A 57,671-nucleotide genomic window follows, 5' to 3' on the forward strand; every position below is an offset into this window, starting at 1 on the left:
GAAGCGGGGGATGTCGGCCCTGGCGCTCTGCTCGCACGCCGGGGTCTGCCGGGTCGCCTCGCGCAGGCTGTTCTCCACGGCCTTCGGCTGGGTGGCGTACAGCTTCCGCAGCGGGGTGTACTCGGTGCGGGGCACGAACAGGTCGTCGTACTCGGCGATCCGCTCGTCCAGATAGCGGTCGTAGGCCTTCTGGATCTCGGCGTCACCGCTGAGCCGGTTGCGGAACGCGTCGAAGCCGGCCACGTCGTCGGAGCGCAGATGGCCGTACATCTCGGTGAGCAGCTCCGGCCAGTGGCGGCCGAGCATCGCGAAGAACGAGCCGGCGTAGCTGTAGAAGCGGAAGCCGTCCCGGGCGTACTCGGCGTGCAGCAGCTGACGGACGGTCATCCGGGGGCCGCCGTTCTGGGTGTCGCGCATGACGGAGCCGATCAGGTCCTTGCGCTGCTTCACCCCGTCGCCGCGGGTGGCCCCGGCCAGGTACTCGGCCATGCCCTCGTCGAACGCGGTGGTGCGGTCGCCCTCGTACCACGGTCCCTCGCCGAAGAAGCCCGGCACGGCGAAGCGGCCGTTGAGGTAGTGGGTGTACTCGTGCCGGAAGAGCTCCTCGAGGGTGAGCCGGGAGTCCTGGGGGACGCGCCGCTGGTAGGTGTAGAAGGTGGCCCCGTTCTCGATGTAGACGCCGCCGTTGTCGGTGCCCATGTCGTAGAGGTACGGGTGGAACCTCTCGTAGTCGGCGCGCGAGGCGTAGAGCCGGATGCTGAGCTTGCTGTTGGGGTCCGCGGCGAGCGGTTCGTGCGCGCCGAGGATCCGGAAGAACTGGGCCTTGACCTGCACGGAGGCGTAGTAGAGCTGTTCCACCGTGGGGTTGTCGAGGGCGGTGCGGGTCTCGATGCCGCCGTCCTCGTAGCGGTAGGCGCGCGGGAAGACCTCGGCCTCGACGTCGGAACGGCAGGCCCGGTGCGGGGCGCACAGCCGGTGGTGCTCCAGCCAGGAGGCGAGGGCGAGCCAGGGCGCGGAGAGCCGCTGGAAGCGCTCGGTGACGACGGGGAACAACTGCTGGAGGTCGCGGAGCAGTTCCTGCTGTACGGGGGCGAGGGTGCTCAGCCGTCCGTACTCACTGAGCCCGTCGCGGATCAGCCAGCTGTGCTCGGCGGCCAGATGGGTGTAACCGCTGAACGCGCGGAGCGCCGCCCGGTAGTCGGAGTCGGCGGCGACGGCGGCCTCGAAGCCGTCGTCGGAGGTGGTCAGTCCGCGGAAGTTGAGGACCAGGGCGTCGAGGGCGGCGGTGCGGCGGACCTGGCTGCGCCACTGGTCGGTGCTGCCGTCGACGGCCCGCAGCAGCTTCTTGAGCAGCCCGAGGAAGTGCTGCCGCACCCCCTCGGTGTCCAGCACGATCATGAATTCGTGCAGGGTGCCGCCGGCGAGGGCGGTGTCGTCGAAGGCGTGGGAGTTGGCCGTGAACGCGTCGGCGGCGCCACGGACAGCGGCGGCGAAGGCCGCTCCCCCGAGGTCGATGTCGTCCCGGTACCAGTCGTGGTAGACGGCGGCGTGCAGGAACCACCACAGCTCGTACAGGTGGCCGGAGTTGCTGCCGTCGTTCTGCGGGGAGACGGCGGCGATGCGGGACAGGACGGCCTGGGCGTGCTGCGGGGTGAGCACCCGGGCCAGGTCGGCGTCGTAGGTCCACACCAGATTCCGCAGGCAGTTCTCCACGGTGACGTCGGGCGCGGTGAGGAAGTCCGCCAGTCCGGACGGGCTCAGGCGTCCCACGTCGGCGCGGGTGCAGGGCACGGCCGCCCCGGTCCCGGTCCCGGGCCGGCCCGGGACGACGGTCCGTACGGCGCCCTGCGGCGCCTCGGTGAGCCGGGTGCCCTCCGGGGTGAGCGGGGCGGGGACGGTGGCGGGTGAGACGGCCGGCGCCTTGGCGAGCCGGACGGCGTGGTCACGGTCGTGCGGGGCGGACGCCGGGCGGTCCGCGCCGGGCGCGGGTGCGGCGGCCGGGCGCGATGCGGCGGGGGCCGCCTGGGCGACGGGCGAGAGGCAGAGGCCGGCCAGCAGGGCGAGCACCGGCCCGGCGGTCAGAGCTCGACGGTGGGGACGTCTGAGCGTGGGCATGGGTGGGGTCCTCTCAACGGAGGGTTGCGGCCGGGGCCGCGCAGTCGAGAGTAGGGTGTGACATTTTACTGACGGGGAGAAGAGAAGAACCGGCCAAGAAATGACAGAGCGTCAAGGTCGGTGGAGTGTCACCCCGCACGCCGCTCACCGCCGGACGTCGGCTGCGGCACACCCTGCCGTGTCCGCCGACACGGTCGGGATATCAACTCCCCCTCATATGACGCCCGTTCACCTGTGGAGCGCGCCACCCGCCGGGAGTCGCGCCGGGGCCACCACCCGCTTCACCGCCGCGCTCCACCCCCGGAGCCGCTGCCTCCGTCCACGTCGGCGCCATCCTCCGCACCGCCCCCCGCATCCCCCTCAACGCCACCGCCGGCCGACCGGCCCTCGGCCCACAGCGTGCGGACGTGCCCCAGATGGTCGCCCATGCACGCCTCGGCACCCTCGGCGTCCCCCGCGAGCAGCAGATCCAGCAGCCGCTCGTGCTCCTCCGCCGAGGCGACGAGAACGCCGCGTTCCGCGAGGCCGGTCAGCCCGTAGAGGCGGGAGCGCTTGCGCAGGTCGCCGACGACTTCCACCAGCCGTTCGTTTCCGGCCAGGGCCAGTAGCGACAGATGGAAGCGCCGGTCGTGCTCCAGATAGCCGATCAGATCGCCCGCGCGCGCCGCCTCGACGATCCGCGCGGCGACCGGGCGCAGCGCCTCCAGCTCGGCCCGCGGGGCGGTGCGGGCGATCCGGCCCATCAGCGGGACCTCGACGAGGCGCCGGATCTCGGTGTACTCGTCGAGGTCGCGTTCGGAGACCGCGGTGATCCGGAAGCCCTTGTTGCGGACGGGCTCGACCATGCCCTCCTTGGCAAGGTCCAGCATGGCCTCTCTGACCGGGGTCGGAGAGACCCCGAACTGTCCGGCGAGCGCGGGAGCGGAGTAGACCAGTCCGGGGCGCAGTTCACCGGCTATGAGTGCGGCCCGCAGGGCGTGGGCCACATGGTCCCGGATGTTGCGCCGCTCGGGCACGAGGGGCAGCTTCAGCGGGGAGCCGTGGTCGGCGGTCATGGGCGCTTCTCCTCGAGCGGCGACGGCGTGACGGTGACGGGACCGGCCGGGCAGAGCGACCTGCGCCCAAGATATCGGCGGGCCGGCCCGGCGCGCTCGGCAGCCCGGAAGCCGGGGACCCCCGACAGCTGCCGCCATCGCGATTATTGACGACTCATCATCACCGAGGGGCTCGACACGCATCCCCTCCCCGGGCCCTCACCCACCGCAGCACACGGAGCCCTCACCTGGATAAACGACTGATAAATCCATCTCTGACGCTTTCATAGCGCTTGATATCGATTTGCCCCCGCTCTAAGGTCCCTGTGACGGAGAACTGCGCAGGGTGACGCCCGTGGTGCCACCGGCCCCGGAATGAGGTGCAGGACGCATGGACGGACGGGTCGGCCCGGCCGCGGGGCACCGGCCCGGGCGCGGTGCGCGAGCCCGGCGCCCCCGGACGCTGCGCGCCCTCGCCGTGGCGCCGCTGCTGGCGGCGTCACTGCTCACCGCCTGCGGAGGCGAGCAGACCGCCGGCCGCCCCACCCTCAACTGGTACAACTTCCCCGACGACTCGGGCGCCCTGCAGAAGGCGGCCGACAGCTGCAGCAAGGCGTCGGACGGCCGCTACACCATCAGCTACCACAAGCTGCCCCGCACGGCGGACGGCCAGCGGCAGCAGCTGGTGCGCAGGCTCGCCGCCCAGGACAGCTCGCTCGACATCCTCGGGCTCGACGTGACGTGGTCCCCCGAGTTCGCCGAGGCCGGCTGGATCCGGCCGTGGACCGGGGCGGCCCGGCGGCAGGCCGTCGCGGACACCCTGCGGGTCCCGCTGCAGACGGCGACCTGGCAGGGCCGGCTGTACGCCGCCCCGTACAACACCAACACCCAGCTGTTGTGGTACCGCGACGACCTCGTCCCGAAGCCGCCCAGGACCTGGGCGGAGATGCTGGACATCGCCCGGCGGCTGGCCGCCGAGGGCAAGCCGCACTACGTGGAGATCCAGGGAGCCCAGTACGAGGGGCTCACCGTCTGGTTCAACTCCCTGGTCACGAGCGCCGGGGGCAGCATCCTCACGCCGAACGCGTCCGCGCCCTCCCTCGGCCCGCCCGCCGTGCGGGCCGCGCAGATCATGCACGACCTGGCGACGTCCCCGGCGGCCGACCCGTCGCTGTCCAACCAGATGGAGGACGAGAACCGGCTGGCCATGGAGTCCGGCACGGCGGCCTTCGAGATCAACTACCCGTTCGTCTATCCGTCGATGAAGACCAACAACCCGCGGCTGTTCCGGCACTTCCGCTGGGCGCCCTACCCGCGGGTCGACACCGATCGGCCGTCCCACGCGACGATCGGCGGCATCGACCTGGCGATCGGGAAGTACTCGCGCCACCCCGACGAGGCCTTCGAGGCCGCCCTCTGCCTGCGCAACCGGGAGAACCAGCTGGCCGCGGCCCTGCAGGGCGGCCTGCCGCCGACCCTGCGGAGCCTGTACTCCGACCCGGCCCTGCGGAAGAGCTATCCGTTCTCGGGGGTGGTGCTCGACGCGCTGGAGACGGCGAGCATCCGGCCGCAGACCCCGGCCTACCAGAACGTGTCGATCGCGATCTCCCACGCGCTCTCTCCCCCGTCCGGCATCGCGCCGGTGAGCTCCGTCTCCGAGGCCTCGGAGCAGATCCGGCAGGCGCTGCGGTCCGAGGGGCTGGTCCCGTGAGCCGTCCGCACGTCCGTCCCGGGGCGGAGTCCGTTGTCGAGTCGGTCGCCGAGCCGGGTGCCGAGCGCCTTTCCGTAGCCGTGGCAGTACCCGTGGCAGTACCCGTGGCAGCACCCGTGGCCGTTCCCGATCCCGTGCCCGATGCCACGCCCGATCCCTTGCCCGATCCCGTGCCCGCAGGGAGTACGCGATGAGCCGTCAGGAGGTACCGGTCGGCGGCGCGCCCCCGGCAGCGGACCGGGCGCTGTCGACCGGGGCCCGGCAGGAGCGTCGGCTCGGCTGGCTGCTGTGCGCTCCGGCCGTCGTGGTGATGCTCGCCGTGACGGCCTACCCCATCGGGTACGCCGTGTATCTCTCCCTCCAGCGCTACGACCTGCGTTTCCCCGCGCGGGCGGAGTTCATCGGCCTCCGCAACTACGGCGCCGTGCTCAGCTCGCCGTTCTGGTGGACGGCATTCTGGGTGACCGTGCTGATCACCGCGGTGTCGGTGGCGATCGAACTCGTCCTGGGCATGTGCCTCGCCCTGGTGATGCACCGCACCCTCTTCGGCCGCGGCACGGTCCGGACGGCGATCCTGGTCCCGTACGGGATCGTGACGGTGGTCGGGGCGTTCTCCTGGCAGTACGCCTGGACGCCGGACCTCGGGTACCTCGCGGGGCTGCTGCCCCCGGGGAGCGCGCCGCTGACCGAGCAGTGGCCGGCCATCGGGCTGATCATCCTGGCCGAGGTGTGGAAGACCACGCCGTTCATGGCGCTGCTGCTGCTCGCCGGGCTGGCCCTGGTGCCGGAGGAGACACTGCGCGCCTCCATGGTGGACGGCGCCCACGCCGGACAGCGGTTCTTCCTGGTCATCCTGCCGCTGATGAAGCCCGCGATCCTGGTGGCGCTGCTGTTCCGCACCCTCGACGCGTTCCGGGTGTTCGACAACATCTACGTGCTCACCGCGGGCGCCCATGACACGGGGTCGGTGTCGATCCTGGGCTACGACAACCTGTTCACCGCGCTGAACCTGGGCATCGGATCGGCGATCTCGGTGCTGATCTTCATCTGCGTCGCGGTCATCGCCTTCGTCTTCATCAGGCTCTTCGGCACAGCCGCACCCGGTTCGGAGGTGAAACGCTGATGGCGGAGGCAGGCAAGCGGCACGCCCTCGGCTGGACCGTCGTCAATCTGGTGGTGGTGCTCTACGCACTGTTCCCGGTGTGGTGGATCGCCGCCCTCTCGTTCAAGGACCCCAGCACGCTCACGGACGGCGACTTCGTCCCGTCCCGGTGGACGCTGGAGAACTACCGCGGCATCTTCGAGACCTCCGAGTTCACCCGGGCGCTGATCAACTCGATCGGCATCGCGCTCATCGCGACACTGATCGCCGTCGTGCTCGGCACCATGGCCGCCTACGCGGTGGCGCGGCTGCGCTTCCCGGGCAAGCGGCTGCTCATCGGCATGTCGCTACTGATCGCCATGTTCCCGCCGATCTCGCTGGTGTCGCCGCTGTTCAACATCGAGCGGGTCCTGGGCCTGTTCGACACCTGGCCGGGGCTGATCATCCCGTACATGACGTTCTCGCTGCCGCTGGCGATCTACACGCTGTCGGCGTTCTTCCGGGAGATCCCCTGGGATCTGGAGAAGGCCGCCAAGGTGGACGGCGCCACGGCCGCCCAGGCGTTCCGGCTGGTGATCGTGCCGCTGGCGGCACCGGGCGTCTTCACCACGGCCATCCTCGTCTTCATCTTCTGCTGGAACGACTTCCTGTTCGCGATCTCGCTCACCTCTACCACGGCGGCCCGGACCGTGCCCGCCGCCATCGCGTTCTTCACCGGGAGCTCGCAGTTCCAGCAGCCGACCGGCTCGATCGCCGCGGCCGCCGTGGTGATCACCATCCCCATCATCATTTTCGTACTGTTGTTCCAGCGGCGGATTGTCGCCGGACTGACCTCCGGGGCGGTCAAGGGCTGACCGGCCACCCGGGGATCCCCCGGCCCCTGGGCCGACGGCGGCCCGTCGACCAGAGGACAAGGAAGAGCGACCATGGCCGAGATCATTCTCGAGGGCATCACCAAGCGGTACCCGGACGGAGCGGTCGCCGTGAAGGACATCGACCTCGCGATCGCCGACGGCGAGTTCGTGATCCTGGTCGGCCCCTCCGGCTGCGGGAAGTCCACCACGCTGAACATGATCGCGGGCCTGGAGGACATCACCGAGGGCACGCTCCGCATCGGGGACCAGGTCGTCAACGAGCGCGCGCCCAAGGACCGCGACATCGCGATGGTGTTCCAGAGCTATGCCCTGTATCCGCACATGAGCGTCCGGGACAACATGGGCTTCGCGCTGCGGCTGGCCAAGACCGACAAGGCGACCATCCGCACCAAGGTGGAGGAGGCCGCCCGGATCCTCGATCTGACGGAGCACCTGGACCGCAAGCCCGCGAACCTGTCCGGAGGACAGCGGCAGCGGGTGGCGATGGGCCGGGCGATCGTCCGGGACCCCAAGGCCTTCCTCATGGACGAACCGCTGTCCAACCTGGACGCCAAGCTCCGGGTGCAGATGCGGACCCAGATCTCCCGGCTGCAGCAGCGGCTGGGCACCACCACGGTCTACGTCACCCACGACCAGACGGAGGCCATGACCCTCGGCGACCGGGTCGTGGTGCTGCGGGGCGGGCTCGTGCAGCAGGTCGGCACGCCCCAGCACCTCTACGACGAGCCCCGCAACCTGTTCGTGGCGGGGTTCATCGGCTCCCCCGCGATGAACTTCCTGCACGCCACGCTGGAGAACGGCGCCCTGCGCACCTCACTGGGCGCCATGCCGCTCGACGACCGCACCCGGCAGGCCCTGGAACGGCAGAACGCACCGCGCGACCTCATCATCGGCTTCCGCCCGGAGGACTTCGAGGACGCGGCGCTGGCGGACCCGGGGCGCACCCGCTCCGGGTTCACCTTCACCGTCACCGTGGACGTGCTGGAGTCGGTGGGTTCGGACGTCTACGTCTACTTCACCGAGGAGACGGGAGCGCCCGTCAGCGCCGAACTGGAGGAGCTCGCGGCCGACTCCGGCCTGCGGGAGACCGGCTCGCACGGCGACCAGATCGTCACCCGGCTCGACGCGGCCACCCGGGCCCGGGAGGGCCACCCCCTGGAGCTGACGCTCGACGTGGCCCGGGGCCACATCTTCGACCCGGGCACCGGCACCAACCTCACCCACCCCGAGCACGTCGACCGCGACCGACCGGCCCGATGAAGGCCTCGATCGCCCGGACGAACGCGTCGGGCCGGTCCTCGGGGATGAGGGTGCGGCTGTCCTCGACCTCCTCCAGGCGCGCGTCCGGCAGCAGTTCCACGAACCGGCGCCCGTGGGCGGGCGGCATCACCCGGTCCTCCGCCGCCCAGAGGACGAGCGTGGGCCGGTCGAAGGTGCGCAGCCCCTCGGCCGCGTCCAGCATGTCGCCCGGTCGGGCCGAACGGAGATACGCCGTCAGGTCCCGCCGGACCGCACGGGAGGTGATCAGCGGGCGGAACCACTGTTCGGTGATCTCGTCGGGGACGGGCCGCTTCGTCATCCGCCCCAGCGCGGTCGGGCCGCGGCGCAGCGCGGGCACCCGCAGCGCCTGCGCCACCGGGAAGAGACCTCCCGGGAGCTTCCCGGCCAGGGAGACGGCCTTGCCGGGCAGCCCCGGCGGGAAGTTCTCGAAGGCCTCGCAGGAGGAGATGACCAGCCGCGCGATCCGGTCCCGGCTGCGGGCCGCGGCGAACAGGAACAGACCGGAGTCATTGCCGACCAGCGTCACATCGCGCAGGTCGAGCCGCTCCAGTAACTCCGACTGGAGCCGTCCGATGCCCCGGGGCGACAGATCGGCCCCCGGGCGCATCGGCGTGCGGTGACCGCCGAGGGGCAGCACGGGCACGACGACGCGGTGCCGGCGGCTCAGCTCCGGGACGACCTTCCGGTAGAGCGAACCGTCCATGCCGAGCCCGTGGATCAGGACCACGACCGGGCCGCCCCCTCCCGTGTCCTCGTACTCCACGGTTCCGGCGCTGAGTTCGATGCTGGGCATGACTCTCCTTCCGGGCGCACGGGCGGATGAGGTCATGACCTGTCGTCCCCTGTTCGGCAGGTCATGGGGCATCCGATGCCGACGGCGGGGCGCGCCCCGCTCCCCCGCGGTCCGCACGTCGCGGCGCAGGACGGGTCTCCCCTTGCTCGTCGGGCACCCGAGGAATCCATACGCTGACGTACGGTTTGACCATACGCTACCGTATGGTCTGCCACAAGAGCGGACGCCGGCCACCGGCGGCGGCCCCTGGGACCGCCTGTTCGCACGGCGTCCCCGGCCCCCGCCCGGCGCGCTCCGCCGAAAACTCCCCGCCGTCCGTTGAACACCCTCCGCGGCGCTTGCGTACCTAGACCCGAGCGCCGCGTGGAGATGCCCGGTGAGACAAGCGAACGTGAGGATTGGTTATGGGGAAGTGGCGAACTGTGTCGCTCGCCGGTGTGGCTGCGAGCATGCTCCTGGTCTCGGCGTGCGGTTCGGAGGCGAAGCCGGCCAACACCGACCTGGTCCAGCCGGCGGCCGGTTCGGCCGCTCCGAACGCCGGAACGGGCGAGGCGGGCAACGCCCCTGCGGGCAACACCCCCGCGGGCTCCAAGAAGGAGGAGGGTGAGTCCGAGGCCGCGGGCGAGCTCGCGGTGCGGGCCGACGCCAAGCTGGGTCCGATCGTGACGGACGGCGAGGGCCGGACGCTCTACCGCTTCGACAAGGACACCCCCGACCCCGCCAAGTCCAACTGCGACGGTGACTGCGCCAAGACGTGGCCGCCCGTCCCGGCGGCCGAAGCCAAGGCGTCCTCCGGCCTCAACCCCGACCTCGTCGGCTCGGTCACCCGCTCGGACGGCACCGAGCAGCTCACCGTCGGCGGCTGGCCGATGTACCGCTACGCCAAGGACGCGAAGGCCGGTGACACCAAGGGGCAGAACGTCGGCGGCACCTGGTTCGCGTCGGCCCCCGACGGTGCGAAGTCCGGCAAGGAGCGCCCGAAGCTCGGCGTGCTGAAGAGCCCCGAGCTGGGCGAGGTGCTGACGGACAAGAACGGCAAGACGCTCTACCTCTTCACCAAGGACACCCCGTGGCCGATGAAGACGGCGTGCGACGACAAGTGCCTGGAGAAGTGGACCCCGTCGGAGCCGGTCAGCGCGGCGGACGCCAAGGCCGCGGGCATCGACCCGAAGCTGCTCTTCACCTTCACCACCCCGAACGGCACCAAGCAGGAGGCCATCAACTGCTGGCCGGCGTACACCTTCAAGGGTGACAAGGAGCCCGGCCAGACCAACGGCCAGGGCGTGGGCGGCACCTGGTTCGCCATCAAGAAGGACGCGAAGAACGACCGCGGCAAGACCATCCCCGCGGCCAAGGGCAAGGCGGGCGGCGGCGCCGAGAAGGAGGGCTCGTCCTACAGCGGCGGCGCCGCGGACAGCGGTTCCTCGGCGGACAGCGGCTCCACCGACACCTACGGCTCGACCGGTGGCGGCTACGGCTACTGACCTCCGCCCGGCCCGGAGTGACGGTCCGTCCGTAGCGGAATCCGGAGCCTGAGACGGCGGGGGGACAGGCCCCGCCGGAGCGGAACAGCACGATCCCGTCACCGGTGCGCACCGGTGACGGGATCGTGCTGTGCGGCCGTGTCCCGTGCCGTGCCGACCGGGCCCGAACCGCCCCGCGAGCGGGGGCCGCGATCCGGACGAGGACCCGACTTAACGGACCCTGGCGCCCTCGGACTCCTCGTCCTCCTCGCCGGGCAGATGCACATCGTCGACGGCCACGTTCACCTCGACGACCTCGAAGCCCGTCATCCGTTCCACCGCCTCGACGACGCTCTCCCGCACCTCGCCGGCGACGTTCGTGATCTCGGCGCCGTACTCGACGACCACATCGATGTCGAGTGCGGCCTGCCGCTCGCCGACCTCGGCCTTGACCCCGCGGGCGACGCTCGGCCGCATGCCGGGGGTGCGCTCGCGGACCGCGCCGAGGGTGCGGGCCATGCCGGCGCCGAGGTCGTGGATGCCGGGCACGTCCCGGGTGGCCATCGCGGCGATCTTCACCACGACGCCGTCCGCGATGGAGGTGCTACCGCGCTCCGTGGGTGCCGCCGGCTTCGCCGTCGCGGACGGCGCCGCGGCCCTCGTGGAGACACCGGCCCCACGGGAAGCGTTCTTCTCCGTTGCTGTGCTGAGCTGCTCCGCCATGGCGAGCCACTCCTCTCCAGAGGTCCTGGACGATCCGTGCGGAGGCGCGCGTTCCCGCGCATCCCGGCCCCCTTCGTCCAGCGTAGGTGCGGCTGTGGCCCCCGGCGCGGTGGAGCGGGACGCCGCGGCCGGCCACCGGTGACCCCCGCGTGCGGACCGCGAGCGGACAGGTCTGGACGTTCTGCGCAGGGTCCGTAGGATGGGCTGTCCTCGCAGGTGGAAGCCTTCCTTCCGGGTTGGTGGGCCTGCCGGAGGGGAGGGCTGCGCGATGGCTTCCAGCAGTGCGACGGCTTCCAGCGGCACGGCGCCCACGGACCGGCCCGGGGAACGGGCGCGGCTGGCGGCGGTGCGCCGCTACGCGATCCTCGACACCCCCGCCGACGGGGCCTTCGACCGGGTGGCCGGTCTCGCGGCGCGGATCTTCGATGTCCCGATGGCGTCGGTGACGATCGTCGACCGGGACCGGATCTGGTTCAAGGCCCAGCAGGGGCTCCCCCCAGGGGTCTCGGAGATCGCCCGGGAACCGGGACTGTGCGCCTCCGCGATCCTGGACGGCCGGCCGTACGTGGTGACCGACGCGCGCCGCGACCCGCGGACGGCGACGCATTCGCTGGTGCGCGGCGGGCCGGGGGTGCGGTTCTACGCGGCCGCCCCGATCACCGGCTCCGGGGGCCACCGGCTCGGCACCGTCAACATCATGGACACCCGCCCGCGCCGGATCGGCGACCGCGAACTGGCGACGCTGGCGGATCTCGCCGCCGTCGTCATGGACGAGCTGGAGCTGCGGCTGTCGGCCATGCGTACGCTGCGGGTCGAGCGCGACATGCGGATCAGGGTGGAGACCGAACGGGCCCGCCTGGCCCACCTGGCCTCCGTGCTCCAACGCACCCTGCTGCCGCCCGCCCTGCCCCGCGTACCGGGCCTGGACGTGGCCGCGCACTACGAGATCGCCTCGGCCGACCAGGTGGGCGGCGACTTCTACGACCTGTTCCCGCTGGGCGGGCGGCGCTGGGGGTTCTTCCTCGGCGACGTCTGCGGCAAGGGGCCGGAAGCCGCCGCGCTGACCTCACTGGCCCGCTACACCCTCAGGTCGGCCGCCGTGCACAACCCCGACCCGGTGGCGGTGCTGCGGATCCTCAACACCGTGCTGCTGCACGAGGAGCAGGGCGACGACCCCCGCTACTGCACCGTGCTGTTCGGGCTGCTCGCGCCGGACGGCGACGGGTTCACCGTCACCCTGGCCGGCGGCGGCCATCCGCCCGCGCTGCTGCTGCGCCGGGAGGGGGCGGTGGAGCCGCTGCACCCGCCGGGCGGGCAGCTGATCGGTGTGCTGCCCGATCCGCACATGGCCCGGATCACCGTCCGGATGCGGCCCGGGGACGGGCTGCTGCTGCACAGCGACGGCCTGACGGAGGCCCGCACACCGGGCGGCGGCATGCTCGGTGAGGAGGGGCTGCGGGAGCACCTGGCCGTCTCCCGCCCGGCGGCGGCCGGAGCGGACGGCGTCCTGACCGACCTGCGGAAGCTCCTGGTGGGCCTGGACGCCCGGCTGTGGGACGACACGGCGCTGCTGGCCCTGGTCGTGCCGCGGGCCTGAACGCCGCCGCACCCGGTGCCCGCGGGCACCGGGTGCGGTTGGCGGTTGGCGGTCCGCCGTCGCGGCCGGCGGTTCAGCGCTGGGTCAGCAGCCCGCTGCGCAGGTTGCCGAGCATCCGGGTGAGCAGCCGGGACACATGCATCTGGGAGACCCCGAGCTCGGCGCCGATCTCGGCCTGGGTCATCTCCGCACCGAACCGCATCTGCAGGATGCGGCGGTCGCGCTCCCCGAGCTGCTCGACGAGCGGCTTGAGCGCCTGGAGGTTCTCCACCCCTTCCAGGGCCGGGTCGAGTTCGCCGATGCGCTCCGCGAAGGTCGCGCTCCCGCTCTCGGTGCTCTCGTCCACCGGCACGTCCAGCGATCCGGCCGTGTAGCCGTTGCTGGCGACGAGCCCCTCGACGACCTCTTCCTCGCTGAGCCCGAGGTGCTCGGCGATCTCGGTGGTCGTGGGGGCCCGGTTCATGCGCTGGGACAGCTCGTCGTTCGCCTTGGCGAGGTCGATGCGCAGCTCCTGGAGGCGCCGCGGCACATGGACCGACCAGCTGGTGTCCCGGAAGAACCGCTTGATCTCGCCGATGATGTACGGCACGGCGAAGGTGGTGAACTCGACTTCGCGCGACAGGTCGAACCGGTCGATCGCCTTGATCAGACCGATGGTGCCGACCTGGACGATGTCCTCCATGTCGTCCGCGCGGTTGCGGAACCGGGAGGCGGCGTAGCGGACGAGGGAGAGGTTCAGCTCGATGAGGGTGTTGCGCGCGTACTGGTGGTCGTGGGTGCCCTCCTCCAGCACCGCCAGCTGGTCGAAGAAGAGCTTCGACAGCTCGCGGGCGTCCCGGGGGGCCACCTTGGTCGCGTCCTCGACCCAGGGGAGTTCCGTCGTCCGGGTGTCGCTCTCCTGCGTCGGCTCACTCGTCGCGCGATGAGCCGGTGCCGTGGATACCGTGGCGCTCACGTGGTCCTCCCCTTCTTCCGCGTTGTGCGGCGCCTACCCCGGTTCACCGGGACCACACCTACCGATTTCGGTGAACCGGCGAGAACGTCGCGCGGCACCTCTTGTGGCGCGGCGCACCGCGGGCATGGCGGCGGTCCGGCTATCCGTCGTCGCTCACGCGCAGCCGGCCCACGACGCGTTCCAAGTTGGCGATGCGGTCGGCGAGTCCGGCCGTGCCGCCCGTGGCCCCGGTCCCGCGCCCCGAGCTCTCCGCGTCACGCAGCAGGAGCTCGATCTGGGCGAGCTGCGCGGCGACGTCGCCCAGCCGCGGCTCCGCGCCCGGGGTCTTCGCGCCGGTGTCCTGGGCCGGCCGGTCCCAGTCGGCTCCCGTGGCCTCGGCCGCGTCGGCGGTGTCGGCGGCGGGCCGGCCGGGTTTGCTGTCGGCGACCAGCAGCCGCCGCAACTGCTCGGCCTGGGCGGCGAGCTGGCGGTTCTTGCGGTGCAGCTCCAGGAAGACGTTGACCTTGGTGCGCAGCAGCCACGGGTCGAAGGGCTTGGTCAGGAAGTCCGCCGCGCCGATCGCGTAGCCCCGGTAGGCGTAGTCCGTTCCGGCGTCGGTGCCGGTCAGCAGGATGACCGGGACGTCCTTGGTCTGGTCGAGGCGTTTGATGTTGGCCGCGGTCTCGAAGCCGTCCATGCCCGGCATGAGGACGTCGAGCAGGACGACGGCGAACTCCTCGCGGAGCATGGCCTTCAGGGCCTCTTCTCCGGACCGGGCACGCACCACGTGCAGGTCGAGGGAGCCCAGCACCGCTTCCAGGGCGACCAGGTTCTCCTCGATGTCGTCCACGATCAGGATGCTCGACTTCTCGGGTGCGGGGGTGCTCATGTCCGCTGCCTCGGGGGATCGTCGTCGTCCCGTTCGGCGCCGGCCGGGGCGGCGCCGTCCTGCTCGGGCACCATGGGGCCGTCCTCCGCGCCCTGCGGGTCGAGCAGGTCGCAGATGACCGTGAGCAGCCGGTCGACGTCGACGGGTTTGGGGACGTATTCGCGGGCTCCGCTGTCGATCGCCTTCTCGCGGTCGCCGGGCATCGCCTTGGCGGTGAGCGCGATGATGGGGAGGTCGGCGAAGCGTGGGGTGCGCCGGATGGCCTGGATCGTCTCGTATCCATCCATCTCGGGCATCATGATGTCCATCAGGACCAGGGACACCTCGGGTGAGCGGTCCAGGACCTCCAGGCCCTCCCGGCCGTTCTCCGCGTACTTGACGGTGATGCCGACACGGCCGAGCACATGGGTGAGGGCGAAGACGTTCCGGATGTCGTCGTCGACGATGAGGATGCTGCGCCCGGCGAGGACCCGGCCGGGGCGGCCGCCCAGCCACTCCTTGAGCCGGGTGGTCTCCGGCCAGGTGTCGTCACCGTCGTCGGCGGCGCGGGTCCGGCGGGCCGTGAGGCTCTCGGAGCTGCCGTACACCCCGCTCGGAGCTGCGTCGGCCGCGGTCGGCAACGGGCCGGTCCGCTTGGTCAGTCCGGCCGACGGCGGGGCGGTGGAGGCCGCGGCGGGGAGCGTCCGCGGCTCGGCGGCCGTGGACACTCCGGAGTACCGGGACGGGACGTAGAGGGTGAACCGGGAGCCGACGCCCGGTTCGCTCTCGGCGACGATCCGGCCGCCGAGCAGCCCGGCGATCTCCCTGCTGATGGAGAGGCCGAGGCCGGTGCCGCCGTACTTGCGGTTGGTGGTGCCGTCCGACTGCTGGAAGGCGTCGAAGATCACCGAGAGTTTCTCGGAGGGGATGCCGATGCCGGTGTCCTTGACCGAGAACGCGATGACGGCCTCGGCGTTCTTCAGGCTCTCCTCGGGGAACTTGCTGCCCGGCACCCGTTCGACACTGAGGTCCACACCGCCGGACGAGGTGAACTTGATCGCGTTCGACAGCAGGTTGCGCAGGATCTGCTGGAGGCGCTGCTCGTCGGAGAAGAGTTCGCGGGGCACGTCCTCGCCGACGGTGACCTCGAAGGCGAGGCCGCGGTCACCGGCGAGCGGCCGGAACGTGGCGTGCACGTAGTCGAGCAGTTTGATCAGCGGCAGCTTCTTCGGGTGCACGTCCATCCGGCCCGCCTCGATCTTCGACAGGTCCAGGATGTCGTTGATCAGCTGGAGCAGGTCGGAGCCGGAGCGGTGGATGGTGGAGGCGAAGTCCACTTCCTGCACGGAGAGCCGGCCGTCGGGGTTGTCGGCGAGCAGCCGGGCCAGGATGAGCAGCGAGTTGAGCGGTGTGCGCAGCTCGTGCGACATGTTGGCCAGGAATTCGGACTTGTACTGCGAGGAGGTGGCGAGCAGCGCGGCCTTCTCCTCCAGTTCGGCGTTGGAGCGCTGGAGCTCGTCGGAGCGCTGGCGCAGCTCGGAGGTCAGCCGCTGCGACTCGGACAGCAGGGCCTCGGTACGGGCGTTGGCGATGATGGTGTTGATCGAGACGCCGATGGTGTTCACGAACTGGTCGATGAAGGCGAGGTGGACCTCGTTGAAGCGGCTGAACGACGCCAGCTCGATCACGCCGAGCACCTGGTCCTCGAAGAGGATGGGCAGGATGACGATGCTGGCCGGGGGCGCGGAGCCGAGCCCGGACTCGATGGTGATGTAGTCGGGCGGCGCGGACTCGAAGAGGATGCGCTTCTTCTCCACCGCGGCCTGGGCGATCAGGCCGCGGCCGGGGGTGCCGGAGCCCGGGAGCGGTCCGTGGTGGGTGTCGTGGCCGGCGCCGTACCCGGCGATGAACTCCAGCCCCTCCCCCGGTTCGGCCCCCGCCTTGGCCAGGAAGAACGCCCCGAACTGCGCGTTCACCAGCGGGGTGAGCTCGCGCAGGATCAGGTCGGCGACCTCGACGAGGTCGCGGTGGCCCTGCATCAGGCCGGCGACCCGGGTGAGGTTGGACTCCAGCCAGTCCTTGGCGCGGGTGGTCTCGCGGAGGTTGGCCACCATGAGGTTGATGTTGTTCTTCAGCGCCGCGACCTCGCCCTGGGCCTCGACGGAGATGGACCGCGACATGTTGCCCTGGGTGACGGCGCTGGCGACCTCGGCGATCGCCCGCACCTGGGTGGTGAGGTTCAGCGCGAGGTCGTTGACGCTGGTGGTCAGCTGCTTCCAGGTGCCGTAGACGCCCTCGACGCGCGCCTGCCCGCCGAGGCGCCCCTCGGTGCCCACCTCGCGGGCCACCCGGGTCACCTCGGAGGAGAACGAGGAGAGGGTGTCGACCATCGTGTTGATGGTGGTCTTGAGCTCAAGGATCTCGCCGCGGGCGTCCACGTCGATCTTCTTCGAGAGGTCGCCCTGGGCGACGGCGGTGGCGACCTGGGCGATGTTGCGGACCTGCGAGGTCAGGTTGTACGCCATGAAGTTGACGTTCTCGGTGAGGTCCTTCCAGACCCCGGAGACGCCGTGGACCTGAGCCCGGCCGCCGAGCCGGCCCTCGGTGCCCACCTCACGGGCCACCCGGGTCACCTCGTCGGCGAACGCGCGCAGCTGCTGGACCATGGTGTTCACGGTGTCCTTGAGCTCCGCGATCTCACCGCGGGCGTCCACGTCGATCTTCTTCGACAGGTCGCCGTTGGCGACGGCGGTGGTCACCTGGGCGATGTTGCGGACCTGCGAGGTCAGGTTCAGCGCCATGGAGTTGACGTTGTCGGTGAGGCCTTTCCACACTCCGGAGACGTCCCTGACCTGGGCCTGGCCGCCGAGGTTGCCCTCGGTACCGACTTCCCGGGCCACCCGGGTCACCTCGTCGGCGAACGCCGACAGCTGGTCCACCATGGTGTTGATCGTCGACTTCAGCTCCAGGATCTCGCCCTTCGCCTCGACCGTGATCTTCTGCCCGAGGTCGCCCTGGGCGACGGCGGTGGCGACCAGGGCGATGTTGCGGACCTGCGAGGTCAGGTTGTCGGCCATGAAGTTGACGTTCTCGGTGAGGTCCTTCCAGACTCCGGAGACCCCCCGGACCTGCGCCCGCCCGCCGAGCCGGCCCTCGGTGCCCACCTCACGGGCCACCCGCGTCACCTCGTCCGCGAACGCCGACAGCTGGTCCACCATCTTGTTGACGGTGTCCTTGAGCTGGAGGATCTCGCCGCGGGCGTCGACCGTGATCTTCTGGCTGAGGTCGCCGTTGGCGACCGCGGTGGTCACCTGGGCGATGTTGCGCACCTGCCAGGTCAGGTTGGACGCCATGAAGTTGACGTTGTCCGTGAGGTCCTTCCACACCCCGGAGACCCCGCGGACCTGCGCCCGCCCGCCGAGCTGGCCCTCGGTGCCGACTTCCCGGGCCACCCGGGTCACCTCGTCGGCGAACGCCCGCAGCTGGTCGACCATCTTGTTCACGGTGAGCTTCAGCTCCAGCAGCTCCCCGGTGGCCTCGACCGTCACCTGCTGGGTGAGGTCGCCGGTCGCCACCGCGGTGGTGACGACGGCGATGTCGCGGACCTGGGCGGTGAGCCGGGCGGCCATGGTGTTGACCGCCTCGGTCACATGGCGCCAGTCGCCGGAGAGTCCCTGCACCTTGGCCCGGCCGCCGAGCCGGCCCTCGGTGCCCACCTCGCGGGCCACCCGGGTCACCTCACCGGTGAACAGCGAGAGCTGGTCCACCATGCGGTTCACCCCGGCGCCCAGGCGCCGGAGGTCCCCGCGGAGCTCGCGGTTGCCGTCGTGCAGGTCCACGTGCTGGGTCAGGTCACCGTCGGCGACCGCGTCCAGCACCCGGGTGGCCTTGCCGACCGGTACGACGAGTGCCTCGAGGAGGGAGTTGGCCGCGTCCACATTGGTCGCCCAGGACCCCGGGCCGGGGCTCGCGGCGATCCGCTCGTCCAGCCGTCCCTGCCGCACCACCTCGCCGCGCACCCGCTGGAGCTCGGACGCGAGGTGCTCGTTGCGCGCGACGATCCGGTTGAAGAGACCGGCCATCTCGGCCAGGACACCCTCATCCGCACTGCCGACACGCACGGTGAAGTCACCGTCGCACAGGGAGTTCATGGCGGCGAGCATCGGCCGTAGCTCACTCGCACGCACCCAGTGGCCGTCCGGAGCGGATCCGGACCGGCCGACACCTTCGGATTTTCCCTCGAGTTCCGCGGATGACGAGGTGGAGACGGCGGCATCCGGCGGGGCAGAGTCACGTGCCATGACAGCCCATTCGCAGTCATCTATGTATCCGGGTATGTCATAGTATAGGACCCCTCAGGGGTCTCATCGCCCGATGCACCAGGGGGCCCATATGAGGCCGTTGTCCACCCCGCCTCACGAGTTCGTCTCCCGGACCAGCCTGGCGGCCAACCAGCTCGCGGCCTCCAGGGCGCGCACCTTCGTCCGCGCCGTCCTCGCGGAGCGGCCGGTCCCGAGGCTGTCCGCGTCCCGCGCCATCACCGACCGCCTCGTGGACGACGCCGAGCTGCTCGTCAGCGAGCTGGTCACCAATGCCGTGATGCACGCGGGCACCGACATCGACGTCGTGTGCTACCTGGAGACCGGCGACGGCCGGAGGGACGCCCCGGACGGCACCCCGGACAGCGGCGCACCGGCACCGGCGGAGCCCCCGGCAGCGGGCGAGGAGGAGCCGGTCGGAGTCGTCGTCGAGGTGTCGGACCACCACCCCTCCAGCGTGGTCCGGGGCGGCCTGGACGCCCGGCGGGACGGCCGCGGGTTCGGCCTCCAGCTGGTGGGGGCGCTGGCCGAATCCTGGGGCGTCACCTACCGGCACGACGAGAAGGCGGTGTGGTTCCGGCTCGAACCCGCGACGGACGAGTCCCAGCTCGCTGGGGCCCCGGGCGGGCTCCGGCGGGAGCTGCGGCTGCCGGAGAATCCGGCCCCCGCGCCGCTGCGGGAGCTGGGCGGACACGGAACGGAACGGTCCGACCGCGGAGGGTCCTCGTTCCTCGCCGAGGCCGGCGAGCTCCTCGCCGGACAGCTCGACGAGGACATGGTGGCCGCCCTGGCCGGGCAGCTCCTGGTGCCCCGGCTCGCCGACTGGTGCGGGGTGTGGCTCAGCACCGAGGCGGGCGGCATGCGGCTGTCCCGGGTGTGGCACGCGGACGAGCGCCGGATCGACGCCCTGCGCGAGGACCTGGAGAAGGAACCGCCCCGGGGGCGGCTGCGCACCGCGGGGATCGCCTGGCCCTGGCCGGAGCACGCCGACGGGGCGGGCGGCTCCGCGCTCGCCTTCCCCCTCGTCGCCGGGGGCTCCTGCCTGGGCATGCTGATCATCGGCCGGGCGGAGCAGCAGCGCATGACCGACGGGGTGGTGCGCACCGTGGAGGACGTGGCGCGCCGGGTGGCCCAGGCAGTGGTCACCGCCCGCCAGTACGCCCGGCAGACCGCGATCAGCCGCGCGCTCCAGCGCCGGCAGCTGCCCATCTCGCTCGCCCGGATCCCCGGCATCGACACGGCGCTGGTCTACGAGCCGCACGGCGAGGGGCTGACCGTGGGGGGCGACTTCTACGACCTGTTCCCGATGAGCGACGCCCGCTGGTCCTTCCTGCTCGGCGACGTCCAGGGCAAGGACCCGGAGGCGATGTCGGTCACCGGCCTCGCCCGGCATCTGGTGCGGCTGCTGGCCCGCGAGGGCCACGGCGTCGAGTCGGTGCTCGGCCGGCTGAACGTCGCCATGGCGGAGGAGAGCGCCGAGGCGGTGGCGCTCGGCGGGGAGCACGCCCGGCCGCGCTTCCTGAGCCTGCTCTACGGGGAGCTGGAGCCCGACTCCGCGGCGGGCGGCGCCCATGTCACCATCGCCAGCGCCGGGCACCCGCTTCCGCTGCGGCTGACCGTCGACGGCTCGGTGGAGCCGCCGGTGGGCCCGCAGATGCTGCTGGGGATCGACGAGGGGGCCGAGTTCCTCGCCAGCTCCTTCGACCTGGAGCCCGGGGAGACCCTGCTGTGCGTGACCGACGGCGTCACCGAACGGCGCAGCGGGGACTGGCAGTTGGACGACAACGACGGGCTGTCCGAGGTGCTGCGGGAGTGCGTCGGCCTGGGCGCGAAGGCCGTCGCGGAACGGGTGCGGCGGGCGGCTCACGACTTCGACACCGGCCCGGTCGAGGACGACCTCTCCGTGCTGGTGCTCCAGGCGGTGACGACCCCGGCCGGCCCGCCGGGCGTGCTGCACCGGCAGCGGCAGCGCCCCGGACCGTCGCCCACGGCACCGCACCGGCCCGAGACGTCCCCGGCCCGGCCGACCGGGCAGCCGATGCCGGCGCCGCGGGGCGAACCGGGGAGCGTGCGGAGGACGTGAGGGACGCCGGGGGGCGCGGCGGGGCGCGGCGGGGGTATGCCGCGGGGGCAGCGCGCGGTGAGGGCTCAGGTCCGTTTCAGGGACGGGGGGTTGGCAGGTGCGCCCGATACGGACTCCGTGGCGGGGGACGCCGTCCTGCCGGCCGGCTCTTCCAGCCCGGCGGGTTCGTCGAGCTGGTGCAGCATCAGCCGGCCCACGGCGGGCAGGACGATCAGCGGGGCAAGGGCGGTCTGCAGCGTCGTGGCGTCGGCGAGGGCACCGATGAGCGGAGTGGCGATGCCCCCGATGCTGGCCGTCAGGCCCAGGGTGACCCCGCTGGCGGTGCCGACGCGGCGCGGCAGGAAGTCCTGGCCGAGCGTGACGTGCAGGGAGAACGGCACGTACAGGGCGGCCGAGGTGAGCGCGACGAAGACATAGAACAGCGGCCCCGGGACGAGGACGACTCCGGCCACGGCCACGACCGTCACGGTGTAGGACCGGCGCACGACGGCGACCCGCCCGTAGCGGCCGGCGAGCACCCCGCCGACGACCGTGCCGATCGCGCCGCCGAGGTAGAGCACGAACAGGGCGGCGGTTCCGGCGATGTCCCCGCCTCCGGTGCGCTGTTGGGCGTAGAGGGAGATGAAGGCGCTCAGCCCGACGAACACGATGGAACGGCACACGACCGCCCCGGACAGCTTGAGGAAGGACCTCCAGTCGTCACTGCCGACCGGACGGGCGGAGGCGGAGGCACCGGCCGTCCGCCCCTGGGCTCGGGCGGCCCGCAGTGCGGCCACGCACAGCAGGGCGCCCGCCAGGGCCGGAACCACCAGCAGCGGTGAGGCGTGCAGCCCGCCCGTCGCCATGACGGCGGAGACCAGCAGGGGCGCGGTGGCGAAGCCGAGGTTGCCGCCGAGGGAGAACCAGCCCATCGCCGCGTGGCTGCCGCCGCTCACCGCACGGGCCACACGGGCGGACTCGGGATGATAGGCCGCGACGCCGATGCCGGAGACCGCGACGACCACCAGGGTCAGCAGGTACGAGCCGCTGAGGCCGCTGAGGGCGACTCCGAGACCGCCCGTCAGGGTGCTCACGGGCAGCAGCCACGGCATCGGCCACTTGTCGGTCAGCGCGCCGAACAGCGGCTGCACCACCGAGGAGAGCAGCGAGGCGGCCAGGACGATGCCGGAGGCCGCGGCGTAGGCGTAGGCCCGCTCCGCGACGAAGAACGGCACCAGGGCCGCGACGGCACCTTGGTAGACGTCCACACAGGCGTGCCCCAGCGACAGGAGCGTGACGGAGGTGTGGTTGGAGGGTGCGGTGCGGGGGGTTGCGGTTTCGGGGGCTGCGGTGTCGGGGGTTGCGGGGTCGAGGGCTGAGATGTCGAGGGCTGCGGTGTCGAGGGCTGCGGTGTCGGGGGTTGCGGATTCGGACGCGGTGTCGGCAGTTGAGGTGCGGCGGGCCGCGGTGTGGGCGGGGGTGGTGTCGGACGCAGCGGTGTCGAACGCTGTGGTGTTGAACGCTCCGGTGTCGAACGCTGTGGTGTCGAACGCTGTGGTGTCGGCGGACGTGATGCCGGAGCGGTCGTCGGCTGCCGGGGCATCGGAGAACGGGTGGTCGGAAGCGGTGTGGTTCGTCGGCACCCCTCGATCGTGGCAACGTCGCCACTCGTCTCGCTTCCGATAAAATGCCACCCCATGTCGAATATCCGCCACATGCCGGAGGCTCCGACCCGGGCACAGGCTCTGGACGCCGGGGAGCGGATCGACGCGCACCTCCACGACGACCACCAGATCGTCTACGCGGGCTCCGGGGTGGTGGCCGTCACCACCGGTGCCGGTACCTGGTTCGCGCCCGGCAACCGGGCCATCTGGATTCCCGCCGGAACCGTCCACGCCCACCGCGCGTACGGCAACCTCCACCTGCACTTCGTCGGTCTGCCCGCCGACGACAACCCACTGGGCCTGGACGTTCCCACCGTCCTCACCGTCAGCCCGCTGCTGCGCGAGCTGATCCGGGCCTACACACTCGCCCCGCACGACACCGGTGCGGAACGCCGTCGGCTACTGGCCGTTCTGCGCGACCAGTTGCGCGCCTCGCCCCAGCAGCCGGTGCAGCTGCCGACTCCGACCGACGACCGCCTGGCGGCGGTCTGCGCGGCCCTGCACGCCGACCCGGCGGACTCCCGTACCCTGGCGGCCCTCGGCACCGCCAACGGAGTCGGCGAACGGACCCTCAGCCGCCTCTTCCGCTCCGAACTGGGCATGACCTTCCCCCAGTGGCGCACCCAATTGCGCCTCTACCACGCCCTGCGGATGCTGGCCGACGACACCCCGGTCACCACGGTCGCGCACCGCTGCGGCTGGTCCTCCGCCAGCGCGTTCATCGACGTCTTCCGCCGCGCGTTCGGCTACACACCGGGCACCCACAACCGCCATCCCTGACGGGTGGTCACAGATTGAGCCGATAGTCCCACCGGGCATCGTCACCTGTCGTTCTGTGCGTCTGGGGACGTTCAGGACAGTGCCGGGGCTTCGTCACTTGCATGCCCCTTTCTCCGTCCGGACCATCGTGGTCCTCCAGACGCCCTCGTCGGTCCTGCTCAATTCGGTCCGGTACAGCACGAAGGCATCGTCGGCGGGAGTGTCGGTGACCTCGCCGGTCTTCATGTCCTTGGTGGACCCCTTGCCCTCGTCCACGCAGTAGGAGAGCGTTCCGGAACCGTCCGGGCCAATACGGGGCTGTGGCTGGAAGACGCGTCCCTTGCCGATCAGCGTCAGGTTCTTGTCCGTGAAGGCCTTGATCCATGTCGTCCCCGTACGCAGAGCATCACCGGTGTCGTAGAAGGTGAAGGCGTCGTGGTGCGGGTCCTGGTTGATGATCGCGCCGTACGAGGCGAGGAGCCGCTCCTTGCCGTCGTCCAGCAGCGCCTGAAGCTCCGGATCGCTGTTCTTCCAGCCTTCGAAGTGGGCCTGGAAGGACTTGGGCAGCTCGGTCTTCGGCCGCTCGCCCCTGTCCGGCTTCGCCGATGCGCCGGGGGACGCCGGGCCTTTCTCGCTCCCGCTTCCCTCGCCCGCGCTCGTGCCGGGCGAGCCATCGCCACTCTCCCCCGACCCGCAGCCGGTCAGCAGCAGTGCGGTACTTGCGGCGATGGCGACCGCAACGGGCCGGATCCGGCGCTTCACGTTGAACTCCTGGACGGTATGAGGTTTCTGAGTGGCCCACCGTAGTCACGGTGCAGAGGGGTCTACCGAACGGCTCCTCCAGCAGACCCTGGCTGATCCGCCGGATGGGACCTGGCGGTCAGGCGCTCGAAAACCAGATTCCGGCTGAGCGGCAAGCTCTCCGGCGACTTTACTTTCATGCTCAAGCGCTGAGACACCCTCGGGACCACGGGCCGGTCCGGCATGATCCGCAGGACAGGCCCCGGCTTGGCCCTGTCGTCACACTCCCGTCTGCCCCGCGAGCCGCTCCGCAGCCCGCTCCCCCGCCGTCCGGCAGGCTCCACCCCATGGGCTTCGCCGACCAGCTCAGCGGCCTGTCGTGTTGGTGCTCTGCAGGACCGGGGCCGCCCGGCTGAGGCTGCTGCCCGGCTGAGGCCGTCGGATGGTCCGGTGGCCCCAGCCGGATTCGGTCAGCGAGAGTCGTTGAGGAGGCTGCTGATCCGTTCGTGCAGGTCGTTCGGGAGGTGGATGGTCCAGCGGTCAGCCGCCTCGGTGACCAGGTCCCGACTCCAGTGCCAGCTGTTGCGCGCCGCCATGCGCACGTTGTGCTGACGGGCGACAGCCGTGGTGGAGACGTAACGGTCCAGGTCGGCGGCGGGCAGGTCCTGTTCCACCGCGCGACTCGGGGTGAGCCAGTGGGCCGTGCTGTCCCGCAGGAGGCGGCAGAGCTGGAGTTGCTGGGGGGCGATGACGGTGTGGAGCAGGGCGTGGGCGCGGGCGACTTCGCCCCGCGCCAGGACGTGGGCGAGCATGAGCGTCCAGTTGGCCAGCTCGTCGGTGAGCTGCCGGGCCGTCGTGGCCGGCTCGGGCGGACGGAAGCCGGCCAGCTGCCGGGCTGCCGGGGTCAGTCGGCCGGTGCGGTCGAGCAGGACGGCAGCCTCAGGATGGGGAAGGTGCACCATCCCTTGCCACGTGGGCACTTCGTCGATCCCGGGGCCTGCCGCGGTGAAGTGGAATTCGCCGCGCATGAGGTCGTCGAAGACCACTGCGAGGATGCCGTACCTGTTGGTGTAGGCGAGCTCGAGTGGCGCGAGCTGCTCGAGAAAGGCCGGGCCGTCGAAGTCGGCGAGATGCTCATCCTGGACATAGAGATACGCCTCGATGTCGGAATGGGCGTCGGCCTCGCCCAGGGTCCACGACCCGTAGAGCAGTACGCCCTCCAGGCGGGAGTCGGCATGAGCGAGCTGCCGCAGGCGCGTGATGCGGTCGTCCAGAGCGGGGCAGGCAGAGTGAACGGACATGGTGGGGTCGATGTCTCCTGAGGTGAGCGTGCGGGCACGCTGACGGAGCCCGGCACCTGCCGGGCGGATGTCTGTGGACCGTGCGTCCGCTCAGGAGAAGTTGCCCATGTATCGAGAGTGTACGGGACGTGCTCAGCCGCTGAGGCGGCGAGAGCAGAGCAGGGGCCGTGATGCCGGCGCATGCGAGGAAGCGTTCGGCCCTGTGCTCGTAGCGGCGGTGCAGGCGGCGGCATCCGGCCCGCCGGATCATGGCCCTCTCGATCGTCCAATAACGGGGACAGTTGAAACGTCTCTTAGAGGCTTCTTAAGCCCCGTCGATATTCATGTCCCCATGCCTTCCACCACTGCACAGCACGGCCGTCCGCGCCGTCGGCGGGCCGTCCCGGCCGTTGCCGTCGTCACCGTCCTCGCGGCCACCGCCGCCTGCTGGACCGCCGCGGCGGGGCCCTCGGAGTCGCCCCGCGTCCGGGTCCACGGCGACCTGGTCGACATCCCCGTCAAGGGCGGCACCGCCACCGTCGACACCACCACCCTGCGGGTCGACGCCCGCACCGACCGGGGGCGCCTGCGGCTGTCCGCGCCCTCCGCGACGGCACCCGGGTCCCCCGGCCGGGTCACCGCCACCGGCGCGGGCGCGCGCTGGACCTACCCGGACAAGGGGCTCACCGTCACCGCCCGCCCGGAGCGCGGGCGGCTGCTGATGACGGTGCGCGCCTCCCGGGACACCGAGCTGAGCTGGCCTGTCACCGGCACCGACCGGGAGGTGTCCGCCGTGCAGTTCCCGCGCGGCGAGGGGCTGTCGGTGCCCGTCACCGACCGGTTCTGGAACTCCGCCGCTTCCGAACTCCCGGGCAGCGAGGTCGAGATGGACTCGGGCCTGACCATGCCGCTGTGGGGCTACACGGCGGCGGGCGGGCAGGGGGTCAGCTATCTCACGCCCACCGACATCGGCACCACCCTGCGCTTCGCCTCCCGCGGCGGGCGGCTGCACACCACCAGCACGCACCACTTCTCCCGGGCCGCGGACACCCGCAGCTACACGGTGGCGCTCTCGCTGACCGACGGTTCTCCTGTCGCGCCCGCCGTGGACTACCGCAACTGGCTCTCCGAGCACGGGCGGCTCGGCAGCCTGCGTCGCAAGATGGACGAGAATCCGGCCGCCCGGAAGCTCCTCGGGGCCTTCCACTCCTACGGCTGGGGCGAGGCGCGGCGGAAGACCGGTGTCGAGCGGCTGCGGGCGCTCGGGGTGTCCCGGATGTGGCTCGGCTACGACGCCGACAGCAGCCCGATGGACGCGGCCGCGGTGCGCGCCGCCCGCAAGGCCGGGTACCTGGCCGGGCCGTACGACTCGTTCGCCAACGGCCAGGACCCGAAGACCTCCGACGCGCCCACCTCGACCTGGCCGGGCCGGGTGTACCCGGACTTCTGTGTCACCAAGGCCGACGGCACGCCCCAGTCCGGCTTCCACGACCGCGGCTGCTACCTCAGCAGCCAGGCGTTCGAGCAGGCCGAGGGGACGCGTCACCACCTCGCCGACCGGACCCGGTCGATGGTGGCGAACGGCTCGGACAGCTACTTCCTTGACGTCGACGCCGCCGGTGAGCTCTTCCGGGACCACAGCGCGCGGCACCCGATGACCAAGGCGCAGGACCGGGCCAACCGGATCGCCCGGATGAAGCGGCTGTCGGACGGCCGGAAGCTGGTGCTCGGCTCGGAGAGCGCGGGGGCCTGGGCGAACGAGGTGCTGGCGTTCGACCATGGCAGCGGCACCCCCGTGTCCGACGGGCTGTGGGCGGTGCAGCGGGACAAGCAGAAGTGGGGCGGTTACGCCCCGGCGAACGCCCCGGCCACGTTCTTCAAGCCCGCGAAACTGCCCGCCGCGCTGGCCAAGGCCATGTACGACCCGGCGTACCGGGTCCCGCTCTACGAGACCGCGCTGCACAGCTCGGTGGTCAACGCCGAGCGCTGGGAGCTGTCGTTCGACAAGCTCCCGGAGCAGAAGAGCACCCGTGCCCTGCTGGCGATGCTCTACAACACCCCGCTCAACTTCGTGCTCGACGGACCGTCACTGCAGCGGAACGGCAAGGAGCTCGCGGCACTGCAGAAGTACTTCGCCCCGCTGCACCGCGCCGCCGGCACCGAGCGGATGACGTCCTTCAGGTATCTGACGGACGATCACCGGGTGCAGCGCACGGTGTTCGGTGACGGCACGCTGACCGTGACCGCCAACTTCGGCACGAAGCGGCACGCCGGGCTCCCGGGCGGCTGTGTGGACGCCCGGCTGCGGGGCGACGACGCACCGCGGCGGCTCTGCCCGCGTGATGTGGTGAGCTGACGCCCCGCCCTTCGGATCGGGCCCCGGGCCATCGGGCCTGATCCAGAGGATGGGGAACGGCGAACCGCCGGGCGGGGACCGCACCCACGGCCCCCGCCCGGCGGCGTCATGTCGCTCTGCCGTCACGGCGTCACGCGGTGCTCAGCCGGTGGTGCGCGGTGGCCGAACGCGGGGGCCACGCCTGGGGATCGAGGATGCCCAGGACGTAGGCGCGGCCGACGAGGGCCGGCCGGGTGGGCGCGCCGAGCAGCCGGCGGAGACGGCTGAGGTGGTAGTCGACGGTCTGCCGGGACAGATGGAGGGAGGTGGCGATCTCCGCGTTGCTCCGGCCCGCCGCCAGCAGCGACAGGATGCGGATCTGCGCCGGGGTGATCGCCGGCAGCGGCTGGTGCGGAAGGCTCTGGCTGGTCAGCACGGCCCACACGGTCCGCGCCCGGGAGAGGGAGCGGCCCACCGGCACCAGGTGCAGGGTCGCCCGCCACTGGTAGCCGCGCGCGTCCACGAAGTCGGCGCGGGTGCGTAAGCGGCGTCTGCGGCGGGCTATCAGATCGTCCCAACGTCCGTGCAGGGAGGTCAGGTCGACGCCGGGCGCCAGGAACTGGTGTGCCGGTTTCCCGATGAGGTCGTGGGCGCTGACGTGGAGCAGATCGGCGGCGGCCGCGCTCACCTGCCGGATGCGTCCGCCCGCGGAGAGCAGGGCGCACGGCAGCCCGCTCTGGTCGCGCAGCGCCTGGAGGTCGGCCTCGGCGGCGAGGCGGCCGCGCAGGGCCCGGGTGTAGTCGGTGATGTCCGCGTAGATCCCGGCCACGCACGCCCCCGAGGCCTCCTTGACCGGGAACCGGTGGCCCACCGCCTGGCCGGGGGTGCCGTCGGGGTGGTGGTAGGTGAGGCTGTGCCGGACCGGTTTGCCCGCGGACAGCACCTCGCGGTCCAGCGCGAGGAACAGGGCCGCGTCCTCCGGGGAGTCGACGTCCGTGACACTGCGGCCGACGATGGCGTCCGGTGTGGTGTCGTAGAGGTGCGCGTAGGCGTGGTTGACCCACAGATAGCGGCCCTGCCGGTCGCGGATGAAGGCGGCTGCGGGTGCGAACGCTGCGAACGCGTCGTACCGCCGGCGGTCGGCGACATGGGCGCTGATGTCGACCGCCAGCCCCCGGATGCCGGTCTCCCCGCCGTCCCGCCGCTCCGGGCCGGCGGTCACCTCGAAGATCCGGCCGCGGAACTGGGCCTGGAAGTGGGCGAATCCGTCCGTGGAGCGGACCGCCCGGCGGCACTCCTCGCGGACGGTGTCGAGGAACTGCTGGGTGACGCCGGCGTCGTCGAAGGCTCCGCCGCCGCTGCTGACGAGCCGCATCGACGCGTCGGTTTCCCACCAGGACACGGGCATGTGCGCAAGAAGCGAGCTGAGGCCCGTCTCGTCCAAGGAGTTCCTCCTTTTGTGTGATTTCACCGGTCGGATGCTACTGCGCGGCTCCTCCATGGCTTCCACGGCCCGTAGGCCGCCATGCCCGGCGGGGAGCCGTCACCGGCCCCGCACCGGGTTCGTTCCCTCTCGCGAACCCCGCCGCGCCGCCGGTGAGTTCCGGCGCCGCGTGGCCGCGGGAGGTCCGCCCACTCAGGCAAATGCCTGAGTGCGCGACCCGCTCTCCGGCATGTACCCACCGCTGTCGACTGATTCGCTTGAGTAGTCGGACTGCGAACGGGTCTTCGCCAGAAGGTCTTCGGTCCGTCGACGTACCTCCCGGTCGAAGGAGTCGGATTCCTCATGAGCACGGTGCTGTTTGTCCACGCCAAGGGCGGACCTCCGCTGGAGTACGCGCTGTCCAAGGTCGCCGCGAAAGCACAGGTGCACCTGCTCGCGCTGAGCGAGCTCCCCGCTTCCTCCAGGGAGGCCTGCACCCGGATCTGCGCCTCCGTCAGCTCCTCACCGCCGCAGGACGGGCAGCGGGACCTCGTCGCCCTCATCGTGGACCGGGCGCGGGCCGTCGGGGCGGACGCGGTGACGACGTCCTCCGAGTACGCCGTGGTCGCCGTGGCCGACGCCTGTGAGGTGCTGGGCTTCGCCGGTCCGGGCACCTCCTGCGTCCTGGCCCGGGACAAGCGGCTGATGCGCACGGTGTGGCGGGACAAGGGGGTGTCGCAGCCCCGGTTCCGCGCCGTCGCCTCCGCGGCGGATCTGCACGAGGCCGCCGAGTCCCTGGACTTCCCGATGCTGCTCAAGGCGGCGTGGAGTGCCGGTTCGACCGCCCACCAGATCCTCCGGTCGCCGCAGGACGTCGATCCGGCCTGGTCCCACGCCCGCCGGGTGATGACCGAGTCCGAACAGCTGGGCTACGCCGAACTGCACGTCGCGAACGCCGGTGAGGACTACATCGTCGAGGAGATCGTGCAGGGCACGGCGGAGGACTGGTTCGACGAGCCGGGCTGGGGCGACTACGTCAGCGTCGAGGGCATCGTCGCCGACGGCGAGTACCACCCGGTGTGCCTGAGCGGGCGGATGCCGACGGTGGAGCCGTTCACCGAGCGGGCCTGCATCACCCCGGTGCCGCTGCCCCGCTCGGTGCAGGAGGAGATCGTCGCCCTGGCGCGGGCCGCGGTGGACGCGCTGGAGCTGCGGAACTGCGGCACCCACACCGAGATCAAGCTCGGCCCGGACGGGCGGATGTGGGTCATCGAGACGGCTGCCCGCTTCGGCGGCGCCATGACGGTGCCGCAGATCGAGGAGGTGTTCGGCGTCGACCTCATCGGGATGCTGGTCGACCATCTGCTGGGCCGGGAGGTCGCCTGGCCGCCCGCCGTGCTCACCCCGGACGAGTCGCACCACGCCGCCGGTTCGCTGGTCGTCCTCGCCGTGGACTCCCAGGGCACGCCCTGGCCGGACCGGAGGGTGTGGGACTCCGGCCTGGACTGGCCGGCGCTGGTCAGCGAGGGCAGCCGGCTGTCGGTGGTGACCGAGAGCTCGCTGCCCGACGGCACCGTCGTGCCGGTGTACGACCCGGCCGCGGGCGCCAACACCATGGCCGCCCTGTGCCTGCTGGCGGCCGTCGACCCGGTCACCGTCATCCGGGACTTCGAGGCCCTGGTGGACGCCCTGCCCAAGGTGCTGCCCGCCGCCGGGGAGACCACCACGCGTGACGAGGAGGGCCGGCGATGACGAGCATGCGCACCTTCGCCGAACCGGCGGGCTCCGCCGGCGCGGACGGCACGGTCGTCGGCGAGAACCTGTCGCTGCCGCTGTTCCGCAGCCTGTCCGGGGTACTGGCCGGACACCCGTACCTGAAGGTCGTGGTGGACCGGCAGGAGCAGACCTGGCACCTGCTGGACACCGCCGTCCACCCGTTCCACGTCAACTATGTGGCCACCCGGATCCTCGGCATCGACCTGGACGCACTGGACGCCCGGCTGGACGCGTTCAACGCCTCGGTCTACACCGATCCGCAGCGCCGGTTCCTGCTGGGCATCCTCTCCCTCCACACGGACGAGGACGCCGACGGGAACCAGCGGCCGTTCCTCGTCCTGGAGACGACCGAGGCCGACACCATGCACGGCGAGCTGCTGGAGGAGTTCTACACCTTCATCCGGGCCCGGCTCGACGGGCGCCTGCCGTTGCTCCTCAAGCCCGCCAACCACGGCCAGGAGCACGAGCTGGCCTCGGTCAGCGACGTCCTGGTGCCGCGGATCCTCAGCCACCAGCTGTTCGGCAACCGGCGCCGGACCGCGCTCAACACCGGTGAGGCCGTGGGCCGACTGCGGTACTTCCGCAGCCCGGAGGAGTACCGGGAGGCGGTCGGCGAGCTGGGCTGGTCCGACATCGTGGCGATGGACTGCGTCCCCGACGACGTGCCCCGGGTCGCCGGCTTCATCAACGCGGCCCCGATCACCCCGCTCTCGCACACCAACGTCCTGGCGACCGGCTGGAGCATCCCGAACGCGATCGTCCGCGACCTGGACCGGCTCGTCGAACCGGACAAGCTGAACGGCGCCTGGGTGCGCTACACGGTGCGGGAGGACGAGATCGCCCTCGCCCCGCTCAGCAGCCCGCCCGACCTGGAGGTGCCCGCCTGGCACCAGCAGCGGGTGCCTCTGGAGCCGCCGCTGCTGGAGGACGCGCCGGCGCTGGCCCTGGACCGGCTGCGCCGCACCGACCAGGACCGGTACGGCACCAAGGCGGCCAACCTCGGCGAGCTGCACCACGTCCTCGACAGCCGCACCGCCGACCTGACCGCCTTCTACGGCCTCGCCCGCCCGCCGCGCAGCGACCTGTACGGCCACCTGGCCGCCCGGCTGGGCACGGCGGACCGGGACCCCGGGGCGCTGCGGGAGGCCGCGGCGGCGTTCGTCGCGCGGACGGTGACGGCGCCGGAGGGGGTCGCGCTGCCGTTCTCGCTCCAGCACCGCTTCCTCATCTCCTCGCCGGTCATCCAGCAGGCCCTCGGCAAGCTCAAGATGGCGCTGGAGCTCTCGGCCCTGGAGATGGTGGACCCGCTCTGCCTGCACCTCCAGCACCTGATCCGGGAGACGCCGCTGCCGGACGACGTCACCCGGCAGATCACCCAGGCGTTCCCGGACCACCTCGACCCGGAGCACCGGCTCGTCGTCCGGTCGTCCTCCAACGCCGAGGACCTGCCGGGCTTCTCCGCGGCCGGGGTCTACGAATCCATCACCAAGGTCCACGGCACCGACGAACTGCTGGCCGCGGTGCGCGAGGTGTGGGCCTCGCTGCTGTCGCCGCGCAGTGTGCATCTGCGGCGGCAGGCCGGGATATCCCTGGACGACACCTACATGGGCGTCATCATCCAGAGCTACTCACCGGCGGACCTCGGGGGCGTTCTGGTCACCTGCAACCCCACCAACCGCGACGACTTCCGCAACGTCTACGTCAACTGCACCCCCGGCTCGCCGGAGCAGGTCGTCGACGGCACGGCGCTGCCGCTGCAGTACCTGTACAACACGGTGGAGGGCGGCGGCCGGACGGTGGCGCTGGGCTCCTCCCGCGAGGACCTGCCGCGCCCGACCCGCGACGGGCTGGCCGATCTCGCGCTGGCCGGACGGCTGTTGCAGTCCCACTTCGGGGGCGAGGACGGCGGACCGCTCGACGTCGAGTGGCTGATGACCGCTCAGGAGGGCTTCCGTCTGGTCCAGATCCGCCCGTACGCGCTGTGAGCGGGCGGATGAACTCCGTACGCCGGGTGTTCCGGCGGGCCGAGCCCCAGAAGTCCCTGCCGGGGCCGGCCCGCCGCGTCATCGCCCTCAACAACGGTTTCCAGCTGCTGTTCAACCTGCTGTGGTGGATGCCCGTCTTCTACGCCTACCAGCGGGAGGCGGGCCTCTCCGACGCCGAGATCTTCGGTATCCAGAGCATCTACTACGTGGCGTTCTGCCTGTTCGAGATCCCCACCGGGCTGGTCGCCGACCGGATCGGGGCCCGGAACTGCCTGCGGATCGGCGCCGTGGTGATGACCGCGGCCAACCTGACCCCGGTCCTCGCCCCGAGCTACGGCGGCTTCCTGGTCCACTTCCTGGCCATCGCGGCGGGCCGGTCGCTGACGTCGGGCGCCGCCAGCGCGTACCTCTACGACGCGCTGCACGCCCATGACGCCGGGGACCACTATGTGCGGGCGGAGGGCACCTCCCGGGCGCTGGGCCTGGCGGCGAAGGTGGTCTGCTGGCCGCTGGTCGGGCCGCTGATGACGCTCGCCCACCCCGCGCCGTACCTGCTCAGCGCGGGCAGCGCCGCCGCCTCCCTCGGGTGCGCGCTGGCGCTGCCCCGGCTCGCCCCGGGCCGGGAACATCCGCCGCGGGGGCAGGCGGGCGGCCGGTTCTGGCACGACGCCGGGCGGGCGCTGCGCAGCGTCGCCCGCTCGCCGTGGCTGGCCCTGCTGATGGTGCAGGGCGTGGCGGTGTTCACGCTGTCGCGGATCTGCCAGGTCAACCTCTTCCAGCCCATCCTGCTGGCCGAGCACATCCCGGAGGCCTCGCACGGCGGGGTGCTGGCGGCCATGACGGTCGCGGAGGCCATCGCCTCGGCCCGGCCGCAGTGGCTGGGGCGGCGGCTGCGGCCGGTCACCCTGGTGTCGCTGCTCAGCGTCGCCATGGCGGTCACGCTGGCGGCCATCGCCCTGGGCGGTGCGATGACGGTGATCGCGCTGCTGTGTCTGTTCGCCGCGGCCACGGGCTTCGCGTATCCGGTCCAGCGGAAGCTGATCAACGACGCGATCCCCCGGGACGCGCCGCGCGCCACCCTGCTGTCCGTGGAGAGCATCGTCGACCGGGCCGTCTGCGCGATCGCGGCGGTGGCCGCCGGTGCGTATCTGGCGGCGGGCCGGCTGGACGCGCTGCTCTGGCACAGCGCGGTGGCCACCGTCCTGGTGATGGCCGGGGTCCATGTCGCGATGCGGCGGGCCCGGAAGCCGGGCCGGGGACCGGCCGCCGGGCCGCCGGCAGCCGAGAAGCTGCCGGCGGAGGCGGAACGGGGGGCGGGCCGCTGACCCGCCCCACCGCCGGAGCGACGGCCGGTCCGCAGATGCTCAGCTCCCGTCGAGGAGCCGCTTCATCCGCCGGATCTCGCCGTTCTGCGCGGTGATGATGTCCGCGGCCATGGCCTTGGCCGGGCCGTACGTGCCACGGGCGCGCTCGGTCCGGGCCATGGCCACCGCGCCCTCGTGGTGTTCGGTCATCAGCCACAGGAAGGCGGTGTCGAAGGCGCGGCCGGATGCCTTCCGCAGCCGGTCCATGCCCGCGTCGTCCACCATGCCGCGCATGGCGCCCCCGGGAGGCGCGGCGGTGTCCGCACCATGTCCGGTGTGGTCGGTGTCCTCCTCGGCCGGGCCGGAGCCGGTGGTGCCGGAGTGGTCCATGCCGGAGTGGTCCTTGCCGGACATCTTTCCGGGAACGCGGACGTCCCAGGCGGTCAGCCAGCCCGACAGGGTCCTGATCTCCGGGCCCTGCGCCGCCTCGACCTCCTTGGCCAACTTCTTGACCTCGGGCGACATGGCGCGGGTGGCGGCGAGGCCGGCCATCTCCACGGCCTGGCGGTGGTGCGGGACCATGCCCGTCGCAAAGGCGACATCCGCCGCGCTGTGGCGGCCCGCCGGAGCCGAAGCACTCGGCGCGGACGAGGACTTCGGCCCGGACTCATGGTGGGCGGAGGAACTGCCGGGACCCTGGGAACAGGCCGTCAGGAGGAGGGCGGTCACGGCGGTGAGAACGGCCGGCACAGTGGCGCGGCGCACCGGGAAACGGTTCGACTTCATGGAAGAACTCCTGCACTGGAGCGGGTGATCGGACATGGCGGACCGCGGCGCCGCTGCTGCCCGCGGGGGCGTACGGCGCCGTGGGTGGGCGCGTCTAGATGCGCAGGAGCTGGAGTTCGGCGAGGGACGGCGGCGCTCGGCCGCCGTGCCGCGGCCTCTCGGGGACGGAACGGCGGGCTTCGTCCGGGTGCGTCAGCGACACCGGATCGGGTCCCGGCGGCGCGAGCGCGGGCGGCCCGGCGAGGGAACCTGCCGCGCAGGTCGGATCGGCGTGGTGGGCCGGGGACCCGCCGCCATGACCGTGGCAGTCCTCGCTCGCAGAGGCTCGAGCGTGGTGGCCATGGCCGTGGCGGGCGTAGTCCTGGCGATCGTCGGCAGCGGCGCCGACGGCATCGCTGCCGTGGGCGTCACGGACGGGGGCGTCACGGACGGGGGCGTCACGGACGGGTGCGTGGCTCTCGTGGCCCTGCCCGTACCGGCCCCGGCAGTCGTCGTGCCGGGGCGCGAAGGAGGTCTCCCGGGTGGCGGGAGCTTCGGCGTGTTCGGCAGCGGCCCGGGTGGCGCGCTCGGCACCGGGCTGGATCCGCTGGTGGCTGTGGGCGTGCGCGGCAGGCATGGCCATGGCCACGGGTGCCAGGCCGTGCATCCCGAGAATCCCCACCCACAGGGCGAGAACGAGCAGGGCACGTGACCGCCACCCGGGCGGGCGCCTCGCGTACCGTCCCCGACCCGTCACGGGCCTCATGCTACGGCGCACCGGGCCGCGGCCCTTCGGCGGGCCGGGAGGGGCAGCAGGCCGGGCGCCGTGGCTCGTGACGACGCCCGGCATCGTGGCGCGTGGCAAGGGCCCCGGCATCGTGCGGGCACGGAGGGGCACGGGCTGGAAGCGGCGGGCTCCCGGGCCGTGCCCCACCGCCCACAGCCCAGCGCCGTCGGCCTCCCCGGAAGCCGCCCACGTCCGCTGTCGGCCGCGCCCGCCCACGGCCCCGACCGTGCCCGTGGCCGGATATCGCGGGCTCCCCCGGCCCCTGCGGTCCGGAGGTGGCCGGGCCGGGCGATGGATGGGACCGTTGGGATACCGGCATGCAGCGCCGAAGAGTCCGGAGCTGAAGGACCCGGAAGGGTCACTGCCCGCAGTTCCGAGGCGGCAGGCAGGCTCCACCCCGCGGTGGAGTTCCGGGGCCCTCCCCGGACTGGGGCGGTCCGTACTTCGACGGGTGCCGGGCGCAGTCTGCTGGACGGAGAACCGCGCATGAAGCATCGTTCCGAGCCCACGGCACGCCCGGCCCACGCGCACCGCACCCCGGGCTCCCTGCCGCTCTCCCCCGCAGAGGCGTCCCCGGCAGCCGCGGGACCCGGCCCCACGCCCCCGCGGACGGAGGCTCCCGCGCGCCCTGCGTCCGAGGCGGCGGAATCGGAACGGCTCCGCCAGGAGAACGCCCAGCTCAAGCAGGCGATCCAGGCCCGCCCGGTGATCGATCAGGCCCGCGGGGTACTGATGGCGACCTGCTCGTGCACGGCCGACGAAGCCTGGGCCGTTCTGCGGGACACCTCCCAGCACACCAACATCAAGCTCCGCGACATCGCCCGTGCGGTCATCGCCGGCACCCAGGGAATCCCCCCACCGGAGCCGGTGCGCACCGCCCTGCGCTTCGCGGTGCTGCGAGCCCGGGAGCGGCGGGCGAAAGGCGGGACATAGCCCCGTTCCGGTCGCCCCGTCCGGCGGCGCCCGACGGCCCGTCCGGCGGCCCAACTGCCTTCCTCGCAAGCCCACTCCGCCGCCCGCCGGCGGCCCTCACCCGAACCTGGGCGCCGCCTGCGCCCCAGCGGCCCACCCACGAGGACCACACCGCAACGGCCGGCTGTACAGCACTGCACCGCGTACGCCTGACGCACAGGGCGGCGCCGGAACGGCTGCTTTCCTAACCGGCCGACGCCTACGACCCTGCCTCGAGCAGGCTCAGACAGGAACGCACGGTACGAGTGCCGCGGCGCCGCCCGGCCAAACCCGACCACCCGCGAACGGATCACACGCCCTGCCCTTCATCGCACGCTCCGCCCTTTTTCTGGCGATCTCGAGGTGTGAAACCGCGAAGACGGCTCACTCGACAGCCATGAACGACAACGAACCGGACCCCCGGGGCCCCCGAGTGGAGCCCGGAGGCGTCGCGCCCGGCGAGACACCGCCCGGCGAAGGCAACCTCTCGGGCACCGGCCCCCGCGAGACCTACAACCCGGCCAGGGGCTGGGGCAAGGGACCGATCATCGTCGTGATGATCGTGGTCGTCCTCTTCGCCGTGTTCTACATCGTCGGCTACTTCACGCGGTGAGGACTGGACGCCGTACGGAGAGGCCGGCGGAGGCCCCGGTGAGCCCCGTCCCGTCTCCCTGAGGCCGGGGCTCCCGGACCTCCGGATCCGCGATGCCCCTCCGCGCCGGGCAGGTCCGCAGCGCGCTGGTCCATAGTGCCTCGGTCTGTAGCGCGCCCCGGTCCGCAGCGCTCGTGTCCGTAGCGCCCCGATCCGCAGCGCCCCGAGTACACAGCGGCGCGTGGCGGAGCCATGGCGGCCCGCCCGGCCGGGCGACGGTGCACTCCCGAGCGCGACCGCGCATCGCCGGACGGGACGGCGCGGGCCACACAGCACGCGCCCCCGCCGGACGCAGTTCCGGTGTACGCGGCGCCGCCGTACACAGTGCCGCAGTACACAGTGCCGCTGTACGCAAGGCCGCAGTACGCAGGGCCGCCGTCCGCAGCGCAGCCGTTCGCACCGACAGCCCTTCCCGGCCTCCGGCTCCCCCTCGCCTCGCCACGCCCCGCCCCTCCCCCATCCAACTTTCTCTGCTCATATGACTGTTGTGCTGGCCGGATGGTGGTGCGGGGGCCGGGGTAGTGCTCGACGCGCGGTCAGGGGACACGGCATCAGGGGGGGGGAGCGCAGACATGCCGTGCGGACGCGGGCCGGTGCGGATCCGCGCACCGTGCGGTCCGGCCGGGGCATCCCGCGGCGCCCGGGACCGCGCAGCACGTACCACGAACCAAGAAAGCCGGGCACCGTGACACAGCCTTTCGAACTGCCGGACTTCTACCTGCCGCATCCGGCGCGACTCAACCCGTACGTCGAGGAGGCGCGGACGCACTCCAAGGAGTGGGCCCGCCGGATGGGGATGGTGGAGGGGTCGGGCATCTGGGACGAGCACGACCTCGACTCCCACGACTACGCCCTGCTGTGCGCCTACACCCACCCGGACGCCGACGGCCCGGAACTCTCCCTGGTGACCGACTGGTACGTGTGGGTGTTCTTCTTCGACGACCACTTCCTGGAGGCCTTCAAGCGCACCCAGGACCGGCAGGGCGGCAAGGAGTACCTCGACCGGCTCCCGCTGTTCATGCCGATGGACCTGACGGCCGGAACCCCCGAGCCGGTCAATCCCGTCGAGGCGGGGCTGGCGGACCTGTGGGCGCGGACCGTGCCCAGCATGTCCCCGGAGTGGCGGGCCCGGTTCGCCGAGAGCACCGAGAACCTCCTCAACGAGTCGCTCTGGGAACTCTCCAACATCAACGCGGACCGCATCCCCAACCCGGTCGAGTACATCGAGATGCGCCGCAAGGTCGGCGGGGCACCCTGGTCGGCGGGGCTGGTGGAGCATGCGGTCGGGGCGGAGATCCCGGCCGTGATCGCCGATTCACGGCCGATGCGGGTCCTCAAGGACACCTTCTCCGACGGCGTGCACCTGCGGAACGACCTGTTCTCCTACCAGCGGGAGACCGAGGAGGAGGGCGAGCTCAGCAACGGTGTGCTGGTCCTGGAGACGTTCCTGGACTGCACCACCCAGCAGGCCGCGGACTCCGTCAACGACCTGCTCACCTCGCGGCTCCAGCAGTTCGAGAACACCGTCTTCACCGAGCTCGGTCCGCTCTTCGCCGAGCACGGGCTGGACCCGACGTCCTGTGCCGACGTCATGGCGTACGTCAAGGGGCTCCAGGACTGGCAGTCCGGCGGTCACGAGTGGCACATGCGCTCCAGCCGCTACATGAACGGCGGCGGAGCGTCCGCACCGGCCGCTCGCCCGGCCCAACTCGCCCTGGCCCCGTCCGGCCTGGGCACGTCGGCCGCGGACATCACGTCGCTGCGCGGCCTCACCGGCGCCGACCGGTTCCGCAGCTTCACCCATGTCCCGTACCAGCGGGTGGGGCCGTCGCGGATCCCCGATCTCTACATGCCGTTCACCACGACGCTCAGCCCCCACCTGAACACCACCCGCCGGGAGGTGGTCGCCTGGGCGGAGCGGATGGGCATCCTCCGGGCGCAGCCGGGAGTCCCCGGCTCCGGCATCTGGGACGAGCAGAAGCTCGCCGGCTTCGACTTCCCGCTCTGCGCCGCGGGGCTCCACCCGGACGCGACCCCCGACGAGCTCGACCTGGAGTCGGAGTGGCTGACCTGGGGCACCTACGGGGACGACTACTTCCCGGCGGTCTTCGGCAGGACACGTGACCTGGCCGGTGCGAAGGTGTGCAGCGACCGGCTCTCGGCGTTCATGCCCCTGGACGGCTCCGCCGCCCCGGAACCGGCGAACGCCCTGGAACGGGGGCTGGCCGATCTGTGGTCCCGTACGGCGGGCCCGATGGATCGGGAGGCGCGCCAAACGTTCCGCACCTCGGTCGAGACCATGACCGCGAGCTGGCTGTGGGAGCTGGCCAACCAGGCACAGCACCGGATCCCGGATCCGGTCGACTACATCGAGATGCGCCGGATGACCTTCGGCGCGGATCTGACGATGGCCCTGTGCCGGCTGGGTCACGGGCGGCGGATCCCGCCGGAGATCTACCGGAGCGGGCCCATGAAGTCGCTGGAGAACGCCGCCGTCGACTACGCCTGCCTGCTCAACGACCTCTTCTCGTACCAGAAGGAGATCGAGTTCGAGGGCGAGGTCCACAACGGGGTGCTCGTCGTCCAGAACTTCTTCGACTGCGACTACCCGACGGCGGTCGCGATCGTGCAGGACCTGATGACCTCCCGCATGCGGCAGTTCCAGCACGTCGCTGCGCATGAACTCCCGGTCCTGTACGACGACTTCGATCTGGGAGCGGAGGCGCGCGGCGTCCTGGACGGGTATGTGAAGGAGCTGGAGAACTGGCTCGCCGGGATCCTGACCTGGCATCAGGGCTGTCTGCGGTACGGGGAACCGGAGCTGCGCCGCCAGTTCCGGCCGGGGCTGCGGCTCGGGATCCCGGCGGGGCTGGGCACCTCGGCCACGCGGATCGCCCTGCCCGCGGCGCCGCGCTGATCCACGCGGCTTCATTCTGCTTCGCGCGGCGCCGCGCTGATCCACGCGGCTTCGCGCTGACCCGACCGGCCGCGTTCCGACCCGACCGGCCGCGTTCCGACATCGGCTCCGGCTCCGTTCCCAACGGCGCCCCCTGGCCCGGTCCCCACCGGCGGGATGCTTCCCGTTCGGTGGGGCGGGCCGGAGTGCCGGGGCCCTGGGCCGGCCGGTGTCAGGACCCGCGGCGGGACGCGCCGCCTTTCCGGACCGGGGCTCCACCACGGGTCGGGCCCGAGTGCGACGGTGGGTGCCGTGCCGGCCGGCTCCTCGGGCGCCGCACCGGCTGACTCCTCATCTGATTCGATGATCCATGACGAACAGGGAGGAAGATCCACCATGCCCACCACGACACTGCGGATTCCCACCGAGGACGGCCGGGCCGACGCCTTCGCCGCCTTCCCGGACCGCGGCGGGCGGCACCCGGGGGTGCTGCTGTACTCGGACGCCTTCGGCGTGCGGCCCGTGCTGCAGGAGATGGCCCGGGAACTGGCCGAGCACGGGTACTACGTGCTCGTCCCCAACCTCTACTACCGGCACGGCCCGGCGCCGGTGATCGACCTTCCCGAGCACATCGGGGAAGAGGTGCGCCCCGCGGTCATCGGCCGGCTGATGCCCCTGATCCAGGCGCACACCACCGAACATGCCCTGCGGGACGCCGACGCGTATCTCAGGTTCCTCACCACCCGGCCCGAGGTCGGCGCCGGACCGGTCGGTGTGATCGGCTACTGCATGGGCGCCGCCCTGGCGATGCGCACCGCGACGGCCCACCCCGGCCAGGTGGCCGCCGTCGCCGGATTCCACCCCGGCTTCCTGGTCACCGACGCCCCCGACAGCCCGCACCGCGGCATCCCCGAGCTCACGGCCCAAGTCCATCTCGGCCTCGCCGAGAACGACTTGACCCCCGAGGCCATCAGCGAGCTCAACCAGGCCCTGGACACCGCGGGTGTCGGCCACACCACCGAGGTCTACCCCGGCACCATCCACGGCTTCACCATGGCCGACACCGACGCCTTCGACCCCTCGGCACTGCAGCGCCACTGGGACCGTCTGCTCCCCCTCCTCGACCGCACCCTCACCAACGGCTGAGGCTGAGGCTCCGGAACCGGAACCGGAGCTGAACGACGCGACTCACGGAGTCCTCGGCTTGCCAGTCGGTCGCGAACCACCGTCATCAAGGGTGTGCCTCCGCCGAGTTGTGGTGCGGAGCCGGGGCGGGGTCAGGGGGCAGGGGGTGAGCGAGGCTCAGTCGGCGTCCGCGGTCCCACCGATGTGACGGCGTGGCACGCGGGAGCCGATGCGGGCGACGATCTCGTGGGAGATGCTGCCCGCGGCGCGCGCCCAGTCCTCCGCGCCGGGCTCGCCGCGGTCGCCGGGACCGAACAGGACGACCTCGTCGCCCGGTTCGGCGGTGGACTCGCCGAGGTCGACGACGAACTGGTCCATGCAGACCGTGCCCGCCACCGTGTGCCGCCCCCCGCCGACCAGGACCGGGCCGGTGCCCGAGGCGTGCCGCGGGATGCCGTCGGCGTAACCGAGCGGCACCAGGCCGAGCGTGGTGGCGCGGGGGGTGCGGTAGCGGTGGCCGTAGGAGACCCCGTGGTCGGCGGGCACCCGCTTGACGGACGCCAGCGGCGCGGTGAGCGTCATCGCCGGCCGCAGCCCGAAGTCGGCGGGTGCCGCGCGGTCCGCCACCGGGCTCAGGCCGTAGAGGGCCAGCCCCGGGCGGACGAGGTCGAAGTGGGCCTCCGGGAGCGTGAGCGTGGCGGCCGAGTTGGCCAGGTGCAGCACCTCGGGGTGCAGTCCCGCCTGCCGCGCGAGCGCCACCGACACCTGGAAGTTCGCCAGTTGGGCGTCACAGTCGGGGTGGCCGGGCTCGTCGGCGCGGGCGAGGTGCGACCAGATGCCGACGACCTGGATGCAGCCGGCCGCTTCGGCGCGCGCCGCGACGTTCACCAGGGCGGGCCAGCCGTCGGGGCCGGGGCCACCGCGGCCGAGGCCCGTGTCGACCTTGAGGTGGACCCGGGCGGTGCGTCCGGTGCTGCGCGCGGCCCGCGACACCGCCTCGATCGCCCAGGTGGCGCCGGCCGACACATCGATGTCCGCGGCGAGCGCGGCGTCCCAGTCGTCCCCCGGGGTCAGCAGCCAGGCGAGCAGCCGGCCCGGGAGGCCGCCCCGGCGCAGGGCGAGGGCTTCGCGGAGCGCGGCGACGCCGATCCAGGTGGCGCCGCCGGCCCGGGCCGCGCGGGCGGACTCGAGCATGCCGTGGCCGTAGCCGTCGGCCTTGACCACGGCCATCACCTCGGCGGGCCCGGCCAGCTCCCGCAGCCGGCGCGCGTTGTCCTCGATGGCCGAGAGATCGATCAGCGCCTCGGCGTGCGGCGCCGACACCCCGAAACGGCCCGGTGCGGCGCCCGTGCCGTCGGGTCCACCGGGGACTGCGGGGCTCGCGACCCGGTCATCTGCCGGGAGCCGCGGTGAGCGGCCGGCGTGGTCCGTCGTTGCTCCGCGGTCGGCGGTCCCGTCCGCGCGGGGCGTGCCGAGGGTCATGTGGGGTGGTCCTTCCGTGGTGTGTGGGGCCCGCTCGGGCCGGGGCCGCCCGCTCCGTCACGACGCCGCGAGGAGCGTGTCCGCGGGGCGGCTCCGCGGATACCGTGCGCGGGCGGCGCCGTCCGCCGTGGGCGGTGACCCAGGCGGACGGCGCGTACCGCTGCCGGGAGGAGGGGTCGGCCGACCGACAGCGGCGAAGTGTGCCCGCAGGCACCTCCCGGACGTCCTGCCGGGAGATGTCACAGCCGGGACCGAGGGGGGAGGTTCAGGCCGACCCCGACTGCGCATGCAGCCATGGTCGCGAGCGGGGTCCGGGCCGTCATTGTCCGATCGGCACCGTCCGCGGGCCCCGGACGGTGGGCGGGGCACAACGGGGACGGTGGAACAGGGGGACGGGCGGAATGGGAGACGGGCGGAAGAACGGTGGGGCGGGCGTCCGGGGGCCGACGTGCGGGGGCGCGGGGTCCGCCCGGTCGGCCCGGCGTGCGGAGCGTCAGGCGTCGTCGCCGACCGGGCCCCCCGGGGCGGCCCGGTCGACCCCCTCGGCGCGATCGGCGCGATCGGCCCGCTCGGCCCGCTCGGCCCGCTCGGCGCGGTCGGCGCGGTCGGCCCGCTCGGCGCGGTCGGCGCGGTCGGCCCGCTCGGCGCGGTCGGCGCGGTCGGCGCGGTCGGCCCGCTCGGCGCGGTCGGCGCGGTCGGCGCGGTCGGCCCGGTCGGGGCCGTCAGCCGGGGCTTTCCCGCCGCCGACACCGCCCCCGCCGGCTCCGCCGACACCGCCCCCGCCGGCGCGGCCCCCGTCGACACCCACGGCACGGCCACCGACGGCACCACCCCCGTCGACAGCGCCGTCGACAGCGCCGTCGGCGCCGTACCGGCGGGCGGTGAGCTGGAGCAGCAGCGCCGTCCGCACCTCGGGGTCGTCCAGCGGCACCGCCACCACCTCCTGGAGGCGGCGCATCCGGTGGCGGAGAGTGTTGGGGTGGATGTGCAGCCGGGCCGCCGCCGCCCGCGGGTCGCCCATCTCCTGGAGCCAGGCCCGCAGCGTCGGCACACAGCTCGTACCGTGCTCCCGGTCGTGCTCGGCCAGCCGGTTCAGGGGTCCGATCCCGGCGATCCGCGCCGCCGCGGCGGACCGCGCCACATGGCGGAGGACGACGGTGGCCCACACCTCGTCGTGCACCGCCTGCTCTCCGTCGACCAGACCGGTCCGCAGCAGGTCGAGGGTGTCGTCGGCCTGCTCCCGGGAGCGGGCGAGGCCGGGCACCGTCGACGCCAGGCCGCCCACCGCGACCAGCGGCGCCGGACGGCCGGTCGCCTCGCGGAGCTGCCGCAGCCAGCCGCCCCCGCTGTCGGCCGTCGGCCCCACCAGCTCGGCGGGGACGATCCCGTAGACCACGCCGCCGATCACCGCCGCCGGGGACCGCAGGCGGGAGCCGCGGAACCGGGACATGCGTTCCCATGCCGTCAGCCGCTGCCGCTCGGCCTCGTCGTCGTCCTCGCAGCGCACGCCCACGCCGACCACCCGCCACGGCCCGGCGGAGAGCCCGAGGCGGCGCGCCGCGTCGGCCGCACCGTCCTGGCCGTGCAGCACGGTGGCGACCATGTCGGTCAGCACCAGCCGTTCGACGTCGGCTCCGGCCCGGCGGCGCAGCAGGTGCAGGGCGGCCGTGGCGGCGGTGGCGGCGAACGCCTCGGCCCGCTCGGCGGAGACGGGGCCGGGCACGATGGCCCAGATCGAGCCCAGCACATCGCCTCCGGCGTGCACCGGCACGACGAGCCGCGGCTTGGTCCCCTCGACGAGCTCGGGTACGTAGATGGCGCCGGTGTCCTGGGCGATCCTGCGGAACACCCCCTGCCGCCGGAACCGGTCCTGGACCTCGTCGGGGACGCTGCGGCCCATGATCGTCGCCACCCGCGCCTCGTCGCCGCGCTCCTGCCGGGTGGAGTAGGCCAGGACCCGCGAGTTGCGGTCCTCGATGGTGACCGGGGCATCGATGACGGCGGCGATCGCGTCCGCCAGCCCGAAGAGGTCTCCCGCCTCGGCGCCGCCGAGACCCGGTACGGAGTCCGCGGAGCTGTCGCTGTCGAGCACCGCGCGCACCAGCGAGACGACCTGCGCCCAGCCCGCCTGCTGCTCGACCTCCACCAGCGCGACCCCGGAGGCGTCCGCCGCGGCGATCACCTCACGGTCGGCCGCGGCGGGTGCCTTGAGCAGCAGCGCGGACGCGGACCGCCGGGCGCAGTGCGCCAGCAGCCGCAGGGCCTGGGCCCGGTCGGTCAGGTTCACCCCGAGGACGACGTCCCCGGCCCGCAGGTCGAACCCGCCGTCCGGCTCGGCGATCACCACGTCGCCCAGGGGAACCGAGGAGCCGTCGGGAACGCAGACCTCACAGAGCACGGCCGGTCCGACGGAACCGAGAAGCCGTTGCAGCGTCATCACTGGGCACCACCCGCTCACCTACCGTCCCATCGTGCACCACGGGAGCGGTCGGCGGCCGTCCGGGCTGCGGGGATGCCGTGGCAGGGGTGCGGAAGTGCGGTGCGTCTCCCCGCCCCGGATCCGCTGCCCCGACGTCGGCCCGGGCGGGGGACAGCGCCGTCCGTCCCGCTGTGCCGTCCGTTCGGTTCCGGGCGGACAACACAGCGGGACGGCGCTACGACGCGAGCTCTTCCCGGGCCGCGGGTCTCACGCGCTCCGGGCGACGCCCGTCGCCCCTACAGGAAGCTCACGTTCTGCGCGAGTGCCAACTCGCTGGAGTAGTTGACGGTGTTGGTGGCCGCGCGCATGTAGGCGCGCCACGAGTCGGAGCCGGACTCCCGGCCGCCGCCGGTCTCCTTCTCCCCTCCGAATGCGCCGCCGATCTCGGCGCCGGAGGTGCCGATGTTGACGTTGACGATGCCGCAGTCGGAGCCCTCGGCGGACAGGAAGCGCTCGGCCTCCTGCTGGTCGCGGGTGAAGATGCTGGACGACAGGCCCTGGGGGACGTCGTTGTGCAGGTCGATGGCCTCGTCCAGGGTCTCGTACGTCTGCACGTAGAGGATGGGGGCGAAGGTCTCCTCGCGGACGACGGCGGTCTGCGCGGGCATCCGGACGATGGCCGGTTCGGCGTAGGCGGCTCCGGGTGCGGTGTCCGAGACCCGCCGGCCGCCGCCGACGAGGAGCTTGCCGCCCTCGGCCTGGGCGCGGGACAGCGCGTCCTGCATGGCGTCGTGGGCCGTGGCCGAGATGAGCGGGCCGACGAGGGTGCCGTCGTCGAACGGGTCGCCGATGGGGAGCTTGCGGTAGGCGTCCGTGAGCCGGGTGATCAGGGTGTCGGCCACGTCGCGGTGGACGATGAGGCGCCGCAGGGTGGTGCAGCGCTGTCCGGCGGTACCGGCGGCGGCGAACACGATGCCCTGGACCGCGAGGTCGAGGTCGGCCGAGGGGGCGACCACGGCGGCGTTGTTGCCGCCGAGTTCGAGCAGGCTGCGGCCGAAGCGGGCGGCGACCCGCGGGCCGACCTCCCGGCCCATGCGGGTGGAGCCGGTCGCGCTGACCAGCGCGACCCGGGAGTCGTCGACCAGCTTCTCCCCGATGACGCGGTCGGCCAGCAGCAGCCGGTGCACGTCCTGGGGCGCGCCGACGTCCTCGGCGGCGCGGGCGAGCAGCCGGGCGGAGGCGAGCGAGATCAGCGGGGTGAGCTCGGAGGGCTTCCAGACCACGGTGTCGCCGCAGACGAGGGCGACGGCGGTGTTCCACGACCACACCGCGGCGGGGAAGTTGAAGGCGGAGATCACGCCGACGACGCCGAGCGGGTGCCAGGTCTCGGCGAGGCGGTGGCCGGGGCGCTCGGAGGCGATGGTGCGCCCGTAGAGCTGCCGGGACAGGCCCACCGCGAAGTCGCAGATGTCGATCATCTCCTGGACCTCGCCGAGCGCCTCCGAGCGGATCTTGCCCGCCTCGATGGTGATGAGGTCGGCCAGGTCGCCCTGGTGCTCGCGGAGCAGTTCGCCGAGGCGGCGGACGAGTTCCCCGCGCCGCGGCGCGGGGGTGACGCGCCAGTCCCGGAACGCCCGGTGGGCGGCGGCGATCGCTTCGTCGGCCTCGTCGGCCGTGGTGGCCCGCAGCCCGAACAGGTCCTCGCCGGTGACCGGCGTGCGGGCGGAGAAGTCGGTGCCCTCGGGGAGTTCGGCGCCGACGCGGTGCAGCGCGGTGCGGGCCGTCTCGCGCAGCGCCTCCGTGGTGGGGAGGCTGATGGCGGTGGCGGTCATGGTGTCCTGCCTTTCAGGTGGGTGGTCGCGTCAGGTCAGGTGGGTGGTGACGGGATGTCCGGTCACCGGGACGTGGCGCCGGGTGCGGTCAGTGGTGGGATCCTTCGGCCGGGGTGGGTTCCTTCGGCCGGCGTGGCCCCCATGAGGTCGCGGTCAGCTGCGGTCCGGCCTGCCCGCGTCGGACGGCCCGGTGGCCGGGGCCCCGGGAGACCCGGGCGCCGCCGGCTCCGCGGACGGGACGCCGGGAAGCCCGAGTTCCCGGGCGGCCTGGCCCAGGGAGGCGTTGCGCTGTTCCTCGTAGAGCGCGAACGGGTCGAGCACCGGGCGGCCGATGGCGCCGGAGAGCCAGTCGCTGTCGTAGGCGACCGCCGACCGGGCGTCGTCCCGGGAGCCCTCGCCGCTGAGGTTGGACTGGAAGATGCCGGCCGCCGACCGGGGCAGGAAGTCCTCGTAGACGATGGGCTCGGCGCGCAGCAACCCCGCGTCGAGCAGTCCGCCGAGCGTGGGCGGACCGCCGTCGGCCGTCCTGCCGGTCCCCGCGCTCCCGGTCTTCGCCGACGGCACCGCGTGGTAGGTGAAGAACCCGTGGCCCCGGGCGGCCAGTTCGCGTTCGGTGCCGGGGAAGTGCCGCTCCCACAGGGTGCGGAGGACGGCGCCGCGGTCGGTGCCGGGGTCCTGGGCGGCCAGGGTGTCGGCGCGGGCGAGCAGCTCGTCGTAGTGGGCGCGGCCCTGCCGGGTGAGGGCGATGCCGCGCGCCTCGACCTCGCCGAAGCGCACCCGCAGCGCTCCGGTGGTGACCTCGCCGTCGTCGGTGCGCAGGGCGCGGGGCTCGGCCAGGGCGCGGAACGAGGTCTGGCGCAGCAAAACGTCCGGCCCGTCCCAGCGCGGCGGGCCCTGGATGGTGTCGATCATGGCGATGCCGCGGTCGGTCATCCGCCGGTACAGCTCGTCGATGTCGAGGACGCGGGGGGTGAGGTGGTTGATGTGGGTGCTGCGGACGCCGCCGATGTCCGCGGCGACGGCGGAGACCCGTTCCAGGGTCTCGTACCAGGACTTGTCGAGCGGTTCGGTGGAGAGTTCGAAGGCCTGGACGGCGAGGTGCAGGAAGCGTTCGGCCTCGGCCTCGGGCAGGCCGCCCTGGGCCTCCGCCCGGTCGGCCAGGTCCAGCAGTTCCGGCGGGAAGAGCTGCCGCTCGGCGAGGAAGCGTTCCAGCCGGCGGCGCAGGTCGTCGTCGAAGAACCGGGGGTCGGCCGGGGTGAGCATCGAGGTGAACACCCGGAACGGGTTGCGGGCCAGCTCCTCGGCGTCGACCGGGCGGAACGCGGTGGAGACCACGGGTACGGCGCTGGCGGCGGCTTCGCGCAGGTCGTAGAAGCCGACCGGGTGCATGCCCAGGGCCCCGAAGATCCGGGCGACCTGCCGGAGCTCGTCCGGGGTGCCGACGCGGATGGCGCCGTGCCGTTCGGCGGTGACCCGGCCGATGGAGCCGAGCCGTTCGGCCTCGGCCCCGGCGGCGCACATCACGTCCCCGTTGACCTCGTGGGAGACGTCGACGAGCGTCGTGTAGGCGGGGACCTCCCGTCCGTACATGTCGGAGAGCCGCTGGGCGAACGCGGCGCGCAGTTGCCACTGGCTGATCATGACCGGGGCTGCCTTTCGGTGCGGGGCCCGGAGGACCGGGCCGGTACGGGCCGGGGTGGTGCGGGGCTCAGACGATGTGGGCCTCGGGCCGGATATCGGCACCCGCGGTGAAGCGGTCCACCCCGAGCGGGGTGACGTCCACCGGTGGTGTCCGCCCCAGGTGCAGATCGCGCACGATCTCCCCCACGGCCGGCGCCTGCAGGAAGCCGTGGCCGGAGAAGCCGGTGGCGTAGAGGAAGTTGTCCGGCTCGGCGGCCCGGCCGATGAGGGCGTTGTGGTCGGGCGTCACCTCGTAGAGGCCGGCCCAGCCGCCCGCGGTCTCCAGCTCCGCCAGGGCCGGGGCGCGGCGGCGGGCGGCGGCGCGGAACAGGTCCAGCCACTCGGGGGTCCAGGTGGTGTCGAACCCCTCGGCCTGGTGGGGGTCGGCCAGCCCGAGGAGCAGCCCGTCGTCGCTGTTGTGGAAGTAGGCGCTGGTGGCGAAGTCGATGGTGAAGGGGATCCGGGGCGCCGGGGGGTCGAGCGGTGCGGTGAAGGCGAGCTGCCGCCGTACCGGACGCACCGGCAGGTCCACGCCCACCATGGCGCCGATCCGGGCCGACCAGGCGCCGGCCGCGCAGATGACGGTGTTGCAGCGGACCGGGCCGCGGCTGGTGTGCACGGTGGAGGCCCGGTGGCCGCGGGTGTCGATGCCGGTGACGGCGGTGTGCGGGGCGATCACCGCGCCGGCCGCGGCGGCGGCCCGGGCGTAGCCGTCGACGACGAGCCCGGGGCGGGCGTGGCCGTCCGCCGGGGAGTGGACCGCGGCGAGCAGGCCGTCGGTGCTGACGTAGGGGCACAGCCGCCGGGCCTCCTCGGGGCCGATCATGCGGCTGGGGACGCCGAGCCGGTTCTGCACGGCGACGCAGTCCTCGAAGTCGGCGACCTGCTGCGGGGTGGTGAGGAGGAACAGGTAGCCGACGGTGTCGAGCCGGATGTCCGCGCCGGGGCGGCGGGGGAAGTCCTGGTAGGCGCGGAGGCTGCGGTTGCCGATCTCGATGTTGAGCGGGTCCGAGAACTGCGCGCGGACGCCGCCGATCGGCTTGCCGGAGCTGCCGCAGCCCAGTGCGCCCTGTTCGACGAGGAGGATGTCGGTGACGCCGGCCTCGGCGAGGTGGAACGCGATGCTGGTGCCGATCACGCCCCCTCCGACGATCACGACGTCGGCCGCCTCGGGGACGGGGCTGGGTGTGGAGGAGAAGGACACGGGCCGATCCCTTCCTGGTCCGCGCCGGGCGTGAGCGGTGCTCGCGGTGACCGGGCGGTGCCAGTGCATGACGGGAGGTGCATGACGGGAGAGGCTGCTGATCAGCGGCTCGCAGCCATCGTGCATCTCCCCGACCGTTGACGTCCATGAACGGTTCTTCCTCTCGATCCATTAGCGTTGCTATATGGAATGGACGAGTGCGCAGCTGCGCTCCCTGGTGGAACTTCCCCGCCGCGGCACCATCACCGCGGTCGCCCAGGCGCTGGGCTACACCCCCGGCGGGGTGTCCCAGCAGATCGCGGCGCTGGAGAAGGCGACGGGGATGGAGCTGCTGCGCCGGGTGGGGCGGCGGGTGGAGCTCACCGACGCCGGGGTGACCCTGGCGGCGCACGCGGAGCGGATCCTGGCCACCGAAGCCGAGGCCGTGGAGGCGATGGAGCGGGCCCGGAGCGAGATCGCCGGGGTGCTCCAGGTGGGTCTGTTCGCGACCGCGGCGGCGGAGATCCTGCCGCTGGCGCTGCAGCAGGTGCACCGGCGGCATCCGGGGCTGAGCGTGCACAGCCAGGACATGGACGTCGACGAGGTCTTCGACGCGGTCGCCGCCGGGGCGGTGGACCTGGCCCTGGGCCTGGACTACCCGGACGTCCCGATTCCGCGGAACCCCGCGCTGCGGCTGCGCCGGCTGTACCGGGAGCGGTTCTCGCTGGCCGTGCCGACCGGGACGATGCCGGGAGCCGAAGCCGTGAGCCTGGCCGCGACCCGGGACCTCGGCTGGATCCTGCCGTCGGCCGAGAGCTACTACGGGCGGGCGGTCCGGACGGCCTGCCGGCGGGCCGGGGTGGAGCCCGACGTCCGGCACGTGGTGACCGACACCGCCGCGACGCTGGCCCTGGTCGAGGCGGGGATCGGGGTCAGCACGGTGACGGACCTGATGCTGCGGCTGCGGTCGTCCCGGTTCGACGTGGTGCCGCTGGAGGAGACGATCGAGCGTCACATCGTCGTGGTGGTACGGGCGTCGGCGGAGTTCCGGCCGACGGTGATGGCGCTGGTCGGCATTCTGGGGGAACTGGCGGACCACGCCCGCGCGGAGGCCGGCCCCCGAGGACTCGTGTGACCGTGCGGGCCGGCACCCCGGCTCGCATCACTCACGGGTCCTCTGCGTACCGCCACCGACATCGCCCGCGCGCTCTCGCGTTCAGGCCGGATGCAAGCCGCCGCCCGATCGGGGGCCGACGCGCAGCCGAGTGGAGACTCAGGCCGGGCGGGGCCTGAGCAGGTTCTCGACCAGGGTGTCCACCAGACCTCGGGGGACACTCGCCCCCGTCAGGGCGCAGTAGACGATCGGGCCGACCAGAGCGTCGAGCGTGGCGTCGGGGCCGAGTTCGGGCGAGACCTCGCCGGCGTCGGTGCCGCGCGCGAGCATGTCGCGTTCCAGGCCCCGCCGTGGACCGAGATAGCGCTGGTGAAAACGCTTGGCCGTGTCGGGATTGTGCTGGGCCTCGGCCATGAGCGCGAGCAGGACCTTGCCGGCCGGGTCGCGGGTGAGGAATCGCGCGAAGGCGCGCAGGTAGCCACGGATGCTTTCTGCCGTGGGCCGCTCCGTCGGGACGGGGAGGCGTTTGTCGCTGTCCTCGATGAGCGTGTCGAGGAGGATCTCGACCTTGGAGGGCCACCAGCGGTAGATCGTCTGCTTGGCGACGCCGGCCCGGCGCGCGATCGCCTCGACGGTCAGAGCGCCGAAGCCGTGCTCGACGAGCAGATCGTCCGCGGCGTGAAGCACCGCCAGACGTGCGGCCTCGTCGCGCCGGTTGCCGGAGCGCGGCCTGCGGGGCTGGGAGCTGGCGGCGGGCATGCGAGACACCCTACCCGTCGGCAGTCCCCCGGCATTGCCTAGACGCAACGCCGCGTCTAGTCTGCAGTCACCCACCACGAAGGAGTGCCTGTGTCCGCAACGCCCCACCGCCACGCTCTCGTCATCGGCGCCTCCCGAGGGTTAGGGCTCGTCCTCACCGACGAGCTCGCCCGACGCGGCTGGCGCGTCACCGCCACCACGCGCCGGGACGGCGGCGACTTGCAAGCGCATGCCGATGCCTGGAAAGGACGGTTGAGGGTCGAATCCCTGGAGATGACGAGCTCCGGGCAACTGGCCGCTCTGCGCGAGCGCCTGGACGGCTGCCGACTCGATCTGCTCTTCGTCAACGCCGCAGTCGACCGGGGCGATCTGCCGATCGACGAGGTCTCCACCGACATGTTCACCGAGGTGATGATCACCAACGCGTTGAGCCCGCTGCGCGTCCTCGAGTCCCTCCGCGAACTCGTCGCGCCCGGCGGGACCGTCGCCGTCATGTCCTCCGACCAGGGCAGCATCTCGCGCAACACCGAGGACGGCTACGAGCTCTACAAGGCCAGCAAGGCCGCGCTCAACCAGCTGATGCGCAGCTACGCCACCCGCCATGCCGACGACGGACGGACCAAGCTGCTCATCGACCCCGGCCACAATCGGACGCGGCTCGGCGGACCCGACGCGCCGCTCGCCCCTCAGGAGAGCATCCCGGCCGTCGTCGACGTCCTCGAAGCGCAGGCCGGCGCCCCCGGCCTGCAGTTCCTGGATCGCCACGGCGAGACCGTCCCGTGGTAGAGCTCCGGTCCGGAGCTCTACCACGGGAGCGGGTGCGGCCGGGCCGGCCGGTGGCGTGGCACCGGGGCCGGGCCGGTGGCCGGCGCTCACCGGTAGAGCTCCGGACCGGAGCGCCGGGAGCGCGCCTGGCTCTCCACGGTGCCGGCAGAGTGCACCGGGCGCAGCCGTAGGCTCCCGATCGACCTGCGCGTCGTGCCGCACCGAGTGCGGCAGCCGAGGCTCCCGGGCACCGGGCCTCCCGCCCCGCGTCGGGGGTCTCCCCGCGCGCCGCGTCTCCCCTCCCCGGTCAGCCCCACTCTTTCTTGGCCTGAGGCCGGGAAGGTGTCGCTCTGCGGTGTCTTCTCCCGGCCGCCCTCGTGGGCAATGGTTTTCAGCCACGTGGTGACCACCCCACGGCGGCGGCCGCCGGGTCCGCCGTTCGCCGGACAAGGAAGAAGCGATGTCCACCACCGAGACTTCACACGCGAAGCTGCCGGAGCTGCTGGGCAGAGGGCCCCGTGGCATCTTCCGGCGCACCCTGCCCTCCGAACAGCCCTCCGGGGAGCGCATGGTGCGCACCCTCGGCCTCACCCAGCTGACCATGATCGGCATCGGGGCGATCATCGGTGCCGGGGTGTTCAGCCTGGCGGCGGCGGTCGCCCGGGACGTCGCCGGGCCCGCCGTCGTCATCTCGTTCCTCGTCGCGGGCGCGGCCTCGCTCTGCGCGGCCTTCGCCTACGCCGAGTTCGCGGGCATGGTCCCGAAGGCGGGCTCGTCCTACACCTACTGCGCCGCCGTCCTGGGAGAGGTCGTCGGCTGGATCGTCGGCTGGGACCTGCTGCTGGAGTACACCGCGATCGTCGCGGTGGTGGCGATCGGCATGTCCGGCTACATGGGGTTCCTGCTGGAGGCGGTGGGCGTCCATCTGCCGGTCTGGGCCATGGGGGCGCCCGGCACCGGTGACGGCCACCGCATCGACCTGGTGGCGGTGCTGATCTGTCTGGGCGTGGCCTGGCTGCTCACCCGGGGCACCCGCACCTCGGCCAGGGTGGAGACGGTGCTGACCATCGTCAAGATCGCGATCGTGCTGGTCGTGGTGGTGGTCGGGATGACCAAGGTGGACGGCGGGAATCTGCAGCCGTTCGCGCCGTTCGGCTACGGCGGTGCCTTCACCGGCGCGGCCACGGTGTTCTTCGCGGTGTTCGGCTACGACGCGCTGAGCACCGCCGCCGAGGAGTCCATCGAGGCCCGGCGCAAGCTGCCCAAGGCGATGCTGCTGTCGCTGGGCATCTCGATGGTGCTGTACGTGCTGGCCTGTCTGGTGCTCACCGGGATGCAGCACTACTCCGAACTCAACCCCACCAGCGGCTTCTCCAGCGCCTTCCAGAGCGTGGGCCTGTCCGGCCTGGCGAATGTGATCGCGGTCGGCGCGGTGATCGGCATCGTCACCGTGACGTTCTCGTTCATGATGGGCGCGTCCCGGCTGTGGTACGCGCTGAGCCGGGACGGGCTGATGCCCGCCTGGTTCGGGGCCATCCACCCGAAGCGGCGGATCCCGCACCGCGCCACCTGGCTGATCGGGATCATCTCCGCCGTGCTGGCGGGGCTGCTGCCGATCAACGCCGTCGCCGAGCTGACCAACATCGGCGTGCTGCTGGCGTTCGTCGTGGTCTCGGCGGCCGTGCTGATCCTGCGCTACCGGAAGCCGAACCTCAGCCGCGGGTTCCGCTGCCCGGGTATGCCGTTCACCCCGGTCCTGGGGATCATCTTCTCCGTCTGGCTGATGTCGTTCCTGCGCTGGGAGACCTGGCTGCGGCTGGGTGCCTGGCTCGTCGTCGGGCTCGTCATCTACGCCGCCTACGGCTACCGCCGCACCCGCCGGGTGATGCCGGGCGGCTCCGTCGACCTGGACGCGCTGGAGGAGATGTCCGACTCCGACGAGCCGGCGCGCGCCGCCGCGGTGCCGCCTCAGGAGCCGACCGGGGGCAGGTGATCCGCGTCGCCGGGGACGGCGTGGCGCAGCGCCTCCAGCACCGCCCCGAGCAGCGGGTTGCTGCCCGCCTCGCGGTGCAGGGCCACCACGGTCCGGTGCGCGGAGCGGCGGGTGAGCCGGGTGGCGAGGATCCGCTCGTCATCGAGGTGGCCCAGCGCGGGCACCACCGCCACGCCGAACCCGGCGGACACCAACTCCCGTACGACGTCGTAGTTGTTGCTGCGGAAGCCGACATCGGCGGTGAATCCGGCCGCGGCGCACAGCCGGGTCAGCGAGAGTGCCCCGGCTGTGCCCTCGCGGCTGGTCACCCAGCGGGCGCCGGACAGTTCCGGCAGGTCGGCGCCCAGGCCGCTGTCCCGGGGGCGCAGCAGGAGCAGGTCCTCGCGCAGCAGGGGGCGGGCGGTGAGGCCGTCGGGCCACTGCCGGGGGCTGAGCCCGTACTCGTAGACCAGGGCCACGTCCAGGTCGCCGTCGGCGAGCGGCCCCAGCAGCTCGTCCGGTTCGCCCTCCTCCAGCAGGATCTCCGCCCGGGGGTGGGAGGCGGCGAAGGCGGTGAGCGCCGCGGGGACGAGCCGGACGCTGGCGGTGGGGAAGCTGCCGAGCCGGAGCCGGCCCACGGTGCCGGTGGCCAACTCCCGTACGTGGTGGTCCAGATCGTCCAGCGCCGCCAGGACCCGGGCGCTGGAGTCGACCAGCCGGCGGGCGGCGGTGGTGGCGCGGATGCCGTGGGCCTCGCGTTCGAAGAGGACGAGGCCGGTCTCCTTCTCCAGCGCGGCGATCTGCTGCGAGATCGCGGAGGAGGTGTAGCCGAGGTCGCGGGCGGCGATGGCGAACGAGCCGCTCTGGCAGACGGCGCGCAGGGTGAGCAGATGCAGGGGCTTGAGCATGCGGTGCTCCTCGGGGGCGGTCCCGGTGTGCTGCGGGCGGCCGGGGCCGGTGACCGGCCGACGGTGGTGACGGGGCGCTGGCGGTGACGGGGGCGGCCGGCGGTGGTGACGCGCTTCCGGCCGTCGTTGCGGGGTGTCCGCAGCACCGTACCTCCGGGCATGAGCGAGACCAAGCATTGCTTGCCCTGAACCTCGGATTCTGTCGGGCTGCTGGCCCTTGTGAGGCCCGGAAGCCGGGCTTCATGGTGGACAGGTCCTGGTCACAGCGGTGATCCGTGAGCAGAAGGAGCGAGACACGTGGCGACGACTGCCGAGCACAGCGGCCGGATGTCCGACCCGGCCGCGGTGGCGGAGGCCCTGGCCCTGGCGGACTGCGGTGAGGTGGCCGCGGACGCCGGCCGCCGCGCCCAGTACTCCGCCGACGCGTCCAACTACCGGCAGGTGCCGCTGGCCGTGGTCTTCCCCCGGAGCCGCGAGCAGGTGATCAACGCGGTCGCGGTCTGCCGGCGGCTGGGGGTGCCGGTCACCTCCCGGGGCGCGGGCACCAGCACCTCGGGCCAGGCGGTGGGCCCCGGTGTCGTCCTCGACCTCTCCCGCCACTATCACCGGGTGCTCGGCGTCGACCCCGCGGCGCGGACCGCGACCGTGCAGCCCGGGGTGGTGCTGGACGACCTCCAGGCGGCGGTGGCCGGGCACGGCCTGCTGTTCGGCCCCGACCCGTCCACGCACAGCCGCTGCACGCTCGGCGGCATGATCGGCAACAACGCCTGCGGCTCCCACTCGGTCGCCTGGGGCCGCACCGTGGACAACGTCGTCGAACTCGAAGTCCTCACCTACCGGGGCACGGTGCTCACCGTGGGCGAGATGACCCGGGCCCGGATCGACGCGGCGGTCGCCGCGGACGACGAGCGCGGCCGGCTCATCGGCGCCCTGGACCGGCTCGCCCAGGGCAACCTGGAGGTGCTGCGCACCGGGCTGGGCCGGTTCCCCCGGCAGGTCTCCGGCTACGGGCTGGAACATCTCCTTCCCGAGCGGCGGTTCAACCTCGCCAGGGCCCTGGTGGGCAGCGAGGGCACCTGCGCGGTGATCCTCTCCGCGACGGTCCGCCTGGTCACCCCGCCCCCGGCCCGCGCCCTGGTCGTACTCGGCTTCGCCGACTCCTGCGCCGCCGCCGACGCCGTACCGGACCTGCTCGGGCATCCGCTGCTCGCGCTGGAGGGCCTGGACCACGCGCTGACGGACATCGTCACCCGGCCCGCCACCCGGCAGGCCATCGACACCCTGCCCGAGGCCCGGGCCTGGCTGTTCGCCGAGCTCGGAGGCGACGCCGGAGACCTTCCGGCCGCGGCGGACGCGCTGACCCGCACGGCGGAGAAGGCCGACGGCTTCACCGGCGCCGAGACCGTCACCGATCCGGCGCGGGCCCGGCAGCTGTGGCGCATCCGGGAGGACGGCGCCGGGCTGGCCACCCGGCTGCCCGACGGCTCCGAGGCCTGGCCCGGCTGGGAGGACGCCGCGGTGCCGCCCGAGCGGCTGGGCTCATACCTGCGCGGCTTCACCGGACTGCTGGACCGGCACGGCCTCCAGGGGGCGGTGTACGGGCACTTCGGCGAGGGCTGTCTGCATGTTCGGATCGACTTCGACTTCACCACCGAACAGGGCACGGCCGTCTTCCGGGCGTTCCTCACCGAGGCCGCGGAACTCGTCGCCGAGCACGGCGGATCGCTGTCCGGGGAACACGGCGACGGCCAGGCCCGCTCCGAACTGCTCCCCCTGATGTACCCGCCTGCCGTGATGGCCTTGTTCAGGCAGTTCAAAGACGCCTGGGACCCGGACAACGGCCTCAACCCCGGCATGATCGTGCGGCCGCTGCCCCTCGACGGCAATCTGCGGGTCGATCCGCACCGCACGCCCCTGCCGCTGGCCACCGTCTTCCCCTTTCACGGCGACGGCGGTGACTTCGCCAAGGCCACCCGCCGCTGCGTCGGCGTCGGCAGGTGCCGCACCACCGAGCAGCGGGGCGACGTCATGTGCCCCAGCTACCGGGTGACCCGCGACGAGAAGGACTCCACCCGGGGCCGCGCCCGGCTGCTGTACGAGATGACGCAGGGCGAGGTCATCACCGACGGCTGGCGGTCCACCGAGGTCCGGGACGCCCTGGACCTGTGCCTGTCCTGCAAGGGGTGCAGCAGCGACTGCCCGGTGGGCGTGGACGTGGCCACCTACAAGTCGGAGTT

Annotated in this window: 40 protein-coding genes (2 of these 40 only partly in view); 20 read left to right on the plus strand and 20 right to left on the minus strand. The window is 72.6% G+C overall.

Translation table 11 applies throughout. The features are described from left to right. Positions 1–2,115: the 5' portion of a collagenase gene (locus AC3EQ1_RS03680; protein WP_432092763.1), read on the minus strand. It extends 222 nt beyond the left edge of the window; only the first 2,115 of its 2,337 coding nucleotides appear in the window; its start codon is at positions 2,113–2,115; its stop codon lies off the left edge, out of view. Between the two features lie 281 nt (positions 2,116–2,396). Then, positions 2,397–3,170 (minus strand): GntR family transcriptional regulator, encoded by a 774-nt coding sequence (locus AC3EQ1_RS03685; RefSeq protein ID WP_432092764.1) that lies wholly within the window; start codon positions 3,168–3,170, stop codon positions 2,397–2,399. Between the two features lie 370 nt (positions 3,171–3,540). Between AC3EQ1_RS03685 and AC3EQ1_RS03690 the strand changes: the two genes are divergently transcribed. The 4 genes from AC3EQ1_RS03690 (at position 3,541) to AC3EQ1_RS03705 (ending at position 8,097) form a co-directional block, all read left to right on the plus strand. Next, positions 3,541–4,860 (plus strand): ABC transporter substrate-binding protein, encoded by a 1,320-nt coding sequence (locus AC3EQ1_RS03690; protein WP_432092765.1) that lies wholly within the window; start codon positions 3,541–3,543, stop codon positions 4,858–4,860. A 190-nt stretch (positions 4,861–5,050) separates the two neighbouring features. Beyond that, a complete protein-coding gene (locus AC3EQ1_RS03695) occupies positions 5,051–5,983 on the plus strand; it encodes a carbohydrate ABC transporter permease (RefSeq protein WP_432092766.1) in 933 nt (310 codons plus the stop codon). Continuing rightward, on the plus strand, positions 5,983–6,816 hold the full coding sequence (locus tag AC3EQ1_RS03700; protein ID WP_432092767.1) for a carbohydrate ABC transporter permease: 834 nt from the start codon (positions 5,983–5,985) through the stop codon (positions 6,814–6,816). Before AC3EQ1_RS03695 ends, AC3EQ1_RS03700 begins: the two co-directional genes overlap by 1 nt. Positions 6,817–6,888: 72 nt before the next feature. Continuing rightward, positions 6,889–8,097: an ABC transporter ATP-binding protein gene (locus AC3EQ1_RS03705; RefSeq protein WP_432092768.1), complete on the plus strand. Its 1,209-nt coding sequence runs from the start codon at positions 6,889–6,891 to the stop codon at positions 8,095–8,097. On the opposite strand, the gene AC3EQ1_RS03710 is transcribed toward AC3EQ1_RS03705, so the two are convergent. Beyond that, positions 8,054–8,911, minus strand: coding sequence for an alpha/beta fold hydrolase (locus AC3EQ1_RS03710; RefSeq protein ID WP_432092769.1), 858 nt, complete (start codon positions 8,909–8,911; stop codon positions 8,054–8,056). The two genes, AC3EQ1_RS03705 and AC3EQ1_RS03710, sit on opposite strands and share 44 nt — an antisense overlap. Before the next feature lie 404 nt (positions 8,912–9,315). On the opposite strand from AC3EQ1_RS03710, the gene AC3EQ1_RS03715 reads away from it, so the two are divergent. Beyond that, complete coding sequence (locus AC3EQ1_RS03715) at positions 9,316–10,395, plus strand: SCO0930 family lipoprotein (RefSeq protein ID WP_432092770.1); 1,080 nt, start codon at positions 9,316–9,318, stop codon at positions 10,393–10,395. 210 nt (positions 10,396–10,605) lie between these two features. Here the strand turns inward: AC3EQ1_RS03715 and AC3EQ1_RS03720 are convergent, their stop codons facing one another. Next, positions 10,606–11,097 (minus strand): Asp23/Gls24 family envelope stress response protein, encoded by a 492-nt coding sequence (locus AC3EQ1_RS03720; RefSeq protein ID WP_432092771.1) that lies wholly within the window; start codon positions 11,095–11,097, stop codon positions 10,606–10,608. 268 nt (positions 11,098–11,365) lie between these two features. On the opposite strand from AC3EQ1_RS03720, the gene AC3EQ1_RS03725 reads away from it, so the two are divergent. Next, the gene (locus tag AC3EQ1_RS03725) at positions 11,366–12,694 is read left to right on the plus strand and encodes a PP2C family protein-serine/threonine phosphatase (protein WP_432092772.1); all 1,329 of its coding nucleotides are present in this window, start codon (positions 11,366–11,368) and stop codon (positions 12,692–12,694) included. 73 nt (positions 12,695–12,767) lie between these two features. On the opposite strand, the gene AC3EQ1_RS03730 is transcribed toward AC3EQ1_RS03725, so the two are convergent. The 3 genes from AC3EQ1_RS03730 to AC3EQ1_RS03740 all read right to left on the minus strand — a co-directional run bounded on the left by AC3EQ1_RS03730 (position 12,768) and on the right by AC3EQ1_RS03740 (position 18,647). After that, positions 12,768–13,649: an RNA polymerase sigma factor SigF gene (locus tag AC3EQ1_RS03730; protein WP_432092773.1), complete on the minus strand. Its 882-nt coding sequence runs from the start codon at positions 13,647–13,649 to the stop codon at positions 12,768–12,770. Between the two features lie 139 nt (positions 13,650–13,788). Continuing rightward, a complete protein-coding gene (locus tag AC3EQ1_RS03735) occupies positions 13,789–14,517 on the minus strand; it encodes a response regulator (protein WP_432092774.1) in 729 nt (242 codons plus the stop codon). Beyond that, the gene (locus AC3EQ1_RS03740; RefSeq protein ID WP_432092775.1) at positions 14,514–18,647 is read right to left on the minus strand and encodes a HAMP domain-containing protein; all 4,134 of its coding nucleotides are present in this window, start codon (positions 18,645–18,647) and stop codon (positions 14,514–14,516) included. The genes AC3EQ1_RS03735 and AC3EQ1_RS03740 overlap by 4 nt, the downstream gene beginning before the upstream one ends. Positions 18,648–18,888: 241 nt before the next feature. Between AC3EQ1_RS03740 and AC3EQ1_RS03745 the strand changes: the two genes are divergently transcribed. Then, positions 18,889–20,898, plus strand: coding sequence for a SpoIIE family protein phosphatase (locus tag AC3EQ1_RS03745; protein WP_432092776.1), 2,010 nt, complete (start codon positions 18,889–18,891; stop codon positions 20,896–20,898). 65 nt (positions 20,899–20,963) lie between these two features. Here the strand turns inward: AC3EQ1_RS03745 and AC3EQ1_RS03750 are convergent, their stop codons facing one another. Next, positions 20,964–22,166, minus strand: a complete 1,203-nt coding sequence (locus AC3EQ1_RS03750) for an MFS transporter (protein WP_432092833.1) — start codon at positions 22,164–22,166, stop codon at positions 20,964–20,966. Positions 22,167–22,574: 408 nt separating this feature from the next. On the opposite strand from AC3EQ1_RS03750, the gene AC3EQ1_RS03755 reads away from it, so the two are divergent. Beyond that, positions 22,575–23,321, plus strand: coding sequence for an AraC family transcriptional regulator (locus tag AC3EQ1_RS03755; RefSeq protein WP_432092777.1), 747 nt, complete (start codon positions 22,575–22,577; stop codon positions 23,319–23,321). Positions 23,322–23,414: 93 nt separating this feature from the next. On the opposite strand, the gene AC3EQ1_RS03760 is transcribed toward AC3EQ1_RS03755, so the two are convergent. Together AC3EQ1_RS03760 and AC3EQ1_RS03765 are read right to left on the minus strand one after the other, a co-directional pair. Beyond that, positions 23,415–24,062, minus strand: coding sequence for a hypothetical protein (locus AC3EQ1_RS03760; protein ID WP_432092778.1), 648 nt, complete (start codon positions 24,060–24,062; stop codon positions 23,415–23,417). 449 nt (positions 24,063–24,511) lie between these two features. Continuing rightward, positions 24,512–25,342, minus strand: coding sequence for a nucleotidyltransferase domain-containing protein (locus AC3EQ1_RS03765; protein WP_432092779.1), 831 nt, complete (start codon positions 25,340–25,342; stop codon positions 24,512–24,514). Positions 25,343–25,673: 331 nt separating this feature from the next. On the opposite strand from AC3EQ1_RS03765, the gene AC3EQ1_RS03770 reads away from it, so the two are divergent. Beyond that, positions 25,674–27,677, plus strand: a complete 2,004-nt coding sequence (locus AC3EQ1_RS03770) for a glycoside hydrolase (protein WP_432092780.1) — start codon at positions 25,674–25,676, stop codon at positions 27,675–27,677. Positions 27,678–27,807: 130 nt separating this feature from the next. Here the strand turns inward: AC3EQ1_RS03770 and AC3EQ1_RS03775 are convergent, their stop codons facing one another. Continuing rightward, positions 27,808–29,100, minus strand: coding sequence for a PAS domain-containing protein (locus tag AC3EQ1_RS03775; protein WP_432092781.1), 1,293 nt, complete (start codon positions 29,098–29,100; stop codon positions 27,808–27,810). Between the two features lie 342 nt (positions 29,101–29,442). Between AC3EQ1_RS03775 and AC3EQ1_RS03780 the strand changes: the two genes are divergently transcribed. The 3 genes from AC3EQ1_RS03780 to AC3EQ1_RS03790 are packed head-to-tail and all read left to right on the plus strand — an operon-like array spanning position 29,443 to position 34,165. Next, positions 29,443–30,831: an ATP-grasp domain-containing protein gene (locus AC3EQ1_RS03780; protein WP_432092782.1), complete on the plus strand. Its 1,389-nt coding sequence runs from the start codon at positions 29,443–29,445 to the stop codon at positions 30,829–30,831. Then, on the plus strand, positions 30,828–32,840 hold the full coding sequence (locus AC3EQ1_RS03785) for a PEP/pyruvate-binding domain-containing protein (RefSeq protein ID WP_432092783.1): 2,013 nt from the start codon (positions 30,828–30,830) through the stop codon (positions 32,838–32,840). The genes AC3EQ1_RS03780 and AC3EQ1_RS03785 overlap by 4 nt, the downstream gene beginning before the upstream one ends. 8 nt (positions 32,841–32,848) lie before the next feature. Next, positions 32,849–34,165, plus strand: a complete 1,317-nt coding sequence (locus tag AC3EQ1_RS03790) for an MFS transporter (RefSeq protein ID WP_432092784.1) — start codon at positions 32,849–32,851, stop codon at positions 34,163–34,165. Positions 34,166–34,204: 39 nt separating this feature from the next. Here the strand turns inward: AC3EQ1_RS03790 and AC3EQ1_RS03795 are convergent, their stop codons facing one another. Then, positions 34,205–34,930, minus strand: a complete 726-nt coding sequence (locus tag AC3EQ1_RS03795; protein ID WP_432092785.1) for a DUF305 domain-containing protein — start codon at positions 34,928–34,930, stop codon at positions 34,205–34,207. A 94-nt stretch (positions 34,931–35,024) separates the two neighbouring features. Further along, positions 35,025–35,576 (minus strand): DUF6153 family protein, encoded by a 552-nt coding sequence (locus AC3EQ1_RS03800; RefSeq protein WP_432092786.1) that lies wholly within the window; start codon positions 35,574–35,576, stop codon positions 35,025–35,027. A gap of 606 nt (positions 35,577–36,182) precedes the next feature. Here AC3EQ1_RS03800 and AC3EQ1_RS03805 point away from each other — a divergent pair. The 4 genes from AC3EQ1_RS03805 to AC3EQ1_RS03820 all read left to right on the plus strand — a co-directional run bounded on the left by AC3EQ1_RS03805 (position 36,183) and on the right by AC3EQ1_RS03820 (position 41,341). Beyond that, on the plus strand, positions 36,183–36,629 hold the full coding sequence (locus AC3EQ1_RS03805) for an ANTAR domain-containing response regulator (RefSeq protein ID WP_432092787.1): 447 nt from the start codon (positions 36,183–36,185) through the stop codon (positions 36,627–36,629). Between the two features lie 415 nt (positions 36,630–37,044). After that, positions 37,045–37,260 (plus strand): DUF6480 family protein, encoded by a 216-nt coding sequence (locus tag AC3EQ1_RS03810; RefSeq protein ID WP_388861259.1) that lies wholly within the window; start codon positions 37,045–37,047, stop codon positions 37,258–37,260. A 724-nt stretch (positions 37,261–37,984) separates the two neighbouring features. Next, the gene (locus tag AC3EQ1_RS03815) at positions 37,985–40,216 is read left to right on the plus strand and encodes a family 2 encapsulin nanocompartment cargo protein terpene cyclase (RefSeq protein WP_432092788.1); all 2,232 of its coding nucleotides are present in this window, start codon (positions 37,985–37,987) and stop codon (positions 40,214–40,216) included. A gap of 375 nt (positions 40,217–40,591) precedes the next feature. Next, entirely contained in the window at positions 40,592–41,341 is a 750-nt protein-coding gene (locus AC3EQ1_RS03820) for a dienelactone hydrolase family protein (protein ID WP_432092789.1), read from the plus strand. 156 nt (positions 41,342–41,497) lie between these two features. Here AC3EQ1_RS03820 and alr read toward each other — a convergent pair whose 3' ends face one another. The 5 genes from alr to AC3EQ1_RS03845 form a co-directional block, all read right to left on the minus strand. After that, positions 41,498–42,802 carry an alanine racemase gene (gene alr, locus AC3EQ1_RS03825; RefSeq protein ID WP_432092790.1) on the minus strand — a complete coding sequence of 435 codons (1,305 nt, stop codon included), beginning with the start codon at positions 42,800–42,802 and terminating at the stop codon, positions 41,498–41,500. A gap of 493 nt (positions 42,803–43,295) precedes the next feature. After that, a complete protein-coding gene (locus AC3EQ1_RS03830) occupies positions 43,296–45,239 on the minus strand; it encodes a PucR family transcriptional regulator (protein ID WP_432092791.1) in 1,944 nt (647 codons plus the stop codon). A gap of 278 nt (positions 45,240–45,517) precedes the next feature. Then, complete coding sequence (gene amaB, locus AC3EQ1_RS03835) at positions 45,518–47,053, minus strand: L-piperidine-6-carboxylate dehydrogenase (RefSeq protein WP_432092792.1); 1,536 nt, start codon at positions 47,051–47,053, stop codon at positions 45,518–45,520. A gap of 153 nt (positions 47,054–47,206) precedes the next feature. After that, entirely contained in the window at positions 47,207–48,694 is a 1,488-nt protein-coding gene (gene hglS, locus AC3EQ1_RS03840; RefSeq protein ID WP_432092793.1) for a 2-oxoadipate dioxygenase/decarboxylase, read from the minus strand. A gap of 67 nt (positions 48,695–48,761) precedes the next feature. Beyond that, the gene (locus AC3EQ1_RS03845; protein ID WP_432092794.1) at positions 48,762–49,937 is read right to left on the minus strand and encodes an NAD(P)/FAD-dependent oxidoreductase; all 1,176 of its coding nucleotides are present in this window, start codon (positions 49,935–49,937) and stop codon (positions 48,762–48,764) included. Positions 49,938–50,121: 184 nt separating this feature from the next. Between AC3EQ1_RS03845 and AC3EQ1_RS03850 the strand changes: the two genes are divergently transcribed. Next, on the plus strand, positions 50,122–51,051 hold the full coding sequence (locus tag AC3EQ1_RS03850; protein WP_432092795.1) for a LysR substrate-binding domain-containing protein: 930 nt from the start codon (positions 50,122–50,124) through the stop codon (positions 51,049–51,051). A gap of 138 nt (positions 51,052–51,189) precedes the next feature. Here AC3EQ1_RS03850 and AC3EQ1_RS03855 read toward each other — a convergent pair whose 3' ends face one another. After that, a complete protein-coding gene (locus tag AC3EQ1_RS03855) occupies positions 51,190–51,789 on the minus strand; it encodes a TetR/AcrR family transcriptional regulator (protein WP_432092796.1) in 600 nt (199 codons plus the stop codon). 90 nt (positions 51,790–51,879) lie between these two features. On the opposite strand from AC3EQ1_RS03855, the gene AC3EQ1_RS03860 reads away from it, so the two are divergent. Together AC3EQ1_RS03860 and AC3EQ1_RS03865 are read left to right on the plus strand one after the other, a co-directional pair. Then, positions 51,880–52,575, plus strand: a complete 696-nt coding sequence (locus AC3EQ1_RS03860; protein WP_432092797.1) for an SDR family NAD(P)-dependent oxidoreductase — start codon at positions 51,880–51,882, stop codon at positions 52,573–52,575. Between the two features lie 439 nt (positions 52,576–53,014). After that, the gene (locus tag AC3EQ1_RS03865) at positions 53,015–54,547 is read left to right on the plus strand and encodes an amino acid permease (protein ID WP_432092798.1); all 1,533 of its coding nucleotides are present in this window, start codon (positions 53,015–53,017) and stop codon (positions 54,545–54,547) included. Here AC3EQ1_RS03865 and AC3EQ1_RS03870 read toward each other — a convergent pair. After that, complete coding sequence (locus AC3EQ1_RS03870; protein ID WP_432092799.1) at positions 54,523–55,434, minus strand: LysR substrate-binding domain-containing protein; 912 nt, start codon at positions 55,432–55,434, stop codon at positions 54,523–54,525. The genes AC3EQ1_RS03865 and AC3EQ1_RS03870 overlap by 25 nt on opposite strands. A 327-nt stretch (positions 55,435–55,761) precedes the next feature. Here AC3EQ1_RS03870 and AC3EQ1_RS03875 point away from each other — a divergent pair, with 327 nt between their 5' ends. Next, on the plus strand, positions 55,762–57,671 hold the 5' portion of the coding sequence (locus AC3EQ1_RS03875; RefSeq protein ID WP_432092834.1) for an FAD-binding and (Fe-S)-binding domain-containing protein. 1,015 nt of this gene lie beyond the right edge of the window; the window shows 1,910 of its 2,925 coding nt (coding positions 1–1,910); it begins with the start codon at positions 55,762–55,764; the stop codon falls past the right edge of the window.

The organism is Streptomyces sp. bgisy100 (assembly GCF_057709105.1).

What these genes read in the sequence shown, in the direction of transcription:
- AC3EQ1_RS03755 (WP_432092777.1), top strand. Translation starts at nt 22,575, where the DNA reads ATGTCGAATATCCGCCACATGCCGGAGGCTCCGACCCGGGCACAGGCT.
- AC3EQ1_RS03690 (WP_432092765.1), top strand. Translation starts at nt 3,541, where the DNA reads ATGGACGGACGGGTCGGCCCGGCCGCGGGGCACCGGCCCGGGCGCGGT.
- AC3EQ1_RS03790 (WP_432092784.1), top strand. Translation starts at nt 32,849, where the DNA reads ATGAACTCCGTACGCCGGGTGTTCCGGCGGGCCGAGCCCCAGAAGTCC.
- AC3EQ1_RS03820 (WP_432092789.1), top strand. Translation starts at nt 40,592, where the DNA reads ATGCCCACCACGACACTGCGGATTCCCACCGAGGACGGCCGGGCCGAC.
- AC3EQ1_RS03765 (WP_432092779.1), bottom strand. Translation starts at nt 25,342, where the DNA reads ATGTCCGTTCACTCTGCCTGCCCCGCTCTGGACGACCGCATCACGCGC.
- AC3EQ1_RS03710 (WP_432092769.1), bottom strand. Translation starts at nt 8,911, where the DNA reads ATGCCCAGCATCGAACTCAGCGCCGGAACCGTGGAGTACGAGGACACG.
- AC3EQ1_RS03870 (WP_432092799.1), bottom strand. Translation starts at nt 55,434, where the DNA reads ATGCTCAAGCCCCTGCATCTGCTCACCCTGCGCGCCGTCTGCCAGAGC.
- AC3EQ1_RS03810 (WP_388861259.1), top strand. Translation starts at nt 37,045, where the DNA reads ATGAACGACAACGAACCGGACCCCCGGGGCCCCCGAGTGGAGCCCGGA.
- AC3EQ1_RS03700 (WP_432092767.1), top strand. Translation starts at nt 5,983, where the DNA reads ATGGCGGAGGCAGGCAAGCGGCACGCCCTCGGCTGGACCGTCGTCAAT.
- AC3EQ1_RS03715 (WP_432092770.1), top strand. Translation starts at nt 9,316, where the DNA reads ATGGGGAAGTGGCGAACTGTGTCGCTCGCCGGTGTGGCTGCGAGCATG.
- AC3EQ1_RS03785 (WP_432092783.1), top strand. Translation starts at nt 30,828, where the DNA reads ATGACGAGCATGCGCACCTTCGCCGAACCGGCGGGCTCCGCCGGCGCG.
- AC3EQ1_RS03830 (WP_432092791.1), bottom strand. Translation starts at nt 45,239, where the DNA reads ATGACGCTGCAACGGCTTCTCGGTTCCGTCGGACCGGCCGTGCTCTGT.
- alr (WP_432092790.1), bottom strand. Translation starts at nt 42,802, where the DNA reads ATGACCCTCGGCACGCCCCGCGCGGACGGGACCGCCGACCGCGGAGCA.
- AC3EQ1_RS03865 (WP_432092798.1), top strand. Translation starts at nt 53,015, where the DNA reads ATGTCCACCACCGAGACTTCACACGCGAAGCTGCCGGAGCTGCTGGGC.
- AC3EQ1_RS03805 (WP_432092787.1), top strand. Translation starts at nt 36,183, where the DNA reads ATGAAGCATCGTTCCGAGCCCACGGCACGCCCGGCCCACGCGCACCGC.
- AC3EQ1_RS03685 (WP_432092764.1), bottom strand. Translation starts at nt 3,170, where the DNA reads ATGACCGCCGACCACGGCTCCCCGCTGAAGCTGCCCCTCGTGCCCGAG.
- AC3EQ1_RS03770 (WP_432092780.1), top strand. Translation starts at nt 25,674, where the DNA reads ATGCCTTCCACCACTGCACAGCACGGCCGTCCGCGCCGTCGGCGGGCC.
- AC3EQ1_RS03725 (WP_432092772.1), top strand. Translation starts at nt 11,366, where the DNA reads ATGGCTTCCAGCAGTGCGACGGCTTCCAGCGGCACGGCGCCCACGGAC.
- AC3EQ1_RS03720 (WP_432092771.1), bottom strand. Translation starts at nt 11,097, where the DNA reads ATGGCGGAGCAGCTCAGCACAGCAACGGAGAAGAACGCTTCCCGTGGG.
- AC3EQ1_RS03800 (WP_432092786.1), bottom strand. Translation starts at nt 35,576, where the DNA reads ATGCACGGCCTGGCACCCGTGGCCATGGCCATGCCTGCCGCGCACGCC.
- AC3EQ1_RS03705 (WP_432092768.1), top strand. Translation starts at nt 6,889, where the DNA reads ATGGCCGAGATCATTCTCGAGGGCATCACCAAGCGGTACCCGGACGGA.
- AC3EQ1_RS03695 (WP_432092766.1), top strand. Translation starts at nt 5,051, where the DNA reads ATGAGCCGTCAGGAGGTACCGGTCGGCGGCGCGCCCCCGGCAGCGGAC.
- AC3EQ1_RS03745 (WP_432092776.1), top strand. Translation starts at nt 18,889, where the DNA reads ATGAGGCCGTTGTCCACCCCGCCTCACGAGTTCGTCTCCCGGACCAGC.
- amaB (WP_432092792.1), bottom strand. Translation starts at nt 47,053, where the DNA reads ATGACCGCCACCGCCATCAGCCTCCCCACCACGGAGGCGCTGCGCGAG.
- AC3EQ1_RS03795 (WP_432092785.1), bottom strand. Translation starts at nt 34,930, where the DNA reads ATGAAGTCGAACCGTTTCCCGGTGCGCCGCGCCACTGTGCCGGCCGTT.
- hglS (WP_432092793.1), bottom strand. Translation starts at nt 48,694, where the DNA reads ATGATCAGCCAGTGGCAACTGCGCGCCGCGTTCGCCCAGCGGCTCTCC.
- AC3EQ1_RS03780 (WP_432092782.1), top strand. Translation starts at nt 29,443, where the DNA reads ATGAGCACGGTGCTGTTTGTCCACGCCAAGGGCGGACCTCCGCTGGAG.
- AC3EQ1_RS03855 (WP_432092796.1), bottom strand. Translation starts at nt 51,789, where the DNA reads ATGCCCGCCGCCAGCTCCCAGCCCCGCAGGCCGCGCTCCGGCAACCGG.
- AC3EQ1_RS03850 (WP_432092795.1), top strand. Translation starts at nt 50,122, where the DNA reads ATGGAATGGACGAGTGCGCAGCTGCGCTCCCTGGTGGAACTTCCCCGC.
- AC3EQ1_RS03740 (WP_432092775.1), bottom strand. Translation starts at nt 18,647, where the DNA reads ATGAACTCCCTGTGCGACGGTGACTTCACCGTGCGTGTCGGCAGTGCG.
- AC3EQ1_RS03735 (WP_432092774.1), bottom strand. Translation starts at nt 14,517, where the DNA reads ATGAGCACCCCCGCACCCGAGAAGTCGAGCATCCTGATCGTGGACGAC.